At 43.7% G+C, this 57,671-nt stretch carries 49 protein-coding genes (1 of these 49 cut by a window edge); 9 read left to right on the forward strand and 40 right to left on the reverse strand.

Features of this window, described 5'->3' with window-relative positions:
• The first annotated feature begins 176 nt into the window (after window positions 1-176).
• The gene (locus OW255_RS18215; RefSeq protein ID WP_268114892.1) at window positions 177-1,475 is read left to right on the forward strand and encodes a S8 family peptidase; all 1,299 of its coding nucleotides are present in this window, start codon (window positions 177-179) and stop codon (window positions 1,473-1,475) included.
• A gap of 45 nt (window positions 1,476-1,520) precedes the next feature.
• On the opposite strand, the gene OW255_RS18220 is transcribed toward OW255_RS18215, so the two are convergent.
• The 4 genes from OW255_RS18220 to OW255_RS18235 all read right to left on the reverse strand — a co-directional run bounded on the left by OW255_RS18220 (window position 1,521) and on the right by OW255_RS18235 (window position 6,362).
• Window positions 1,521-3,194 (reverse strand): DUF5722 domain-containing protein, encoded by a 1,674-nt coding sequence (locus tag OW255_RS18220; protein ID WP_268114894.1) that lies wholly within the window; start codon window positions 3,192-3,194, stop codon window positions 1,521-1,523.
• A gap of 200 nt (window positions 3,195-3,394) precedes the next feature.
• Entirely contained in the window at window positions 3,395-4,474 is a 1,080-nt protein-coding gene (locus OW255_RS18225) for an ABC transporter substrate-binding protein (protein ID WP_268114895.1), read from the reverse strand.
• A gap of 19 nt (window positions 4,475-4,493) precedes the next feature.
• Window positions 4,494-5,258, reverse strand: a complete 765-nt coding sequence (locus tag OW255_RS18230) for an ABC transporter ATP-binding protein (RefSeq protein ID WP_268114896.1) — start codon at window positions 5,256-5,258, stop codon at window positions 4,494-4,496.
• 12 nt (window positions 5,259-5,270) lie between these two features.
• Window positions 5,271-6,362, reverse strand: coding sequence for a FecCD family ABC transporter permease (locus OW255_RS18235; RefSeq protein ID WP_024834859.1), 1,092 nt, complete (start codon window positions 6,360-6,362; stop codon window positions 5,271-5,273).
• A gap of 214 nt (window positions 6,363-6,576) precedes the next feature.
• On the opposite strand from OW255_RS18235, the gene OW255_RS18240 reads away from it, so the two are divergent.
• Window positions 6,577-7,407: a helix-turn-helix domain-containing protein gene (locus OW255_RS18240; RefSeq protein WP_268114897.1), complete on the forward strand. Its 831-nt coding sequence runs from the start codon at window positions 6,577-6,579 to the stop codon at window positions 7,405-7,407.
• Window positions 7,404-8,165 carry an alpha/beta hydrolase gene (locus OW255_RS18245; protein WP_268114898.1) on the forward strand — a complete coding sequence of 254 codons (762 nt, stop codon included), beginning with the start codon at window positions 7,404-7,406 and terminating at the stop codon, window positions 8,163-8,165. Before OW255_RS18240 ends, OW255_RS18245 begins: the two co-directional genes overlap by 4 nt.
• A 443-nt stretch (window positions 8,166-8,608) precedes the next feature.
• Here OW255_RS18245 and tuf read toward each other — a convergent pair whose 3' ends face one another.
• The 12 genes from tuf to rpoB all read right to left on the reverse strand — a co-directional run bounded on the left by tuf (window position 8,609) and on the right by rpoB (window position 28,658).
• Window positions 8,609-9,802, reverse strand: a complete 1,194-nt coding sequence (gene tuf / locus OW255_RS18250) for an elongation factor Tu (protein WP_024834856.1) — start codon at window positions 9,800-9,802, stop codon at window positions 8,609-8,611.
• Window positions 9,803-9,958: 156 nt separating this feature from the next.
• A complete protein-coding gene (fusA, locus tag OW255_RS18255) occupies window positions 9,959-12,079 on the reverse strand; it encodes an elongation factor G (protein ID WP_268114899.1) in 2,121 nt (706 codons plus the stop codon).
• Between the two features lie 16 nt (window positions 12,080-12,095).
• Window positions 12,096-12,566 carry a 30S ribosomal protein S7 gene (gene rpsG / locus OW255_RS18260; protein ID WP_024834854.1) on the reverse strand — a complete coding sequence of 157 codons (471 nt, stop codon included), beginning with the start codon at window positions 12,564-12,566 and terminating at the stop codon, window positions 12,096-12,098.
• Window positions 12,567-12,743: 177 nt separating this feature from the next.
• Window positions 12,744-13,163: a 30S ribosomal protein S12 gene (gene rpsL / locus OW255_RS18265; protein ID WP_024834853.1), complete on the reverse strand. Its 420-nt coding sequence runs from the start codon at window positions 13,161-13,163 to the stop codon at window positions 12,744-12,746.
• Window positions 13,164-13,360: 197 nt separating this feature from the next.
• On the reverse strand, window positions 13,361-14,626 hold the full coding sequence (locus OW255_RS18270; protein WP_268114900.1) for an ABC transporter substrate-binding protein: 1,266 nt from the start codon (window positions 14,624-14,626) through the stop codon (window positions 13,361-13,363).
• Window positions 14,627-14,704: 78 nt separating this feature from the next.
• Complete coding sequence (locus OW255_RS18275) at window positions 14,705-15,622, reverse strand: AraC family transcriptional regulator (RefSeq protein ID WP_268114901.1); 918 nt, start codon at window positions 15,620-15,622, stop codon at window positions 14,705-14,707.
• A gap of 18 nt (window positions 15,623-15,640) precedes the next feature.
• The gene (locus OW255_RS18280; RefSeq protein ID WP_268114903.1) at window positions 15,641-16,720 is read right to left on the reverse strand and encodes a glycoside hydrolase family 88/105 protein; all 1,080 of its coding nucleotides are present in this window, start codon (window positions 16,718-16,720) and stop codon (window positions 15,641-15,643) included.
• On the reverse strand, window positions 16,717-19,242 hold the full coding sequence (locus OW255_RS18285) for a hypothetical protein (protein ID WP_268114904.1): 2,526 nt from the start codon (window positions 19,240-19,242) through the stop codon (window positions 16,717-16,719). The genes OW255_RS18280 and OW255_RS18285 overlap by 4 nt, the downstream gene beginning before the upstream one ends.
• Before the next feature lie 17 nt (window positions 19,243-19,259).
• Complete coding sequence (locus tag OW255_RS18290) at window positions 19,260-20,093, reverse strand: carbohydrate ABC transporter permease (RefSeq protein ID WP_024834848.1); 834 nt, start codon at window positions 20,091-20,093, stop codon at window positions 19,260-19,262.
• Window positions 20,083-20,958 carry a carbohydrate ABC transporter permease gene (locus OW255_RS18295; protein ID WP_268114905.1) on the reverse strand — a complete coding sequence of 292 codons (876 nt, stop codon included), beginning with the start codon at window positions 20,956-20,958 and terminating at the stop codon, window positions 20,083-20,085. The genes OW255_RS18290 and OW255_RS18295 overlap by 11 nt, the downstream gene beginning before the upstream one ends.
• Before the next feature lie 155 nt (window positions 20,959-21,113).
• On the reverse strand, window positions 21,114-24,773 hold the full coding sequence (gene rpoC, locus OW255_RS18300; RefSeq protein WP_024834846.1) for a DNA-directed RNA polymerase subunit beta': 3,660 nt from the start codon (window positions 24,771-24,773) through the stop codon (window positions 21,114-21,116).
• A gap of 18 nt (window positions 24,774-24,791) precedes the next feature.
• The gene (gene rpoB / locus OW255_RS18305; protein ID WP_024834845.1) at window positions 24,792-28,658 is read right to left on the reverse strand and encodes a DNA-directed RNA polymerase subunit beta; all 3,867 of its coding nucleotides are present in this window, start codon (window positions 28,656-28,658) and stop codon (window positions 24,792-24,794) included.
• 207 nt (window positions 28,659-28,865) lie between these two features.
• Between rpoB and OW255_RS18310 the strand changes: the two genes are divergently transcribed.
• Window positions 28,866-29,318 carry a hypothetical protein gene (locus OW255_RS18310; protein WP_024834844.1) on the forward strand — a complete coding sequence of 151 codons (453 nt, stop codon included), beginning with the start codon at window positions 28,866-28,868 and terminating at the stop codon, window positions 29,316-29,318.
• 231 nt (window positions 29,319-29,549) lie between these two features.
• Entirely contained in the window at window positions 29,550-30,170 is a 621-nt protein-coding gene (locus OW255_RS18315; RefSeq protein ID WP_024834843.1) for a superoxide dismutase, read from the forward strand.
• A gap of 120 nt (window positions 30,171-30,290) precedes the next feature.
• Here OW255_RS18315 and OW255_RS18320 read toward each other — a convergent pair whose 3' ends face one another.
• Genes OW255_RS18320 through OW255_RS18330 form a run of 3 tightly spaced genes read right to left on the reverse strand, consistent with a single transcriptional unit; the run spans window position 30,291 to window position 32,644 of the window.
• Window positions 30,291-30,737 carry a YwiB family protein gene (locus OW255_RS18320; RefSeq protein WP_024834842.1) on the reverse strand — a complete coding sequence of 149 codons (447 nt, stop codon included), beginning with the start codon at window positions 30,735-30,737 and terminating at the stop codon, window positions 30,291-30,293.
• Between the two features lie 11 nt (window positions 30,738-30,748).
• Window positions 30,749-31,567: a glutamate racemase gene (murI, locus tag OW255_RS18325; protein WP_268114907.1), complete on the reverse strand. Its 819-nt coding sequence runs from the start codon at window positions 31,565-31,567 to the stop codon at window positions 30,749-30,751.
• Between the two features lie 12 nt (window positions 31,568-31,579).
• Entirely contained in the window at window positions 31,580-32,644 is a 1,065-nt protein-coding gene (locus OW255_RS18330; protein ID WP_268114909.1) for a D-alanine--D-alanine ligase family protein, read from the reverse strand.
• 96 nt (window positions 32,645-32,740) lie between these two features.
• On the opposite strand from OW255_RS18330, the gene spoIIR reads away from it, so the two are divergent.
• Window positions 32,741-33,391, forward strand: coding sequence for a stage II sporulation protein R (spoIIR, locus tag OW255_RS18335; protein ID WP_268114910.1), 651 nt, complete (start codon window positions 32,741-32,743; stop codon window positions 33,389-33,391).
• Here spoIIR and OW255_RS18340 read toward each other — a convergent pair.
• The 10 genes from OW255_RS18340 to OW255_RS18385 form a co-directional block, all read right to left on the reverse strand.
• Window positions 33,369-34,589, reverse strand: a complete 1,221-nt coding sequence (locus tag OW255_RS18340; RefSeq protein ID WP_268114911.1) for a TolC family protein — start codon at window positions 34,587-34,589, stop codon at window positions 33,369-33,371. The genes spoIIR and OW255_RS18340 overlap by 23 nt on opposite strands.
• Before the next feature lie 4 nt (window positions 34,590-34,593).
• A complete protein-coding gene (locus tag OW255_RS18345; RefSeq protein WP_268114912.1) occupies window positions 34,594-35,742 on the reverse strand; it encodes a TolC family protein in 1,149 nt (382 codons plus the stop codon).
• A gap of 100 nt (window positions 35,743-35,842) precedes the next feature.
• Window positions 35,843-38,872, reverse strand: a complete 3,030-nt coding sequence (locus tag OW255_RS18350; protein ID WP_268114913.1) for an efflux RND transporter permease subunit — start codon at window positions 38,870-38,872, stop codon at window positions 35,843-35,845.
• Window positions 38,873-38,884: 12 nt separating this feature from the next.
• The gene (locus OW255_RS18355; RefSeq protein ID WP_268114914.1) at window positions 38,885-40,042 is read right to left on the reverse strand and encodes an efflux RND transporter periplasmic adaptor subunit; all 1,158 of its coding nucleotides are present in this window, start codon (window positions 40,040-40,042) and stop codon (window positions 38,885-38,887) included.
• Between the two features lie 23 nt (window positions 40,043-40,065).
• A complete protein-coding gene (locus tag OW255_RS18360; RefSeq protein WP_268114915.1) occupies window positions 40,066-40,686 on the reverse strand; it encodes a TetR/AcrR family transcriptional regulator in 621 nt (206 codons plus the stop codon).
• A gap of 295 nt (window positions 40,687-40,981) precedes the next feature.
• Window positions 40,982-41,173: a hypothetical protein gene (locus OW255_RS18365; protein ID WP_024834833.1), complete on the reverse strand. Its 192-nt coding sequence runs from the start codon at window positions 41,171-41,173 to the stop codon at window positions 40,982-40,984.
• A 16-nt stretch (window positions 41,174-41,189) separates the two neighbouring features.
• Entirely contained in the window at window positions 41,190-41,864 is a 675-nt protein-coding gene (locus tag OW255_RS18370) for a GntR family transcriptional regulator (protein ID WP_024834832.1), read from the reverse strand.
• Window positions 41,854-42,759, reverse strand: coding sequence for a 4-(cytidine 5'-diphospho)-2-C-methyl-D-erythritol kinase (ispE, locus tag OW255_RS18375; protein WP_024834831.1), 906 nt, complete (start codon window positions 42,757-42,759; stop codon window positions 41,854-41,856). The genes OW255_RS18370 and ispE overlap by 11 nt, the downstream gene beginning before the upstream one ends.
• Before the next feature lie 301 nt (window positions 42,760-43,060).
• A complete protein-coding gene (locus OW255_RS18380; protein WP_024834830.1) occupies window positions 43,061-43,639 on the reverse strand; it encodes a GTP pyrophosphokinase in 579 nt (192 codons plus the stop codon).
• A gap of 80 nt (window positions 43,640-43,719) precedes the next feature.
• Window positions 43,720-44,466 carry a YesL family protein gene (locus tag OW255_RS18385; protein WP_024834829.1) on the reverse strand — a complete coding sequence of 249 codons (747 nt, stop codon included), beginning with the start codon at window positions 44,464-44,466 and terminating at the stop codon, window positions 43,720-43,722.
• A 172-nt stretch (window positions 44,467-44,638) separates the two neighbouring features.
• Between OW255_RS18385 and OW255_RS18390 the strand changes: the two genes are divergently transcribed.
• On the forward strand, window positions 44,639-45,340 hold the full coding sequence (locus OW255_RS18390) for a hypothetical protein (RefSeq protein ID WP_024834828.1): 702 nt from the start codon (window positions 44,639-44,641) through the stop codon (window positions 45,338-45,340).
• Here OW255_RS18390 and OW255_RS18395 read toward each other — a convergent pair.
• The 4 genes from OW255_RS18395 to OW255_RS18410 all read right to left on the reverse strand — a co-directional run bounded on the left by OW255_RS18395 (window position 45,276) and on the right by OW255_RS18410 (window position 49,225).
• Entirely contained in the window at window positions 45,276-46,004 is a 729-nt protein-coding gene (locus tag OW255_RS18395) for a GNAT family N-acetyltransferase (protein WP_051464576.1), read from the reverse strand. The two genes, OW255_RS18390 and OW255_RS18395, sit on opposite strands and share 65 nt — an antisense overlap.
• Before the next feature lie 25 nt (window positions 46,005-46,029).
• Entirely contained in the window at window positions 46,030-46,548 is a 519-nt protein-coding gene (locus tag OW255_RS18400; RefSeq protein ID WP_024834826.1) for a peptidylprolyl isomerase, read from the reverse strand.
• A gap of 326 nt (window positions 46,549-46,874) precedes the next feature.
• A complete protein-coding gene (locus OW255_RS18405; RefSeq protein WP_024834825.1) occupies window positions 46,875-47,840 on the reverse strand; it encodes a linear amide C-N hydrolase in 966 nt (321 codons plus the stop codon).
• 38 nt (window positions 47,841-47,878) lie between these two features.
• Window positions 47,879-49,225 (reverse strand): alanine/glycine:cation symporter family protein, encoded by a 1,347-nt coding sequence (locus OW255_RS18410; RefSeq protein WP_035317482.1) that lies wholly within the window; start codon window positions 49,223-49,225, stop codon window positions 47,879-47,881.
• Window positions 49,226-49,374: 149 nt separating this feature from the next.
• Here OW255_RS18410 and OW255_RS18415 point away from each other — a divergent pair, with 149 nt between their 5' ends.
• Complete coding sequence (locus tag OW255_RS18415; RefSeq protein WP_268114916.1) at window positions 49,375-50,358, forward strand: zinc dependent phospholipase C family protein; 984 nt, start codon at window positions 49,375-49,377, stop codon at window positions 50,356-50,358.
• An 84-nt stretch (window positions 50,359-50,442) separates the two neighbouring features.
• Here the strand turns inward: OW255_RS18415 and OW255_RS18420 are convergent, their stop codons facing one another.
• The 7 genes from OW255_RS18420 to OW255_RS18450 all read right to left on the reverse strand — a co-directional run bounded on the left by OW255_RS18420 (window position 50,443) and on the right by OW255_RS18450 (window position 57,290).
• The gene (locus OW255_RS18420) at window positions 50,443-51,069 is read right to left on the reverse strand and encodes a hypothetical protein (protein ID WP_051464575.1); all 627 of its coding nucleotides are present in this window, start codon (window positions 51,067-51,069) and stop codon (window positions 50,443-50,445) included.
• A 166-nt stretch (window positions 51,070-51,235) separates the two neighbouring features.
• Window positions 51,236-52,072, reverse strand: a complete 837-nt coding sequence (locus OW255_RS18425; protein ID WP_024834823.1) for a LicD family protein — start codon at window positions 52,070-52,072, stop codon at window positions 51,236-51,238.
• A gap of 19 nt (window positions 52,073-52,091) precedes the next feature.
• Window positions 52,092-53,435 carry a lipopolysaccharide biosynthesis protein RfbH gene (rfbH, locus tag OW255_RS18430; RefSeq protein ID WP_024834822.1) on the reverse strand — a complete coding sequence of 448 codons (1,344 nt, stop codon included), beginning with the start codon at window positions 53,433-53,435 and terminating at the stop codon, window positions 52,092-52,094.
• 18 nt (window positions 53,436-53,453) lie between these two features.
• Complete coding sequence (gene rfbG / locus OW255_RS18435) at window positions 53,454-54,530, reverse strand: CDP-glucose 4,6-dehydratase (protein ID WP_024834821.1); 1,077 nt, start codon at window positions 54,528-54,530, stop codon at window positions 53,454-53,456.
• 1 nt (window position 54,531) lies between these two features.
• On the reverse strand, window positions 54,532-55,308 hold the full coding sequence (gene rfbF, locus OW255_RS18440; RefSeq protein ID WP_024834820.1) for a glucose-1-phosphate cytidylyltransferase: 777 nt from the start codon (window positions 55,306-55,308) through the stop codon (window positions 54,532-54,534).
• Window positions 55,309-55,324: 16 nt separating this feature from the next.
• Window positions 55,325-56,107: a glycosyltransferase family 2 protein gene (locus OW255_RS18445; protein WP_268114917.1), complete on the reverse strand. Its 783-nt coding sequence runs from the start codon at window positions 56,105-56,107 to the stop codon at window positions 55,325-55,327.
• 157 nt (window positions 56,108-56,264) lie between these two features.
• A complete protein-coding gene (locus tag OW255_RS18450; RefSeq protein WP_024834818.1) occupies window positions 56,265-57,290 on the reverse strand; it encodes a M42 family metallopeptidase in 1,026 nt (341 codons plus the stop codon).
• A gap of 278 nt (window positions 57,291-57,568) precedes the next feature.
• On the opposite strand from OW255_RS18450, the gene OW255_RS18455 reads away from it, so the two are divergent.
• A protein-coding gene (locus OW255_RS18455; RefSeq protein WP_051464574.1) for a phage tail tip lysozyme crosses the window boundary here: on the forward strand, window positions 57,569-57,671 show its beginning. 665 nt of this gene lie beyond the right edge of the window; only the first 103 of its 768 coding nucleotides appear in the window; it begins with the start codon at window positions 57,569-57,571; the stop codon falls past the right edge of the window.

Here is a 57,671-nt window from a genome sequence, read left to right on the forward strand (position 1 = left end):
AACTGAAAATTATTTTGTGGTTCAGTACCTTTCATATTCCAGGAAAAGTGGTACGCATGTCCAAAATTAATAAAAATTAAGCTGTTTTTTCACATAATTTTGAAACCTGACGCGTAGGGTTTATGGTATAATACCAATAGTTTCAATGAATGCTTCATATTAAGGAGAAAGAAACCATGAAAAAAAGAACTAGAGCCGCAGGTCTGTCCCTTGCCATTTTGATTGCCGGCCTTTCCTTTCACTTCACTGCCGGAATACCGTCAGACAATCACTCAGGGATAGAACGTGAGCTCCGCTCGTTTTCAACCGACGCTGGACAAGTCCTTCACCCCCTGGCCATAGGACCTGGGCTTGTTAATCTTTCCCCGGCCGATGAGTTTTCCACCTATCAGTGGGGACTTAAAAATGACGGGGAATTTCGTCTTGTGGAATTAAAATCCAAGTTCCAGGCCGTTGACAACGTTTATGACGGGTTAAAATCCAGTATGGGCCTTGGACTTCCAAAGCCTGGCCCAGGAGATTATGAATCCAAGGTTACAAAAGCAGTACCAGGAATCGATATTGATATACAGCCCGCCTGGGAACTCTATGACAAGGCAGGAGAAAAACGTTCTGTGACGGTTGCTATCATAGATACAGGCATTGATATAAGACATCAGGAGCTTAAGGACGCCATCTGGACAAACCCTGGTGAAATCGACGGCGATGGCCTGGACAATGACGGAAATGGCTTTGTAGATGATATACATGGCTGGAATTTCTATTCCGGAAACAACAAGGTGTTCTCCGGCAATGAGGATAGCCATGGAACCCATGCAGCAGGAACCATAGGAGCTGCGAGGGGTGCTTACGGAATTGCAGGAATTACGGATAACAAATACGTTAAGATCATGCCTATAAAAGCACTTGGCGGAAAAGAAGGAACCGGAACTCCTGAAGCAGTGATTAGTGCCATCCGCTATGCGGAAGCCAATGGTGCTTCCATCTGTAATCTTAGTATGGGAACCTCGGCCTACAGCGAAGAACTGGCACAGACCATTAAAAATTCTCACATGCTGTTCGTTGTCTCCTCTGGAAATGGAGGAATCTCAGGACTTGGTTACGATACGGATGTAAATCCTGTTTATCCTGCTTCCCTTCCCTACGACAACGTAATCGCCGTAGCCAATATCCTTTTTGATGGAACCTTAAGTAAGGATTCCAACTTCGGGGCAGCCAGCGTGGATATTGCTGCTCCTGGTACTTATATCTTAAGCACCATTCCTAATAATAAATACGGGTTTATGAGCGGTACCTCCATGGCTGCTCCTATGGTAACCGGAGTGGCTGCCATGGTATATTCTTACCGCACCGATATTGCCTTATCCGATGTAAAACAGATTCTTATGGATTCCAGCAGAAAGCTCGAATCTTTAAATGGAAAGGTAGCAAGCGGCGGTCTTTTAGACGCATACAGTGCCCTTAACTGGAAATAAAAAAGAAACGGCAGCAAGGATTACATTCCTGCTGCCGTTTCTTTTTTATTTCTCTATGGACTTCCAACGGAAATCCGGAACTACATCGGACCACTTTTGGATTCCTATGATAGATTTTGCAAACTCTGTTGTTTCCAGAGTGTATTTCTTCTTATCGATATCCTTAAATACCTGCCAGATCTTCCGGCGCTTGGTTGCAACAATATCATCGCCACGGTCCATGGCACATTCCCAGAGGCCAAAGGACAGACCGCTTCTAACTTCCAGAGGCGCATCCACCTGACGGCTTAAGATATAGGCATCAATGTAAGGATTGCTGTCAACCAGGTAATAGGAATAAGCGAATGCTGCAGCCTGAACCTGCGGGATATTGCCTCGTGACTGGCTGGTCGCTGTAAATCCCTGCTCTGTAAGTATGATATGGCGCACATGGCCGGTAGGAGATTTTAATGGATCCTGGGCCATATAGTTGGTAAGGGTAGTCAAGTTTTTAAAGTTGATGACAGGGGAGTTATAATCATTGGTAATCAGTCCTGTTTTATCATCATCCCAGAACTCCGGCTCAGTCATTGGACATGGATATGGGTGATAGGAAAGTCCCCAGTCCATCTGTCCCTGTTCATTGGCGATGGAGTTAAAGGTATCTACAATGGCTTTACCGCCGTATTTTACCTTGTTATCAATCTCGTTGTTCCAGTTATAGTCGAGGGAGTAATATACCCTGTCATTGGCACTGGTGCTCTTGATCGCTGTATAGAACACGCGGAAGGCATTTTGATACGCCTGCACATAGCTGGTGATATCTCTGGCACCTACGTAGTTCCATTGCTGGTTATTGATCTCATTTCCAATGATCCAGTTTGAGATCTTTCCGCTGTTGGGGTTGGCACCACTGTAGCGTTCTGCCAGGAAAGAAGCAATGGCTCTGGTCTCATCAAGACCTTCGGGAGTCGCTGTATTAAACATATAGTAAAATGCTGTGGAGCTTTTCTTTGTGCCCGGGTAGATGAGATTCGGTGTTTTATCATTCCATCCGTTTAAGATAATAGCGGTAACAGTCATTCCTTTTCCAGACAAGGCGCTGATGGTTTCATCGTATCCTTTAATTACATTTTTATCAAAATGATAGGTCTTGCCATCAAACTGATAATCAATGCCTTCACCAAGAATCTGATGGAAAGCGATGTTAGTAGCAACATGCTTAACACCTAACTCAAAGGCATCCCCTAACATATTTAACTCAATGTTTAATCCCTTTTTCGTAAGAGGAGCGTTGAAGGCTGTGGTATTGGCTGCAACCATCTCAGGATTTGTTATGTAATGAGGCTTGCTTACTTCTATGTATTTGGTACCATCCCATACAGCCACTACGAATTTGCTGTAGAGTCTATCCTGAGGGGTATTCCTGTTCAGTGGAAATGTAAAGGTAACCGTACTGCCTGGTGAAGCTTTAGCCGCGTAATCCGTTCTTCCATCCAGGTTGGACTGATAAGGCTGCAGCTCTACCAGATAAAGAACTCCGTCTGTTCCTTCCATGTTTGCAGTGTTTGAGATTTTAACGGTCACATTATTTTTATCTGAATTGATGAGACAGGACTGAATTTCTGCCTGTACTCCTGCCGAGCCCACATCTGCAAGTGAAACAAAGGCAGTCGCGCAGCATAAAAATGCAGCGGAAACAAGTCCGGTTAAGGCCCTGCCTATCTTTATTCTCTTCATGTTCGCATTCCTCCATATTGTCATTATCACGTCATTTAAAGATTCCTTACAATGATAACCAATTTCCCTGATATTTACAATAACGATTTTATTACTTATTTGTAATAAAACCTTAAGGCTTCTGCGAAATCAGAAAGAAAAGCAGGGCAGGGATTTCATTTAAAATCCTATGCCCTGCCCTCTCATTTCAGACAATTATTTTATTGTTTTGCCGCTTCCGGATACAGAAAATCTGCCAAAGCTTCCATACAGTCAAAGGTTCGGTACCCTCCGCCCATAAGCTCATTGTATTCAACGGTTATTATTTTCTTATTTTCAATGGCCTTTACACTTTTAATCACATCATTGGAAAGCATGGACTCCACTGCGTTCTTATCATTTTCTTCATTATGGGTCCCCAGGACATAAACAATGACATCAGGATCCATGGAGATTAAGTTCTCTGCGGACAGGGCGCTCCCGCCTTTCTCCAATATATTCTCGGCATGAAGACGTTTTAAGAGATCATTTTGAAGGGAGGCATTTTTTCCATAGCCGCCAAAGGCTCCATCCTTATAATTTACCATAAGAAGTACCTTTAATGGCTCTCCCTCAATGGATTTTAAACGCTCTTCTGTCTTAGCAAGGCGTGTGGTGAGGTCATCCGCCAGCTTTTCTGCCTGCTCTTCTTTCTCAAAGATCTTACCAATGTTTTTGATATCTTCTATAATAGACTCCATTGTAATTTCCTGATCCATTCGGGTAGACTCCTGGGTATAGGCGGCAATGCCCATATCATTTAAGTCACTGACAGAACCAAGAGTTTCGGGGGTAAAGGATTTTACTCTTCCCACTACAATATCAGGCTCCATACCTACTACCTTTTCCTTGGATATATCTCGCTTGTCCGCCAATACAGGAATCGCATCGTAAGCGGCAGCCAAATCCTCTGTGGTAGGATTGTCCTTTAATACAGTCGCTATGATACGGTCGCCAAGTCCAAGTTTTAATAAAAGCTCCGTGCTTGTCTGATTGTTGGTTATTATCTTCTGAGGCGCTTTTTCTACCTTTTGTTCATGGCTGGTTCCGTCTGCATCATAGGCAAAGTATGTAAACGGAAGACCAGAAGACTTATCACTGGCCAAAGACTGTGACTCTGCTGTCTGCTCCGTCGTTACCTGTTTTGCAGCTGTCTGTGTCTCAGACGCAGATTCTGTTTTATTTTTTTTGGCGGTACAGCCTGCGGTTGCGACAGCAATTGCACAAACGGCTGCCATAGTTAAAAACATTTTCTTTTTCATTATTAATCTCCTCATTTTATCATGAAATCATATATTGAATGGCTAACTGACCTGTCTTTTCATCAATGGCCACCGACGCACTGACATCATAAATGTCCCGTATCATCTCTGTTGTAATCACTTCTTCTGGTTTGCCCTGTCCCATTACCCGTCCGTCTTTTAACATATATATGGTATCGCAGAACATGGAGGCCAGGGAAAGATCGTGAAGGGCTGCCACGACGCAGATATCAAGCTGTTTAACAATGGACAGCACCTGAAGCTGATATTTGATATCCAGGTGGTTGGTCGGCTCATCCAGTATCAGAATCTTCGGCTGCTGGGCCAATGCTCTGGCTAAAATGATTCTTTGCTTTTCTCCTCCTGATAGGGTGGAAAATTTTCGTTTGGAGTAAGACTCCATGCCCACTTTTTTAAGAGCATCGGAAACGATCTCATAATCTTCTATGGTCTCCTGCTCCAGTCGCCTTTTATGGGGAGTACGCCCCATCATAACAATTTCTTTCACGGTAAATTCAAAGCTCACCTGATTAAACTGGGATACTACCGCCATATTTTTGGCTCTTTCCTTTTCCGATATCAGGGAAATGTCCTTTCCATTCATCAGGACCACTCCACCGCTTGGCTTTAAAACCCGGTAAATTGCTTTTAACAGCGTGGACTTTCCGCTCCCGTTAGGACCTAAAAGGCCGGTAAATTTATGGCTTTCTCCCTTTAAGGATATGCCCTTTACAATCTCTGTGCTTCCTATGTTCACTCTTAAGTCTTCTACGTTCAGTTCCATTCTTTATCCTCCTTATCCTTCCCGGAAGGAATAGCTTTTCCGTACCAGAATATACACAAAGAACGGTGCACCAATGAGTGCAGTGACAATTCCAATGGGAAGCTCTGAATTGGGAACGGCGATTCTTGCAAAGGTATCCGCCCAAATCATAAAAACGGCACCTCCCACGGTGCAAAGAGGTGTCAGTCTCCGATGGTCAGCACCTGCCACAGCTCTGGTGATATGTGGAATAATAAGTCCAACAAATCCGATAATACCGCAATAGGCTACCAGCACTCCGGTTAATAACGAAGCCGCCACCATATATAGCCTTCGGTACTTTGCCACTGGAATTCCAAGGGTCACCGCTGCTTCATCCCCAAGGAGCAAGGTGTTTAAGGTTCTGTATTGAAATAGAAATCCCACAAAACAAACAATGGTAAGGACAACCGGAAAGAAGATATTCTGCCATTTTGCTCCTGCCAGAGAACCCATGGTCCAGAATTTTACGCTCTGCATTCCCTGGGCATCACCTGCCATAAAGATGATAAAATTGCTGAGGGCATTGCAAAGAGCATTGACTACCGTACCGGATAGCACCAGCTTGGAGCTTGTCATCTTACTTCCCATAGAAGCCAGCATTAACACGCAAAATGCTGCTAACAGTGCGCCTGCGAACCCCCAGAAGGAACTGGCATTGATAGAGAGCCAGCTAAGGGAACCGATGCCAAGCATGATGGAAAAGGTGGCACCTAAGGATGCACCAGATGAAATTCCCAGAATATATGGCTCTGCCAAAGGGTTCTGAACCGCCGCCTGCATTGCCATACCGCAAAGAGAAAGACCGGCTCCCACCGCAGCACCGAGAATCACCCGGGGAAAACGTATTTCCCAAATGATATTAACCTCTGAAAGACGACTTGTGAGAGCTGGATCCATCTGTATTCCAAAAAGCTTATCCAAAAGGATTGCATAGGTATGAGACGGTAATATTTTCATGGAGCCAAATGACATGGACAATACAACGGACAAAAGGAGCACAAATACCATTCCCGCAAGCATCAGCCCGAAAGCCTTACTGCTCCTTTGATTTTCTATGTATGCCTCTGAAATAGGTTGATTCAAAGAGTAGGTCCTCCTTCTATCTTATTAGCTATAACTAACCGTAGATTATTATACGGATTGATGCAGAAAATAGGAATAGAGAATTCTGTAATACCATGGACAATTATTAAATGTATTCCGATAAAAAATATCACCACTCCATCATACATTGACTTCCAAAAACAATGGAGCTATAATAGCTAAAATGTAGATTTATGAAAAAAGGAGGACGTACATGTCTGATTTCCGTACCCAGTTAGCAGAAGAATATGCCAGATTTCCATTGACAATTCAAAAGGCCGCCTCCTTTACAAAGGTGCCGGGACAGGTACCGGCTTCCTATGAAACTACACGGGCAGCCTTTATCTTTCCAGTGAGCGGAAAAGCTGTTATTTCTTTTGATAATCAGACCTTTACAGCCGTACCTGGCAAAGTCATTCACGGCTGTCCTGGTAAAAAACTCACCTTTTATATTGAGGGAGACGAACCATTTTGCCATATTAATCTTTATTATGACCCATTCGATTCCCAGGGCAGGGGCACAGATTTTATTCATTCTGCCTATGAGCTTGAAATTATAAATGGAGCAGAGGTTGATGACTGCCTGGAAGAATTGCTGCGGCTCTCTCACTGCCATGATATCCGTTCCCGGTTCCGTATGAATTTTACGACTCAAAAGCTTTTCGATGCCTTATTCTGTTCTCAGCTTAGTAAACAGGAATCAGAGGAGCTTAATTTTATCAATGAGGCAGCCTTATATATTCGAAATCATTATACAGAGCCTCTGACACTTAAGGAAATCGCCGGGCATTTTGGAAAAAGACCTGAAAACTTTTCTTACTTGTTTCACAAGGTTATGGGCATTCGCCCCATTGATTACCTGATTGAATACCGGCTGGAAACAGCGGCTGGTCTGCTAAATGAAAATGGTTTCAGCGTCCGGCAGGCGGCTGTCTCTGTGGGATATAAGGACGAGTTTTATTTCAGCCGGTTATTTAAAAAGCATATGGGAATTGCTCCTAGTAAAATCAAAAGCGGATGGCAAACAGAAAGGAAGAAATTATGAATTCAGAACATGTAGAAGGAACTCATACTATCATAGAAACCCAGTGGGATGACCGCAAGATTTATATTTATCTACCCCAGGCGTGGAAACAGAACGATAGCAAAACTTACCCAGCCATCCTTGTACAGGATGGGGATCAGGCCATGAAGGCTCTGGTACCAGTGCTCGACGAACTGGAGGCCCTGTGGAAAGAGAATAAAGGCAGGGAATTCATTCTTGTCATGATATGTCCTCTGGACCGACTCTCCGAGTATACCCCGTGGCCAGCCAAAGCCATGGCAACACGTTTTCCTGATTTCAAGGGAAAGGGAGATGAATACCTTAAGTCACTGGAAACAAATCTCCTCCCCTGGCTATTGGAACATTACAGAGTTGATCCCGATAATGTTTCATTGCTTGGTTATTCTCTGGGCGGCTTAATCAATGTATACGCCCTTACCATTCAGGATTGCTGGCGCCATGTGGCTGGAATCTGCAGTTCCTTTTGGTATGATGGCTGGATGTCGTGGCTGGAAGGAAACAGCATTGGAAAAGGGCCAGATTCTATTTACTTACATTATGGTACCAAGGAGGGGAAAGGGAAATCAGGCCCAATGGAACATGCGGCCAGATATGCAGAAGAGACTGGTCAGCTCCTGTCTCAAATGCTTCCAGGTAAGGTCACAGTCTCCAACGATGAAGGAGGACACCATTCCCTGGCTGGTGAGCGTTATCGGAATGGGTTGTTGTGGTTGAATGAGGAAATAGGCAAGTACTAAGATATTAGGATGGTCAAGCGATTCTCTTTGCAATAAAATTGACAGGAATTTATATTACAGCTATGATTACATACTCTGATTGATTCAAGTTTGTAATTATGCTTTGTGCTATTATTACTCTTGTTAGACAAAAAAGGAGACGGGGTTCACCGCCTCTATGATATCCTACTTTTTTGTTAACACCGCTACTATTACCAACACTACCACTACTACAATAACCAGTACTATACCGATTGCTACAATGCTCATTCTATAACCTCCCTTGCTTTTGGTTATATCATACCCCATATTCTACTGAAAGAAAATACCAATCAAGGATAATCCAACAAGCCAAATGAAATAATCCAGAAATTCACTTCCATATAATAGTACCATTTTACTACTAAAAGACAAAAAGAAAAAGCCGAAACCCTTATTACTAAGGGCTCGGCTTTAAATTTTAATTATTCAACGATAGTAGCAACTCTACCTGAACCTACTGTACGTCCACCTTCACGGATAGCGAAACGGAGACCCTGCTCCATAGCTACTGGGTGAATCAGTTCAACAGACATTTCTACGTTATCGCCAGGCATACACATCTCTGTGCCAGCTGGTAAATCACAAACACCAGTAACGTCAGTTGTTCTGAAGTAGAACTGAGGTCTGTAGTTGTTGAAGAAAGGAGTATGACGTCCACCTTCATCTTTTGTTAAAACGTAAACCTGAGCGGTAAATTTCTTATGGCACTTTACAGAACCTGGTTTAACAAGACACTGTCCTCTTTCGATTTCAGTTCTCTGAACACCACGAAGTAATGCACCGATGTTATCACCAGCCTGAGCCTCGTCAAGTAACTTACGGAACATTTCGATTCCAGTTACAACAACTTTACGAGTCTCTTCGTGGATACCAACGATTTCAACTTCATCAGATACGTGTAATGTACCACGCTCTACTCTACCAGTAGCAACGGTACCACGACCTGTGATTGAGAAAACGTCCTCGATTGGCATTAAGAATGGCTTATCTGTTTCACGAACTGGATCTGGAACCCACTCGTCAACTGCTGCCATTAATTCAAGAACCTTGTCGCCCCAAGAGCTTGTAGGATCTTCAAGAGCCTTTAAAGCAGAACCCTGGATGATTGGTGTATCATCGCCTGGGAATTCATACTCGTTTAACAGCTCACGGATTTCCATGTCTACTAATTCAAGTAACTCGGAATCGTCAACCATATCGCACTTGTTCATGAATACAACGATGTAAGGAACGCCTACCTGACGAGAAAGCAGGATGTGCTCTCTTGTCTGAGCCATAACACCATCGGTAGCAGCTACAACTAAGATAGCGCCGTCCATCTGAGCAGCACCAGTGATCATGTTCTTAACGTAGTCAGCATGTCCTGGGCAGTCAACGTGTGCATAATGTCTCTTCTCTGTCTCATACTCAACGTGAGAAGTAGAAATTGTGATACCACGCTCTCTCTCTTCTGGAGCCTTATCGATGTTCTCGAAAGCTACTGCCTGTCCAGTACCTAATCTCTCGTGAAGTGTCTTTGTGATAGCAGCTGTTAAAGTTGTTTTACCGTGGTCAACGTGACCAATGGTACCGATGTTACAATGGGTTTTGTTTCTTTCAAACTTAGCTTTAGCCATTTTATAACGTCCTCCTTAATTTACGCTCTCTTTCGAGCTTTGTTTATATATGTTAGGCTGTTTTTTATTATATGCTATTTGTGCACTATTTTCAAGCCTATTTGACGGGTTCCAGGCCGCCGTGACAGCCTGAAACCCAGTGGAACCAGTTAGGAATTATTTGCCCTTTTTATCTGCAAGAACTTTTTCCTGTACACTCTTTGGAACCGGCTCATATTTCTCAAAGAACATTGAGAAGTTACCGCGTCCCTGTGTTCTGGAACGTAAGTCTGTGGAATAACCGAACATCTCAGAAAGTGGTACGAATGCTTTAACCATCTTTCCGCCGCCGATGTCTTCCATACCTTCGATACGGCCACGACGGGAGTTGATATCACCGATAACATCACCCATGTAGTCCTCAGGCATAGTTACTTCAACCTTCATGATTGGCTCAAGAAGAATGGAGCCGCCCTTGTTCATCGCATCCTTAAACGCCATAGAACCGGCAATGTGGAATGCCATTTCACTGGAATCGACTTCATGGTAAGATCCGTCGTATACAGTAGCCTTAACACCAACTACCGGGAATCCACCAAGAACACCAGACTTAGTTGCCTCTTCGATACCTTCGCCGACAGCTGGGATATATTCTTTAGGAATAGATCCACCAACTACGGTAGACTCGAACTTGAACAGTTCTTCGCCATTGGCATCCATTGGCTCAAAGCGAACCTTACAGTGTCCGTACTGACCACGTCCACCAGACTGCTTTGCATACTTACTATCAACCTCAACGGTCTTAGTAAAGGTTTCCTTGTAAGCTACCTGAGGAGCACCTACGTTTGCTTCTACGTTGAACTCACGAAGCAAACGGTCTACGATGATCTCAAGATGAAGCTCACCCATACCGGAAATGATAACCTGGCCAGTTTCCTGGTTGGTCTTTGCACGGAAGGTAGGATCTTCTTCTGCAAGCTTAGCTAACGCCTCGCCCATCTTGCCCTGACCAGCTTTGGTCTTAGGCTCGATAGCGATATCGATAACTGGCTCTGGGAATTCCATGGACTCAAGAATTACCGGATGCTGCTCGTCACAGATAGTATCACCTGTTGTTGTTACCTTGAAACCAACAGCTGCAGCGATATCACCGGAGTACACTTTGTCTAACTCAGATCTCTTGTTGGCATGCATCTGAAGGATACGGCCTACACGCTCTTTTTTACCTTTTGTTGCATTTAATACATAAGAACCGGAGTTCATGATACCGGAGTAAACACGGAAGAATGCCAGCTTACCAACGAATGGGTCTGTCATAATCTTAAATGCAAGAGCGGAGAAAGGTTCGTCATCAGAGGAATGTCTCTCGATCTCATTGCCGTCTAAATCAACACCCTTAATAGAAGCGATGTCAGTTGGAGCCGGCATATATTCAAGAATCGCATCAAGGAGTCTCTGTACGCCTTTGTTTCTGTATGCGCTACCGCAGCATACAGGAATAGCGGTACAGTTACAAGTTGCTTTTCTTAAAGCTTTCTTTAATTCTGCTGTGGATGGCTCTTCCCCTTCCAGGTATGCCATCATTAAGTCATCATCTAACTCGCAGATTTTTTCTACTAACTCAGCATGGTAAAGCTCGGCATCGTCTTTCATATCCTCTGGGATTTCAACGATATCGATATCATCACCCTTGTCGTCGTTGTAGATATATGCTCTCATCTCGAACAGATCGATGATTCCTTTGAATTCATCTTCTGCGCCGATAGGGAGCTGGATGCAGATAGCGTTCTTACCAAGACGAGTCTTGATCTGCTCTACTGCTCCAAAGAAGTTTGCACCCATGATATCCATCTTGTTGATGAATGCCATACGGGGTACGTTGTAGGTGTCAGCCTGACGCCATACATTTTCGGACTGTGGCTCAACGCCTCCCTTTGCACAGAAAACGCCAACAGCGCCATCAAGTACACGTAAGGAACGTTCTACCTCTACGGTAAAGTCAACGTGTCCTGGAGTATCAATGATGTTGATACGGTGTTCCGGAGCGCCTGGCTTTACTTTGTTGTTCTCATGCATCGTCCAGTGACAAGTAGTAGCAGCAGAAGTAATTGTGATACCTCTTTCCTGCTCCTGCTCCATCCAGTCCATGGTAGCAGTTCCTTCATGTGTGTCACCGATTTTGTAATTTACACCAGTGTAATAGAGGATACGCTCAGTCAATGTAGTTTTACCTGCATCGATATGGGCCATGATACCAATATTTCTGGTTGCTTCCAATGGATATTCTCTTCCAGCCAAAGCTTATTCCTCCTAATTAGAATCTGTAATGAGCAAATGCCTTGTTAGCGTCAGCCATCTTATGCATATCTTCTTTTTTCTTAACGGCTGCACCGGTGTTATTAGCGGCATCTAAAAGCTCATTAGCAAGTCTTTCCTCCTGAGTCTTCTCGCCTCTCTTACGAGAGTACAGAGTAATCCATCTCAGGGCTAATGCCTGTCTTCTCTCCGGTTTAACTTCGATCGGTACCTGATATGTGGCACCACCGATACGTTTTGCCTTTACTTCAAGTACTGGCATAATGTTGTTCATAGCTTCTTCGAATACTTCAACAGCTGGCTTGCCTGTCTTTTCTTCCATACGGCCGAATGCGCCGTAAACGATCTTCTGAGCAACACCTCTCTTACCATCATACATAATGTTGTTGATCAACTTTGTAACAACCTTATTGTTGTATAATGGATCTGCTAATACGTCTCTTTTTTGAGTATGTCCTTTACGTGGCACGTTACTTCCCTCCTTAATATGGCTGGATCTCCTTACTGGATTGTCCAGCTATTCATTAGATCCTAGGTACTCACAAACATTCAAGTTGCGTTCGCGCTCGGTTTCTATATATAATCCTGCAACCTACAGGTTCAATATCTAAAGTCCGGCACTAGAAATTCAAATGTGTGGTTCTAATTATTTTTTGTCTTTCGGTCTCTTCGCACCGTATTTGGAACGAGCCTGTTTTCTGTTAGCTACGCCTGCAGTATCCAGGGTACCTCTAACGATATGATATCTGGTACCTGGTAAGTCTTTTACTCTACCGCCACGAATTAAAACAACGCTATGCTCCTGTAAGTTATGACCCTCACCTGGGATATAGCTTGTTACTTCGATACCGTTAGAAAGACGAACTCTGGCGATCTTTCTAAGAGCTGAGTTAGGCTTTTTAGGTGTAGCAGTTTTAACTGCGGTACAAACGCCTCTCTTCTGGGGAGCGGAAATATCAGTAGCCTTCTTCTGTAAAGAGTTGTAACCCTTCTGAAGAGCGGGTGCTGTAGATTTCTTTTCGCTTGTCTGTCTTCCCTTTCTTACTAACTGGTTAAATGTGGGCATTCCATTCACCTCCTGTGATATTGTCTGTGGTTGCTGTTATCTTCAGCTTAATTTACGCACAAAAACATGACGCGTTTATGCACGCCTAATTATTATATACATATAGTTTTTTTTTGTCAAGGTTTTCTTTTTCGTGAAATACAGGCCAAAAACAAGGCTGCAGCAAAGGTTTCTGCCGCAGCCATATCAATTTTATTTTATTGATCTTTCAATTCTTTCAGCTTTTCGTTGATCACGCCATCCATTTCCTCCGCGTACTGATCTACCGTCAGCTTACCTGCCAATACATCCACCAGCTTATCACGAAGATCTCCCTGTACCCCTCCGGTCAGTGCCTGGTATCCCCACTCTGCTCCAGGACGGGTAGATGTAGCAGCCAGCTCTTTGGAAAAAATATCAAAAAATTCTTTGCCGTATGCATAGTTCAAGCTTTCATTTCCCTTTACCTGAGATAAGTAGCTGTTCTCCTCGCAGTACCTTGCATTGTTTTCCGGCTTAGAGATCCATTCAATAAATTCTGCTGCTTCTTTTTCTACTCCGGTATTCTGGAATGCTGCCAGGTACTTTCCTCCTGGTACGGATGAGCGTGTGGCTTCTTTTGGTAAGTAAGTAACTCCCCACTCAAAATCAGTGATCTGATCTTTATAATTAGCAATCATCCAGCTTCCGGAAAAATGCATGGCAACCTGTCCGGTGCGGAATAGGTTGTTGGGATTTTCTGATCCAAGCCACACAGAAGAAGGGATAATGCCTTCATCGTTTAAATCCTTAAAGAACTGTATGGCATGTTTGTTTTCCGCCGTATTAAAATCGCTCTCATTCAGCTCAGGATTTAAAAGGCCGCCGCCTGACTGATAAAGAAGGGTGGTAAATCTTTGAGGAGACTTATCATAAACGAGGCCGTATTTGCAGCCGCCCTTTTCCATTACGGTTTTCATGGCTTCCTTCCACTCTTCCCAGGTCCATACCTCGTCCTCAGATTGAGGAACAGAAACGCCTGCCTTATCAAAGGCTGTTTTATTATAAATGAGTCCGTTGGCAGTTACATCCATAGGCGCTGCCAGAACCTTATCATCAAAGACGAATTTAAGCCCTTCCCCAAAGCTGTTTACAAATTCATCTTTATTGGATACGTACTCTCCGAGATCCACAAGCTGATTTTGGAACGGTCCTAAATTAGTAAGCCTTGCAATGGCAGGCGCTTCCTTTCCATTGATCATATTTTTGATCTTGCTCTCTAAATCAGAATACGGAACCTCAATCAGATTGATCTTGATGTCCGGATGCTCCTTCATGTATCCGTCCGCCAGCTTTAGAAAGGATTCCCCTTCTTTTCCGTCGCTGAACCATACCACATCAAGCTTCTTTTCTTTGCTGTCCGCCTGTTTTCCCCCGCCGGAACAACCCACAAGGGTCGAAAGCGCCAGCATCCCCATAAGCAACCATGATACTGTTTTTTTCATAAATACCTCTCCTTTTTAGTTGGTAACCTCATTTTATCATTCGCCTCACAGAAAAAATTTCATATATCAGACAGGAAATCATTCTTTTTTGCTCTTTTTTGACTGGGCATATTTTTTTGGTGTAATCCCCGTCATTTTCTTAAATACAGCAATAAAATGGCTGTCACTGTTATAGGAAAGCTTTACCGCCACATCCGTGACTGAGTGCCCTTCCTTTAATAGTGCTTTCGCTGCAATGATCTTTTGATTGGCCACATACTGGGTCAAAGTAAAACCTGTCTCCTTTTTGAAATAATGGCTTAAATAATACCGGTTCATATAAAATCTGCGTGAGATTTCATGAAGATCCAGCCGTTCTTCCACATGAGACGCAATGTACTTTTTTAACTGCTCGATTCTTTCCCGGTAAAGCACCGGGTCCTTAAACTCCTGATCTTCATAGGTGGAATCAAAGCCCAGGGTCGTTTTATGCTTTTCCTTTTCCATAAAGAACTGATACATTTCATTGACAGAAACCATGAGTTCCAGAATGGACAGCTTGATTCTCACACTGTTTTCAATGCTGCCTCTGTTTTCGGAATGAATGTTCTGCTCTATTTTTTCAAACAGCTTTTCCACCTTTAAAAGATTCTCTCCGCTTACATGAAGGCGATGGAGAAATGGATCAGGGCGATGTTCGAAAAACATGGTGAAATCATAATGGAATGCTTCCTCTAAGTGTAACAAAAGCTCAGGCTCGAACATGAGAACATATCGGTGATACGTCTTTCCTTCTCCGCCGCTGGTGCGGTGATACTCTTTGTTATTAATCAGAAACAGATCCCCTGATCTGGCATGGTAGGTGCGATTGCCGATCTCCATCAAAGCTCCGTCTGTGAGAAACAATATGATTTCATACTGGTTGTGAAAATGGAACCCCTGCATGGCCCAATTTTCAGAGCCTCCATGAAAATAATATAGTGAGTCAAATTCTTCAAAAAATACGCGTTCTTTCATCTTCACAACCAGTCCTTTCTAATGCCAGTAAGGAAGCATTGCTTCTTGCAGTACCAAAATCATAAGCGCCTGTCCATAGGTCATGGGACAGCATGGAATCGTTTTGTAGAACTCACCGTCTAAACCAATGGGAGTGCCGTAAGAAACATTTTGAACGGTTCCATCCTTTTCGATGTAATCCATGAGATGCTTCGTTCCAAGTTCAATCAGCTCCTGGTATTCTTCTCTTTTTAAAATACCCAGCCTTACTCCCTTCATAATACCATAAAGGAAGGCTGCACTGCAGGATAATTCTAAATAGGAAGATTCATCATTTATAATGGTATGCCACAAGCCGTTTTCAGGGTCTGCGTATCTCTTCAGTGCTTTCACCTGATTTTCATAAACACTTAAGAAATACCGTTTTATCCCTTCATCGAGGTCAATGTCTTCTAAAAGCTCCATAATAACAATGGTGTACCAGCAGTTTCCTCTTCCCCACAGTACCTTTCCATAATTGTCATTTCTCTGAAAGTTAAAGCCATGGTAAAACAGCCCTTCTTCTTTATTTAACAGATATTTGATGTGAGAGAGAATCTGATAGTTGGCTTCGTCCAGATAATCCTTTCTCTCAAGAAGCTTTCCAGCTCTGGTAAGAAAGAGAACTGTCATGAAAAGGGTGTCAATGAGGATCTCATGATCATTGGCACTTCCCGTGATCATATGCTGAAAGCATCCATCTCCGGTACGAATCAGTTTTTTATCCTTCATGATCCAGTCAGACCAGTCCTTAATGAACGCAAGGTATTCCGGCTTTCTTGTTTTTTCGTAGAGATAGGTCAGGGTAAGCATGGGAGAGGTGGTATTAACATTTCTCTCTAATATGCCCTCCTTGATGCGGCTGTCGTACCAGTTTTCTATATAATCCAGAATTTCTTTTTTCTGGCTGACCTCATAGTATTTATAAAGTCCGAAAATCCCGACTCCCTGGGGCCATTCCCAGCAGTTAAAATCAATGAGGCTGATAGGATAAACTTCCTTCATCCCGTTATTTTTAAGAGCCATCATTTTTTCCGAAACCAGGTTCAGTTTCTCTTCCATGGTTTTTATATCAATCAATTTACTCTCTCCTTCCATGTGATTCTGCCTTCTACGGTTTCCGGATACTGATAGACAGGAACTCCATTCACCTTTAATATGTTTTCCATGTCAAGAAGATATTCTCTTCCTGTCTCATCCTTAACCCGAGTACTCTCCCCGTCCATGGTGATTGTTACGTTTCTAAATGCAGCTAAGACTTCTTCCAGACTTCCGTATTCCTTTATGCTTCCTACCCGGACCACCCAGACATTATCCCGTCCCTGACTGATAAACTCTCTGAACTGATTAGGGCCCTGCTCCTGTATGGTAAGTCCATTTAAGGCTTTTACTGCCACATACGCTCCGTCCTTTTCCAGTACCAGAATTCCGTCCTCGCCCTGATATCTGGAAAATGAATTGATTGGGATATAGGCATGAGTATAACCAATCCGCTCTTCTTCTCCAATGTGGTACCTTAGGACTGCCGTATTCTCATATTGAGCCCCAAGGGGAAGAACGCCGTTGCCTGCCCAGAAATTAGGTCTTCCGCTTCCATATGGAAAGGACTCTCCAGGGTGATTGATAAAGAGCTGGGCAGTTTCATCTAAGGTAGCCTGCAAAATGTGCTCCTGATATCCTTTTTGAAATGGTTTAAAGCCAATGGCAGTGGATAAAAGAACTTTGCTGTTCTTATATAGATAGAGATTTACGTGGTTTTCAAATCCCTGTGTATTCTGAAAAATCATTTCCTCCTCTTCCTCAAGTGTCAGGTACTTTTGGTACTCCTTTGGAGGCTGATACTCTCCAAGCACCAATGGGAGGTATCCGATGCAGGCTCTGTTTAAATAACCTGCATTGTATGCAACATAGAGCAGTGATGTGGTGCCTGCATTGTAATTTCCCTTCATCTCTTTTTCGTAGCTGCGGCCAAAGCTTGTCATAACAGCTCCCTTATGAGCATTGACTGCCAGGGAATAAAAGATCATGTTTAATGCTTTTTCTGCCTTCTGATGAAGGGGGTCTTTCTCATCCGTCAGATTATAAAGGGTACCAATTCCCAATACATCAACTGGGATATAGGCGTTGGAATTCCACTCCGTAATAAATTCCCGGAAAAAGTCATCAAACCAGTGGTGGAGGAGCTCTTCTCCCCGGGCCTTAACCTCAGTCCCTACACGTCCGCTGTTGGTAAAGGTCCTGTCAGGAAGGTAGGTGCCTGCCAGGTACTGGCAGCAATGGAACAAGAGTGCATGGTTTTCGCTGAAGAACCACATCACATCATCTCCCGGCTCATCGATCCAGTAGCGGTAATTTATCATGGCCTCTTCGAGAGCATCTTTTAAGGTATCTGAAATCCGGTTGTAAAAGGTGCGGTAGATATAGATCATAATGATGAAATGAAAATCAGAGCAGTCCTTTCTGTTTCTCACTCCTAAAAGCTCCTCTAAAAGAATATCTTCCGCCCGTTTATATTCCCTCTCCCTCTGAAACAGGGCGGCTGCCTTGTAGGTGTTTTCTGGGGCGAACCGGATGATTGCATCAAGAGCCAGCTTCTTTCGAACGTTTCTGTCCTCGTTGTTGCTTTCTAAGAATTCTTTTCTGACCAGCTGATTTCCGATTTTTCTTTTTATAACAATTCCCTGGTAAGTAAGAACTGCTGTAAAATAATAATAGCCTGGTGATATTTCATCTGTATGAAAGAGTACCAGTCCCTTTTGCTCCGCCTCCATGGTATAATTTCTGATTTTTATAAGCTTCCAGGATTGTTCCATTTTTTCAATGAATTCTCCCGGAGTTACCATAATTTCCAGATTAAGAGGCTGGTTAAAAGGATTGTTAAGATTCATTTTTATAGTTTCGCTGAAATAAGCTTCTTTGTCAAAGCACATCCCATGTAACATCTGTTCCATTTGATTTAAGGTATCTTCCTCCACCTGGTCATCTGCCGGAATCAGTATCTTTAAATCCGCTTCTCCCAAGCGCTTCATACGAAAATAGTAATCTGTATCACGTTCCGCCAGATCATCGAGGCAGACCACAATTGGATTCATGCCTTTTAAAAGGGGAATGGATACGACTGTTTTCTTAACCAGATTTCTGGTAAACGGGGTGAAATCTGTGATCAGCTGCCCATTGGCCCAGAGAGTTAAGCCGCCACAGGTCTCCAGTTCAAAATCCACGATGCCCTCTTCTTCTGACTGAAGTATGGTATATCCATACATCCTTAAATAAGTAGGCTGATAATAAAAGCCGGACCCGTCAATGCCTGGATTTCCAAAAGGGAAATATTGCTTTACCAGCTTTTCCTCTCCAAATACATGTAACGTTCCACCATTGGTGATATGGGTAAAATCAGGACATTGTGGTATTTCGCCTTTTCTCTGTTCAATAAATTCTTTCCTGCAGGGATTTTCATGAATGGCAAATCCCTTTTTCAACCACTCATTGACCCTTCCGCTTAAGGTAGACCTGGTGAATTGCCGGATTTGCGTATGAACCTCACTGATTAGAAAGCGATTGACAAATCCTTCCGCAAACAGCGGATACTCCAAGTATTTCATGTCTTCTTTCCTCCTGTTTACTCTTTGACTCCTCCGGCAGTCATGCCGCCGATAATATAGCTTTGCAGTGTTACGAACACAATAATTACCGGAATCATGGAAATGACGGACATCGCCAATAAGCTGTTCCAGTCTACCGAGTATTCACCGGAATAATTAGCCAGTGCCAGCTGTATGGTGTATCGTTCCTTACTGTTGATAACCAGCTTCGGCCAAAGATAATCGTTCCATCTCCACATAAAAGAAAAGATACAAAGAACAGAGATAACCGGCCTGGCAAGAGGCAGCATGATCCGCATTAAGATACTCCCTTCCGACGCTCCGTCGATTCTGGCGGCTTCCATATAAGCATCTGGAATTCCGACGTAATACTGTCTCACCAGAAAGACCGCTGTAGGCGAAGCTACGGCCGGAATGATCAGTCCCCATAAGCTGTTATAAAGATTGGTTGCCACAATCACCTTGAAAATAGGGATCATGATGACCTCCAAAGGAATCATCAAGGTAGCCAGTACAACACCAAAGAGAATCTTATCTCCTTTAAAACGGTATTTCGCAAAGGCATATCCGGACATCACATTGACCACTATCGTTAAAAATGTAGCCACAAGGCTGGTAAATACCGTATTAAAAAAGTAGATTCCAAAATGTCCTTCTTCCAAAGCCCTTTGATAGTTGGAAAAAGTTGGATTCTTTCCAATGAAACTGGGGGGCCAGGAGAATAATTCACCAGTGCTTTTAAAGGAAGAACCAATGACCCAGAGTATGGGCATCAGGAATATAAAGGTGAGGATAAGAAGAATGATCCATGCACCACCTGCAAATAAGTATTTTTTACGATTAGTCTGCATCCTGCTCCCCTCCCCTATTTGCTTTAAATTGCACCACCGTGAACATGGCTAACAGAACAAAGAGTATCATGGTCATGGCACTGGCGTAGCCCATCTGATTTTTTTCAAATCCTGTTTCCTGTATGGTCTGTACCATGAACTTGGTAGCCCCTGCCGGGCCGCCCTGAGTCAGCGCATATACCAATGGATAGGTTTTAATAATAGTAACCGTGGATAATACAAGGACCAAAAGACTGGTAGGCTTTAAAAGCGGCAGTGTAATATAGCGGAACTGATGAAAGAATCCGGCACCATCTATTCTTGCGGCCTCATAATAAGTCTCAGATATGGCCTTAATACCGGAAATGAACATGACCATATAATAGCCTGACATACTCCACGCGGTGACGAAGATCACAACCCCCATGGCATAATTCTGATCCGTCAGCCATTTCACCGGTGATCTTCCCATGGCGGTCAGAAGATAATTGATGACACCAAATTCTTCCCCCAAAAGAAATCTCCAGGTGAGTCCCACGATAATACTGGAAATCATGGTGGGCCAGTAAAAGACTGCCCGGAAAAAATCATTCCCCTTTCGCGCACCTGTCAGCAGCAAGGCAAGTCCCATGGCTGAAACATAAACCAGGGGAACCGAGACTGCAGTAAAAAATACCGTGCGGAGAAAAGAATCCCAAAATCCCCGATCTGAAAAAAGCTTTATATAATTATTGATCCCCACAAATTTCTGGGGATTTACTCCATCCCACTTTGTCAACGATATCCATAGCCCATTTACAGCTGGAAAGAATAGAAACAGGCCAAATATGATTAAAGTAGGAGCAAGCAGCAGATAAGGAAACACATTCCGCTCAAACTTCCTCATTGGTTCTACCTCCTTTTTTATGATTATAGCATGAAAAAAAGAGTAAAAATCCAGTTTTGTTATGCAAATATTACATAATATTGTCTTTTCCTAAGAAGTCTCCTAATATGCAAAAAACGCCCTGACGGCCAAAGCCAGTCAGGGCGTTTCACTTCTTACTCTTCTATATCGTCTTCACTGATGGATAAAATCTCATCTGCTTCTTCGAAACGGTCATCGGTTAATAAGATCTCGTCATCTTCTGATAACAGAATCTCATCATCCTCTTCCAGTTCCGCATCTGTACTTAAGTTGATGGTACGGTAACGCTTCATACCAGTACCAGCCGGAATCGGCTTACCGATAATAACGTTTTCCTTAAGACCGATCAAGTGGTCAACCTTACCGTTAATAGCGGCTTCGGTCAGAACCTTTGTGGTCTCCTGGAAGGAAGCAGCTGACAGGAAGGAATCAGTTGCAAGAGATGCCTTGGTAATACCAAGCATAACCTGCTTTCCATCTGCCGGCTCTTTGCCTTCTGCAAGGAGTGCATCATTTAAGTCATTATAATCAAGAACGTCCATAGAGGTTCCTGGAAGGACATCGCTGTCTCCGCTCTCCTCGATTTTGATCTTTTTAAGCATCTGTCTTACGATCATCTCTACGTGCTTATCATTGATTTCTACACCCTGGAGACGGTACACACGCTGTACCTCCTGGATCATATAATCCTGTACGGCACGAACGCCTTTGATCTTTAAGATATCGTGTGGATTCACACTACCTTCCGTAAGCTCATCACCAGCCTCAAGCACCTGGCCGTCAGCAACCTTGATTCTGGAACCGTAAGGAATCAGATAGGTCTTGGAATTGCCGGTTTCATTCTCGGTAATGATAATCTCACGTTTTTTCTTGGTATCCTTAATGGCAACCACTCCGCCGAACTCAGCGATGATAGCAAGACCTTTCGGCTTTCTTGCCTCAAAAAGCTCCTCGACACGGGGAAGACCCTGTGTGATATCGCCACCCGCAACACCTCCGGTATGGAAGGTACGCATGGTAAGCTGTGTTCCAGGCTCACCGATGGACTGAGCTGCAATGATTCCGACTGCTTCACCAACCTGTACCGGCTGACCAGTAGCCATGTTGGCTCCGTAACATTTCGCACAAACTCCCTGATGGGATTTGCAGGTAAGGACGTTACGGATCTTAATGGAATTACGGCCCATCTTATCTAACACCTTCATAACTGCGGAAGCACGTTTTGGAGTACACATATGGTTCTCTTTTACAATGACCTCTCCAGTATCAGGATCTGTAATGGTTTCTGCAATAAATCTTCCGGTGATACGTTCTTCCAGGCCCTCAATGGTTTCCTGGCCGTCTGTAAACGCCTTGATCTCCATAAATGGAATGTCTTTTCCTTCGCAGCAGTCGATCTCACGGATAATCATATCCTGAGATACGTCTACCAGACGTCTGGTCAAGTAACCAGAGTCGGCGGTACGAAGAGCGGTATCGGAAAGTCCTTTACGAGCTCCATGAGCGGAGATAAAGTACTCCAATACGTCAAGACCCTCACGGAAGTTGGACTTGATAGGAAGTTCGATGGTATGACCAGTTGTATCGGCCATAAGTCCACGCATACCTGCAAGCTGCTTGATCTGCTTATCAGAACCTCGGGCTCCGGAGTCAGCCATCATATAGATGTTGTTGTACTTATCAAGCCCTGTAAGCAGGTCATGAGTCAGCTGATCATCGGTCACCTTCCAGGTGTCAATAACTTCTTTATAACGCTCTTCCTCTGTGATAAGACCACGGCGGAAGTTTTTAGCAATCTGGTCAACCGTTGCCTGAGCCTCTGCGATCAGCTTTGGCTTGCTTTCCGGCACGGTCATATCGGAAATGGAAACCGTCATGGCAGCTTTGGTTGAATATCTATAACCAATGGCTTTAATGTCATCTAAGGTCTCTGCAGTCTGAACAGCTCCGTGAACGTTAATAACCTTTTCAAGAATCTGCTTACACTGCTTCTTACCTACATGGAAATCGACTTCCATTAAAAGCTCGTTGCCTGGAATGGAACGGTCTACGAAACCAAGATCCTGAGGAACGATCTCATTGAAGATGAAACGTCCTACGGTGGATTCTACCACTCCGCTCTTCATGGTACCATCAGGCATTCTCTTTGTAACTCTTGCCTTGATTCTGGAATGAAGGGTAACTGCCTGGTTCTCGTAAGCGAGAATGGCTTCGTTTACACTTCTAAATACCATTCCTTCTCCCTTAGCACCAGGACGTTCCTGGGTCAGGTAGTAGATACCAAGAACCATATCCTGAGACGGAACGGCAACAGGGCCACCGTCGGAAGGCTTAAGAAGGTTGTTTGGTGATAACAGAAGGAAACGGCATTCTGCCTGAGCCTCTACGGAAAGTGGCAGATGAACCGCCATCTGGTCACCGTCGAAGTCGGCGTTAAACGCGGTACATACCAGTGGATGAAGCTTGATTGCCTTACCTTCGACGAGGATTGGCTCGAAAGCCTGGATACCCAGTCTATGAAGGGTAGGCGCACGGTTTAACATAACCGGATGCTCTTTGATAACATCTTCCAGTACGTCCCAGACTTCTGTCTGAAGGCGCTCAACCATCTTCTTTGCATTCTTTATATTATGTGCAGTTCCATTAGAAACCAGCTCTTTCATAACGAAAGGCTTGAATAACTCGATAGCCATCTCTTTTGGAAGACCGCACTGGTAAATCTTAAGTTCAGGACCAACGACGATAACAGAACGTCCGGAATAGTCAACACGCTTTCCAAGTAGGTTCTGACGGAATCGTCCCTGCTTACCCTTTAACATATCAGAGAGGGATTTTAATGCACGGTTTCCAGGTCCGGTTACCGGTCTTCCTCTTCTGCCGTTGTCGATTAAGGCATCAACGGCTTCCTGAAGCATACGCTTTTCGTTACGAACAATGATGTCAGGAGCGCCAAGCTCTAACAGACGGGCAAGACGGTTGTTACGGTTGATGATTCTTCTGTAAAGGTCATTTAAGTCAGAGGTAGCAAAACGTCCACCGTCTAACTGAACCATCGGACGGATATCCGGTGGGATAACCGGTACCACGGTCATGATCATCCACTCTGGTAAGTTGCCGGAGTTTCTGAAGGCTTCTACCACTTCCAGACGCTTGATAATTCTTGCACGCTTCTGTCCTGTAGCTTCCTTTAATCCTTTTTTCAGCTCCTCAGAGTCTTTTTCAAGGTCAATGGATCGTAACAGTTCCAGAATGGCTTCTGCACCCATTCCTACACGGAATGCGCCATGGCCGTATTTCTCTGTCTCTTCACGGTATTCCTTCTCAGACAAGACCTGCTTATACTGGAGACCGGTGTTGCCGGCATCCAGTACCACGTAAGATGCGAAATAGAGCACCTTCTCTAAGGTTCTTGGAGAAATGTCCAGAATGAGACCCATACGGCTTGGTATTCCCTTGAAATACCAGATATGGGAAACAGGGGCAGCAAGCTGGATATGGCCCATACGCTCTCTACGAACGCTGGCTTTCGTTACTTCCACGCCGCATCGGTCGCAGATAACGCCTTTATACCGAATTTTTTTATATTTACCGCAATGACATTCCCAGTCCTTGCTCGGTCCAAAGATTCGTTCACAGAACAAACCGTCCTTTTCCGGCTTTAAGGTTCTGTAGTTGATGGTCTCCGGCTTTTTTACCTCGCCGTGGGACCAATCCAGAATCTTTTCCGGAGAAGCCAGACCGATTTTTATGGCGTCAAACGTCATTGGGTGGTAAGTTTCATTGTTTTCAGGCATGAGCGGTTCTCCCTTCTATTATTCTTCGTCTGAATCTTCAATATCTACGTCATCGAAATCCTCAAACGAATCGTCGACCTCTTCAGTCTCCTCTTCTTCACTGACAGCAACCAGTTCATTATCCTTAAATTCCTGCTTCTGATAACCGTAGTCACCAAAGGACTCCTCATCACGATAATGTCTGTCACCTTCAATAATGGATCTTAAATCCGTCTCTTCGTAGTCTGTGCTTTCAGCAATCTGAACTTCAGTATTGTCATCACGCAACACTCTTACATCCAGTGCCAGTGACTGAAGCTCTTTTAACAATACCTTGAAGGATTCCGGAATACCAGGCTCAGGGATGTTCTCACCCTTAATAATGGCTTCGTAAGTCTTAACACGGCCTACTACATCATCGGATTTCACAGTCATGATCTCCTGAAGTGTATAAGATGCACCGTATGCCTCAAGAGCCCAAACCTCCATCTCTCCGAAACGCTGTCCGCCGAACTGGGCTTTACCGCCGAGAGGCTGCTGGGTAACCAGAGAGTATGGTCCTGTAGAACGGGCATGGATCTTATCGTCTACCAGATGGTGAAGCTTCAAGTAGTGCATGTGTCCGATGGTAACAGCACTGTCAAAGTATTCTCCGGTACGTCCGTCACGGAGACGTACTTTTCCATCGCGGTTAATCGGAACACCCTTCCATAATTCTCTGTGATCCAGGTGATCACCAAGATATTCAATTACGTCAGGCTTTAATGTGTCTTTATATTTATCCTGGAAATCTGACCAGCTCATATTTACATAATCATTAGCCACATCCAGGGTATCCATAATGTCGTTCTCGTTTGCACCGTCAAATACCGGGGTGGAAACATTGAAGCCCAAAGCTCTTGCAGCAAGGCTTAAATGGATCTCAAGTACCTGCCCGATGTTCATACGGGAAGGAACGCCCAGAGGGTTTAATACGATATCAAGAGGACGGCCGTTAGGAAGGAACGGCATATCTTCTACTGGAAGCACGCGGGAAACAACACCCTTGTTACCATGACGTCCAGCCATCTTATCGCCCACAGAGATTTTTCTCTTCTGAGCAATGTAGATGCGGACAGTCTCATTCACACCAGGAGACAGCTCGTCGCCGTTTTCTCTTGTAAATACTTTTGCATCAACAATGATACCGTAAGCACCGTGAGGTACTTTTAAGGAGGTATCACGAACTTCTCTTGCCTTCTCACCAAAGATGGCACGAAGCAGTCTTTCTTCTGCAGTCAGCTCAGTCTCTCCCTTTGGAGTTACCTTACCTACCAGGATATCTCCGGCACGGACTTCTGCACCGATACGGATAATTCCTCTCTCATCAAGGTCTTTTAAAGCGTCCTCGCCGACACCAGGAACGTCACGGGTGATTTCTTCCGGTCCTAACTTGGTATCACGGGCTTCTGCCTCATATTCCTCGATGTGGACAGAGGTATAAACGTCTTCCTGTACCAGTCTCTCACTTAAGAGAACCGCATCCTCGTAGTTGTAACCTTCCCAGGTCATGAATCCGATCAAAGGATTCTTACCGAGAGCGATTTCACCATTCTGGGTAGAAGGTCCGTCAGCAATAACTTCGCCTTTTACCACGTGGTTGTTCTTAAATACGATTGGCTTCTGGTTGTAACAGTTGGACTGGTTGCTTCTCTTAAACTTAGTCAGGCGGTAAACATCCTTGCCGCCGTCAGAATCTCTGCGGATGATGATCTCATTGGAAGCAGACCGTTCAACCACACCAGAGTTTCTTGCAACTACACAAACACCGGAGTCAACAGCTGCCTTTGCTTCCATACCAGTTCCTACTGCAGGAGCATCGGTGGTTAAAAGCGGCACGGCCTGACGCTGCATGTTTGATCCCATGAGGGCACGGTTCGCATCGTCGTTTTCAAGGAAAGGAATCATGGCTGTCGCTACAGAGAATACCATCTTAGGAGAAACGTCCATTAAGTCAATGTTCTTTCTCTGGAACTCAGATGTTTCCTCGCGGTAACGTCCGGAAATGTTCTTATGAATAAAATGACCTTCGTCATCGAGCGGCTCATTCGCCTGAGCTACTACGAAGTTATCTTCCTCATCAGCGGTAAGATAAACTACTTCATCGGTAACAATTGGATTCTGAGCATCTGTCTTATCTACCACACGGTATGGAGCCTCTACGAATCCATACTGGTTTACTCTTGCATAGGTAGCAAGGGAGTTGATCAGACCGATGTTAGGACCTTCAGGTGTCTCGATCGGACACATACGGCCGTAATGGGTATAGTGAACGTCTCGAACCTCGAATCCGGCACGGTCTCTGGAAAGACCACCAGGTCCTAAGGCAGACAGACGTCTTTTATGTGTTAATTCTGCAAGTGGGTTATTCTGATCCATAAACTGGGATAACTGGGAACTTCCGAAGAATTCCTTAACTGCAGCAGTAACAGGCTTAATATTGATCAGGGACTGTGGTGTAATGCCATCCATGTCCTGAGTGGTCATTCTTTCACGTACCACTCTCTCCATTCTGGAAAGACCGATACGGTACTGATTCTGAAGAAGCTCGCCAACCGCACGGATTCTACGGTTTCCTAAGTGGTCAATATCATCTGCTGTACCCACTTCTTCTTCCAGATGCATATTATAATTTATGGAAGCTAAGATATCTTCTTTCGTAATATGCTTTGGAACCAGCTCATTTAAGTTTCTGTGAATGGCTTTTTTAAGAGCCTCTTCATCGTCACTGCCAACTTCTGCCAGAATTTTTTCAAGGGCAGGATAGAATACTAATTCTGTAACACCTGCTTCCTTCGGATCAAAACTAACATGTGCAGATAAATCTACCATTAAGTTAGAAAGTACTTTCTGTTTGCGCTCCACACCTTCCAGCCACACAAAAGGAACAGCTGCATTCTGTATCCTTTCAGCAAGCTGCTTGTCTACTGTGGTTCCAGCCTGTGCGAGGATTTCACCAGTTACGGTGTCAATTACATCCTCAGCCAGATCATGACCTGTAATACGGTTTTTAAAATGAAGCTTCTTATTGAATTTATATCTTCCGACCTTTGCAAGATCATATCTTCTTGGGTCAAAGAACATACTATTTAACAAACTTTCAGCACTATCAACAGATAAAGGTTCACCTGGGCGGATCTTCTTATATAACTCCAATAAGCCATCCTGGTAATTATCAGAAGTGTCTTTACCAAAGCTGGCTAATAATTTCGGCTCTTCACCGAACAGTTCAATGATCTCTGCATTGGTACCAAAACCAAGTGCACGGATCAGTACGGTGACTGGAACCTTTCTGGTTCTGTCTACTCGTACGTAGAAGATGTCGTTGGAGTCAGTCTCATACTCCAGCCATGCTCCACGGTTAGGAATTACCGTACAGGCATAAAGTTCCTTACCAACCTTGTCGTGTTCGATACCATAATATATACCTGGGGAACGTACCAACTGGCTTACAATAACTCGCTCGGCACCGTTAATTACAAAGGAACCAGTATCTGTCATAAGTGGAAGATCACCCATGAAGATCTCGTGTTCATTAATTTCATCTTTATCTTTATTGCAAAGTCTTACCTTTACCTTTAAAGGAGCCGCATAGGTTGCATCTCTTTCCTTGCATTCTTCTATTGTGTACTTGATATCGTCCTTACATAATGTAAAGTCGACAAATTCAAGACTTAAGTGTCCTGCAAAGTCTGCAATCGGAGAGATGTCTTCAAAGACTTCCTTCAATCCTTCATCAAGGAACCACTGATAGGAATTCTTTTGAATCTCGATCAGGTTTGGCATCTCAAGCACTTCTTTTTGTCTTGAGAAACTCATTCTCAGGCTCTTACCGGCTGGGACCGGACGCATTCTGCTTTTCTCCATTGACGTTTCACCCCTGTTTTCTTTCTAATTGATTCTGTTTGGGCATAAATGTCCCTACAAGGCACACAAAGCCACAATAGTGCACATTCCATAATATCATAGCGTTGTCAAGGTGTCAAGCATTTTTTACTTGTATTTTCCAAGAAAACGTGATATACTATTACAGATAGGCCCAATTTACAAAAAGAACTATTGGAGGTATTCCCGGTGAGCACATTTTTAAACGTATTAATCGTGATTCTTTTCATCGTAGTTGTGGCATTGGCAGTCCTTTATTTTCTCGGTAAGAAGCTGGAGAAGCGTCAGGTGGAACAGCAGCAGGCATTAGAAGCTGCGGCACAGACCGTTAACATGCTGGTTATTGATAAGAAGAAGATGAAGCTAAAAGACGCCGGCCTTCCTAAGATTGTGTACGAGCAGACACCAAAGTATATGCGCAGAACAAAGCTGCCCATTGTAAAGGCAAAGATCGGACCAAAGGTAATGACGCTGATTGCAGATGCCAAGGTTTTCGAAGTCCTTCCCATTAAGACAGAAGCAAAGGTTGTGATAAGCGGTATTTACATAACCGAGATCAAGAGCCTTAGAGGTAAAGCAGTTCCTCCAGCTCCAAAGAAGAAGTCATTTTGGGACAAGTTTAAAAAGAACGACAAAAAGTAAGTGATATCCATCACCGGAATGTTCTGTGGCGAATGCCCAGGTTGCGAACAACTTCGCACCTGGGCATTCTTTGTGTGCTTATATACAATAAACTTTTAAAAAGTCTGAAAAATCATCTTGACAACGCTTGAATTCATGATATAATGAAGCTACAAACAAGTTAGCAATGACTAACCAAATAATAAATACTGACATTTGAAAATAAATGATGGAATCGAAAGGAGAACTATTATGTTTAATCAAATTCAATTACCTTATGCGTACGACGCTTTAGAACCTCATATTGATGCTCTTACAATGGAAACTCATTATTCCAAACATCATGCAGCTTACACAAAAAATCTAAACGATGCAGCTCAAAAAGCTGGAGTGGCAGATAAGGATATCTCTCTCCTCCTATCTTCCCTTGATAAGATTTCTGATGAAGCCCTAAGAAAAGCCATTCGAAACAACGGCGGAGGTTTTTATAACCATAATCTTTATTTCGGAACTATGAGCCCCAACGGTGGCGGCGAACCGGAAGGAGATTTAAAGGCAGCCCTTAATCAGGCATTCGGAAGCTTTTCAGATTTTAAAGATAAATTAAGCGGCCTGGCTGCCGGACAGTTTGGATCCGGCTGGGGATGGCTCTCAAGTGACAGAAACGGAAAGCTGATTCTATCCTCCAGTCCAAATCAGGACAATCCGCTTATGGAAGGAAATGGACACGTTCCAATCCTTGGCATTGACGTTTGGGAACATGCTTATTACTTAAAGTATAAGAACCTAAGAGCAGATTATATTAAGGCATTCTTTGAAGTCGTTGACTGGAATGCAGTTGCCGCCAATTACGCTAACGTATTAAAAGGTTAAAAAATAGACTCAATACCAATAATCTCAAAAAGTACTCCTCCAAAAATAGCATATAACACATAAAAAAGATAGGCTCCGGTACAGAAATGATCCGGGCCTATCTTTTTTTATGTGTTTCTTCTAATTTAATAAGCGTATGTCAGCAGTGGCTTTGGAATGAATATCAAGATCAATGTCGCATTCTGAAATGTGCTGATAATTAATATCCAGTGAATAAGCTACATGAACTCTTAACCGGTCTTCCTCTTCTATGACCTGGATGTCGTTAGTGCTTATCCCAATCATGAGTTCGCCATAAGGAGTTGCGTAGCATGCAATATTCTTCTTATTTTTTTCAAATGTCATATGAACACTGGAGCTGCCCCGTTTTATAATATCAAGGCCTGATGGACTGACTTTTATGGTGTTTTTAATGACTCCTTCAAAGCCTTCCTGTATCTCATCGTATAAAACGTAATGGTTTCCATTTTTAAGAAAATAATCTCCAGAAGTAATCATCTCAACCGTATTATTGTCTTCCTCTGCAATTTGTATCCCGCTGATGCTGATAAGGACATCTCTAGTCATAGTAAACTCCTTTAGAACTCTTCAATATTGATCTTCTTCGTCTGTTTTACCTGGTCAGGAAGAATGGAGGAAGCAAAATTAGTAAACTTCTCTGCCAGATCGCTGACATAAAACCGGTATTTGTCCTGGGAGGATTCATTTTCCTCGTTTAAGAGCTGGCTCTCGCTTAAAACCTGCTTTAATTCCAGTGCGGTTTCATAAGCCGGATTCACCAGCGTGACCTCAGGTCCCATTACCCGGCCTACGGTGGAGCGAAGCAAAGGATAATGAGTGCAGCCCAGTACCAGTGTATCAATAAACTTCCCTTTTAATTCAGATAAATACCTGGAAGCGATTTCATCGGTTACCGAATCATGAAGGAGCCCTTCTTCTACCAGGGGAACAAATAAGGGGCATGGCTTTCCAATTACCTCAAGGCCGCCTTTCATCTCTTCCATCACCTTGGTATAGACTCCGCTTTGTATGGTACCTTCTGTTCCTATGATACCGATCTTTCCATTTCTGGTGGCTTCCACTGCTGTCTTTGCACCTGCATGGATCACTCCGATCACAGGAATATCAAGTTCCTTTTCCACGGTCTCAAGAGCGAAGGCTGTGGCAGTGTTGCATGCAATGACAATGGCCTTTACGTCCTGAGTCATTAAGAATCGTATGTTTTGTCTCGTGTAGCGGACGATGGTATCTTTTGATTTGGTTCCATAAGGAACTCTTGCCGTATCACCAAAATACACCAGCCGTTCCTCTGGCATCTGCCTCATAATTTCCCGAACCACTGTAAGTCCGCCTACCCCGGAGTCAAAGACTCCAATGGGTGAATTTCTATCTGCCATGATACCTCTCCTTTAGGACTGGGAGCGGTCCGCTGCATGCTTTAGTAAGCGGTTCACCAGTTCTTCCTTTGTAATACCTGCATGCTCCCACAGCATCGGATACATGCTGATGGCAGTAAAGCCAGGCATGGTATTGATCTCATTAAATACCACGGTTCCATCTTCTTTTACAAAGAAATCCACTCTTGCCAGGCCGTAGCCGTCTACTGCCTGGAAGATGGCCTTTGCTGCGCTTCTGACTGTTTCCGCTGCTCCTTCCGGGAGTGTTGGGTCTACGACTGTTTTTGATTCGGAATTATAATATTTGGCATCAAAATCATAAAACTCAGCAGCTGCAACGATTTCGCCAACTCCGGAGGCCTCTACCGGAGTGTTGCCTCCGCCAAAGACTGCACATTCGATCTCACGGCCCACAATCATCTCTTCTACCAGAATCTTGCGGTCATGCTCTCCTGCCAAGATGAGGGCTTCTTTTAATTCTTTTCCATCTTCTGCACGACTTACACCCTTGGAGGAGCCTGCATTGGATGGCTTTACGAATACGGGATAGGTAAATTTATCTTCCACCTTTTTTACAATCGGGTCTAAATCATGTAATTCATGACGCATCACTGCTATGTAATCCGCCTGTCTGACGCCTAAATCCTTGACAATGATCTTCGTATATAATTTATCCATGGACACAGCGGAGGATAAAACGCCACAGCCAACGTAGGGGATACCGGAAAGCTCTAACAGACCCTGAATGGTCCCGTCCTCTCCATACAGGCCATGGAGCACAGGAAATACCACATCTGCCCTTACAAGCTCTGTTTTTGCTCCATCTAATAAAATCACGCTCTTCATGGTAGCATCCGGAGATAACACTGCAGATACACTGCCGTTTTTCCATGATCCGTCCTGAATGGCTTCTACAGAATCTGTTTTGATCCAGTGACCCTCTTCTGTGATTCCGATCAGAAGAAGATCGTATATTTCTCTATTGATATGGTTAATAACATTGATGACCGACATGCAGGAAACTACATGCTCTGAGGACTGGCCGCCAAACAGTACAACCGCATTTTTTTTGCCCATTTTAATCTCCTTACCAATTTCTTGATTTTACAGCGTTTATATTATAGCACATATGGTTACAATTACAAATAGATTCCATAAAAAAGGAGAAGCCCAATGAAACAGAAACGTGATTTATTCTTATGTATTACATGCTTATTGCTTGCACTTTTATTTTCCATGTCAGAGGAAAGAAACGCAGAGGAAGCCATGGCCGCCCGGATCGCACCTGAAATTTTAAGGTTTCACGTCCTGGCAAACAGTGACAGTACGGAAGATCAGAATTTAAAATTGAAGGTTCGCACCATGCTCTTAAACACAATATATGAGGAAATGGGAGAAAATGCATCTTTAGAAGAAACAAAAAAATACGTCAGATCCCATAAGGACCGACTGGAGAAAAAAGCAGAAACGTACATGAAGACTCTGGGATATGATTATCCCGCACATATGGAACTGGCCACAACTTATTTTCCTACCAAGACCTACGGCGATATGGTATTCCCATGCGGAAACTATGAAGCGGTCAGGGTAAAAATAGGCGAAGGCAAAGGACGCAACTGGTGGTGTGTCCTTTATCCTCCGCTCTGTTTTGTGGATTCGTCCTATGCGGTTGTTCCCGATACCTCCAAAGAGATTCTAAGAGAATCCTTAGATCCATCGGATTATTTAAAATTAAACAAGGATAATACGAAAATACATGTGAAGTTAAAGCTTGCTGAACTTTTGTTAGATAAGGAAGAACCTACTGATTCCCAGAATCAATAATAACTCCTTTTACTGCCCACTGATATGTGGTGTATGCCTGATAAAGTTCCGAGTATGCGCTTTCTTTCGCGCCCTCTGTCTGCAAATAACCCATCTGGGTCTGAAGGTATGTAATTTTACTCAGCATACCCATCTGGAAGGAGCGCTCGGCTTTCCCTTTATCAAGGCCTGCCTTCTCAAAGGAAGTGAGAGCTGCTTCATAGGCTGTTTTGGCCTGCTTTAGATTTTGATAGAAGGACTGCATGGTGACTGCCACATTTTGCTCTCCTTCTGATACATCTGCCTGCTTTTGTGCGATACCAACGGTGGTCTTATTGGAATTGGTCCTGCGGGTTTTGATAAGTTCATAATTATTACCAATGGCCTTTGCTGTATCGGCTTCCAGATCAATAGCAGTGATTTGCTGCATATCCAGTTCCGGAAGACCTCCAATCTCAGGAGATGCATCTGCGGAGTAACCGGTCATCAGACCCAGGGAACGACGAAGGCCATCAACCGTATGATTCAGGCTTAGCAGAGAGGATTGGGCGGAAAGCAGTTCCTTTTTCGCGGACAGCACATCCGTTTGTGTTGCTGTTCCGATTGTAAGACCTAATTGCTGTGCCTCATAAGCAGAATTACTTAGTTCCGTTGCCTTTTGAAGCAGTGCCTGGTTTGCGACCGCACTGTTGTATCCTATCATGATCTGGTCAGCATAATACTCATATTTCCTTGAGGCCTCGGTAATTCCAGAATTGATGGCTGAATTAGGCTGTTTGAGCTTTTTAATGGTCCTTTGCATCTTTTCCGTATTGGACTTGATTCCCTTTACCGTCCCCTCCAGAATCTGATACATAGGGATTCCATTTTCATCGGTCACTCCAGTCGGCTTTAGTGCTTTGGCTTGATCTTCAAGATTCTTTATGTTATCCTTCATCTCTATCCCTGTCAGCTCACCATAAACATACTCAAGATTTTCCACATTAGCATTGATTGAGTTCACCAGATTCTGCAAATCAGGATTATAATATCTTACCAGATTAGAGAGTTCTTCAAATTCAATGGTATTATCATTTAACCCATTCCACTGCTCTGCAGTTATCCCTTCTGGAATCGGTTTCTCTGCCTGACCAGGTCCAACAGCACCATAGGCTGGAAGAACCGATGAAGCAGTAAGCAGTGCGGCCAGACAAATTGGCCAAACTTTATTATTTCTCATTGTATCAGCCTCCTGCCGAAGCCAGCCCCTTGATTGCATTATCATAGGTCTGGACTGCCTGGAACAGTGCAAGCTGGGCTTTCTTTAGAGAGACATTCTTCGTATTGAATGCATTCTTCTGCTTCATATAATCAAGCCTGCTTAAGGTACCTACCTGCTGCTTATGTTCCGCTGTTTCCATGTTCTTACTTTCCAGTTCAAATTCTGCTGCTGCCTGATCATAGGCTGCCTTGGCCTGCTGTACGGATTGATAATTCTTTACAACTTCTGATTTAATATTCTCCTCATTGCTGGAGACAGTCCGTTTTAACGTCTCTTTCGTTATTTCTGCCACAGCATTCGACAGCTTTCTCTTATTAATCTTAAAGGTATAATTATTTTCCAGCGCTGCATCCTTATCCGTCTCGGGATTCATAGATGCAATGTGGTCAAAATTAACAGCCGGTATATCCTTTATCTCAGGAGTATCATTATATTTCCAGCCCAGCATGACAAGAAGTTTTTGTCTCGTCTCTTCAAGACTACCACTAAGCTTCTCAACGGTTGCCTGGGTGCTCTGAACGCTCTCCTTTGCACCAAGAACATCCGATAACGTAGCCATTCCTGCGCCCTGTTTTACAAGGGCTGACTGATATTGGGCCTCCATATATTCTAAGCTGTCCTTTGCTGACTCCAGTTCTAATTTCTGTTGAAAATATGATATCATTGAGGACTGTGCAGAAGCAACAAGATTGGCTTCCTGCTGATCAAAGGTGAGCTGGTCGACTGTTAAATCTTCCGTCATTTTATCGGCAGTTTCATCGGCCTGAGCTGCTGTAACCTGGGCCTGAGCATCTGCTACTGCATCATCGCCTGTGATATTGCTTCTCGCATCAAAGGCTGCATCACGGTAAGCCTGAGCATACTCATCACGGGTGACTTTGTCATCTTTTTTCTTATCATTAATAGTAAGCTGATTTTTCTGAACAGTAACATTATATTCACGGATCAGGCCTGCCAGCTCATCGTATTCCATCACATTGTCCCTCAGTTTTGCCCATTCCTCAGGAGTTCTTGCAAACTCCGGGCTGCCGGCCCAGGCAGTGGCTGCCGGTCCGGAAAAGGCAAGCACTGCCGAAAGACAGCATGCACTTATCAGTTTCCATTTTCTCATCCTTAATCCTCCTTATTTGGTAATTCTATCATATCACAGTTGTATCCCTGCCTGCAAACCACATTCTTCCATAACTGGTAATGAGGCAGGGACGTGTTATTTATGAAGAAGCTGTTTCATCCTTTTTCTTCCGTCTCAAAATGGAATAGAGCACTGGGAGCACCAGAAGGGATAAAAGGGTGGAAGACGCAAGTCCTCCGATGTTAACAAGGGCAAGCCCCTGCATCATCTCTCCATTCTCTCCGCCTCTTGCAAGAGGAATCAGAGATAAAATGGCGATTAACGCTGTCATAAGAATGGGGCGGAGTCGTGTAAATCCTGCCTCAATAACAGCACTTCTGGTATCCATGGTTTCATTATACTGGTTGGCACAATCCACGTAAAGGATACCGGAGTTAAGAACCGTACCGATGAGCACCAGGAAACCAAGAAGCGAGGTCATACTGATACTTACATTGGTTATGAGCATGAGCCCAAAGGCACCGATAAAGCTGAATGGAATGGTCGCCATAACCATGAGAGAGAATATTGGTGATTCAAACTGGGCTGCCAATACCACGAATACCAGGAAAATAGCGGTTGCGATGGCAAGGAACAGTCCTCCGAACTCTTCGGACATGGATTCTGCCTCGCTGTTCTGACCTCTGGTAATGGTATCAGATAGATATTTATTAACCACCTGATCATCAATTTCCTTGGTGGCATTTTGTTTGTCTTTTTCTGTCTTAACCTTATCCGTAAAGGAACCAGTTATAGTAACCTGATACTGTTTATTCTTTCTTGTAATGGTAGCAGGGCTGTCTTCGTATCCAACAGAAGCAATGTCTGTGAGAGCCACAGAACCGCCCGTTCCATTGGGCACCATGATTCCCTCCACTTTATCAAGGGTATCATAGGAATCTTCCGGATATTCTACTTTAACGGATATTTCCTGACCATCCCGGTCAAAGTTGGTGGCTTCCACTCCGCTTAACATACTGTTAAGCATACCGCCTGTAGTCACTGGTGCGATCCCCTCGGCAGCAGCCTTAATGGGGTCTACCTTGATTTTAATAACTGGAGCGGCATTTTCAAGATCAGAATGGACCTTAATAAGCTCTGGGCGAGCCGTAAGCTCGGATACCATCTGATCGGCTGTGCTTTTCAGACGTTCAAGCTGGGCGCCCTTTAAGATAACTTCATAGTCATTTTTCGAACCGCCAGACTCCATGCTGGAAGTTGATTTAAGAGAAACGTTACAGTCAGGAAGCTGACCCATCTCTTTCTTCCATTTATTAATGATCTGGTTGGTGCTTAGCTTTCTGTCAGATTTCAAGTAAGCGGTCAGGGTTGCATCTGAGGTACTGTCTAAACTGATGGCTGATCCGCCATAAGTCAAGGTATATGATTTTAAGTCTTCTTCCTGACTTACAATGGTCTCTACCTTTTGAAGAATCTTATCTACCTCTTCTATCTTAAGACCTGGCTTCACTTTTGTTGTAATGGAAATAGTACCCTGATCCACCTCAGGCATCAGCTCAAAGCCAATCTTTCCTGCCAGCATGAAGGAAGCGACTAAAAGGAGCACGGATACTATGAGAACCATTGCTTTCCTGTTAAGAAGCCTTCCAATTAAGTTACGGTAACCGTGTTGCAGGGATTTTATAATACCACCTAATGGAGAGTTGTGTTTTTCCACTGGACGGTATTTGGTATAGCAAAGCGGAACAATGGTCATCGCTGAAAGCAGAGAAGCCATCATACAAAATACGATGGTATAACCAAGTGGCTTAAAGATCTGACCTGTCAGACCAGCAAGGAACACAAGAGGAATGAATACAACGCACTTTGTAATGGTACCGCCTAAAATGGACTGGAGTACCAGCTTGGTACCCTCCACCGCGGACCCTTCATAATCATCTTCTTTATGAGATCTAAAGCAGCTCTCCAGTACTACAATGGAATCGTCTACCATCATACCTACACCTAGAACGATGGCACTCATGGTAATTAAGTTCATGGAAAATCCCATGGCTGACATTAAGATGAGGGCAACCAATATGGAAACCGGTATGGAGCTTCCGACAATCAGGGAAGCCTTGATATCTCCAAAGAAGAGATAGATGATGACCATGGAAATAATAACGGCCAGGATCATAGTCTCTAATACGCTGTATAAAGAAGCTTTGATCTGATTGCTGGTGTCGTCAATGACCACGATGTCCAGATTCTTATGATCTGCTTTTAAGGTTTCAATGGTCTTTTCTACCTGTTTGGAAACATCAATGGCACTGCTCTTTTGCTGTTTGTTCACAGATAAGGTGATGGTATCTTTGCCATTATACCGGCCGATGGCATCCTGTTTCTTTACCGTATCGCCGATTTCTGCAACATCTTCTAAATAAATGGTCTTACCATTTCCAGCTACCACCGGGACTTTCTTAAGCTCTTCTGCTGTATTTACATCCACAGATGTACTAACTGCCAGATTTCTGCTTCCGACTCCTGTGGTGCCTGCCGGATAAGTGAAGTCAGCCGCTTGAATGGACTGGACTATGGCATTCATGCTTAAGTGATACTGGTTTAGCTTTTCCGGATTTAAACGGACCTTGATATAACCTTCCCGTCCACCATTGGTATCAATGCTTGCGATGGAAGAAATCTTTTCAAATTCCGGAACAATGTCGCTTTTAACAAAGTTATAAAGATTATCCTGTGTGGTATCATTGACCGCCAGAGTCATAACCGGCATAGCGCTGATATCAATCTCCATAATGGTAGGAGCCTTTACATCATCAGGAAGCTTTATGTTATCCATCTTCTTTTTTAAGTCAGAGTATGCCTTATCCATGTTGGTGCCGTACTCGTACTGCAGCATGATGATGGATACATTCTCTTTGGAAGTGGACTGAACATTTTTAATACCCGATAGAGTACCTACTTCATTTTCTATGGGCTTGGAAATTAAATCGTTTACATCCTCAGGGCTGGCCCCCTGATAAACGGTACTGACCGTAAGGATGGGGTAATTCATCTCTGGAAACAGTTCAAGCTTTGAAGAGAACACAGAGGATAAGCCGAATACAAGAAGGCTTATTACCACTAAGACGGTGGTGACGGGGCGCTTTAGCGCAAGTTTCGTTATTCCCATATCTCCGCCCCCTTACTGTGCTGATCCAGAAGTTTCTAATGCGGTTCCCTCTGTCTCAGTTTTGCTTTCAGATGCGGTTTCTTCTGTTGTCTGATTTTCCTTGCTGCTTCCATCTGAAAGTGTTACTTCAGAACCGTCGTATAATTCACTGGTCCAGGTAGCAACCACCTGATCATCCGTGGTTATTCCCTCTTTGACCTCCATAAAGCTGTCATCGGCCAAACCTACGGTTACTGCATTCTTTTTCAGTTTTCCATCTGCATATGTATAAATAAATGGGTTTCCGCCTTCGTAGTAAACACTGTCGACGGGTACGGTCAGAACATTGTCTGCCTTCTGAGACACAACATAGAGCTTAACGGAGGTACCGGTTGCCAGAGTGTTGCCATCTGGTATGGATGCCTTTACTTTAAATAATCCGCTTGCCTGGTCGATCATGGTGCTGACCTCAGTGATGGTTGCTGCGCGGTCAGTTCCGTTCTTTTCCACCTTAATGGTATCACCGGTCTTAAGACCATTTACAATTCGCTCTGGAACATAAAAGTTAACCGCTTTGCCGCCTTCCCCTGAAATAACACAAAGAACTGTGCTTGGAGCAACCATATCATGTGCCTTTACATTAAAGCTCTCCACCTTTCCAGAAATAGGTGCTGTCACCTGGCTGCTTTCCAGCTGAATGTTATAACCAATCTTAGCGTTATCATATTGTAGCTTTGCAAGCTGTACTTTATCTACCAGTGATTGATAATCTGCCTCAGCAACATCTCCCGCCTGATAAAGTACGGTCATTCTGTCTAAATTCTTCTTGGCATCCTCATAGCTGACTCTTGCGGTCTCCGCAGTGATCTTAGAGCTTTCTACCTGCTTTGTATCAATGACGCAAAGGAGCTGGCCGGCCGTTACCATATCTCCAGTCTGTACGCCTACATTGGTGATCTCACCATTTCCAAGAGGTGTAACATAAACAATACTATCCGGTTCGATGGTACCTATCAGTTCGCTGCTTAACTGAATGCTTCTGTTTTCCGGTTTTACCACAGAAACGGCAGGGGGAACTTCTGCTACGATTTCATCCTTATTCCCCCCCAGAATTCTTGGAATCAACAGACCTGCCACCGCAACGACTGCGATTACGGCTACGGCGATTGTAATCATCTTCTTCTTTGTCATAATTCACTCCTTCTGTTTCATAATCATTTTAAATTCTGTTTACGAATTCCATATTGTAAAATATCTAATTTTTCCCGGAAAACTTCCTTAATTTTCTCTTTATCTTCCGGATGTACATAAAACCATTCCAGGCCTCTGGCCATTTCGTAAAATATCATGGATATCAGCATACCAAAGGTCTCTATACTCTGATCTTTAAAATCAGATTTGTCAATGGATTCATACATGACCATAAGCATGGTAAATTGACCTGGTGACATATCCCGGGATAAATGATTGGTCACTCCATACATCTGAACACTATCTACGATATTCTTAACTAACTGCAGGATAGTCTCCTGTGAATCAAAAACATTTCCATCAAGAAGTGATTCCATGGTCTTCCAAAGATCTCCATGGTTCTTTTTCGCACTTCTCTCCCAGGCGCACTGAAAGTTCTCAGCAGCATCCTCAAATATGTAAGCCAATATATCATGCTTATCTTCAAAATATGTATAAAAGCTTCCCCTTGATATGCCAGCTTCTTTAATGATCTTATTAATAGAAGCTTTTTCAAACGGCACCCGGACAAATTCAGCCATGGCCGCTTGCTTTATGATTTCCTTTTTTTCCTTCGGAAGGTTATAAAATCGTTCCGTAGGCATTTCTTCACCTCACTTTTTCCCTCATCTATATTTACGCAAAACAATGAGTCTAATTTGCAAAGCAGACTCTTCTTGCAAAAAAAGAGTCTGGCACGCCAGACTCTTACGCTGATGCTTCGTCACATCAGTGATAATCTTTCTTAAGCGCAGCATGTGCTTCCAGCCCGTAAGGGCTTTTGTACCACAGGACATGTTTCCTATGAAACAAAAAGGTGACAACCTGCCACTTATTATAATGACACGTTGTCACCTTGTCAAGAAAGGTTATATTTATTTAATAAATTTTCTCAATCCTTTACTTTTCCTTGTCCAAAAGTTCCTTTAATGCTTCATCGCTGTCCTCGATCCACACATCCTCTTCCTCTTCATTCAGACCAAGAAAGCGGGCAAGGGTTTCAGGTGAGCTGCCATTGTTCCATTCATCCACATAATCGTCAATGGCTTCAAACTCAATCTCACCTGCCAGATATTTTTCCTTAAATGTCATAAAAGCGCTCCCTTCCTTATTCCTGTTCCTTGATATTTTTAGAGACTGTAATTTCCTGATTGTCAATATGTTCCCGCATCGCTTCCTTTGCTTCTTCCACTTTGCGTCTTCTTACAGCTTCCAATATATGATCATGCTCCAGCAACAGAATCTGGCGCTTATCTTCATCCTTAATGTATTCCAAACGGTAGCGGTACATCTGCTCTCTTAGATTGTTGATCATCTGAATCAGTCTGTCATTGCAGGTGCCTTTATAAATGACATCATGATATGCCTCATCTGTTTCTGCAATCTCCATGGGATTTCCGTTTAACACAGCATGTTTAAATTCTTCCTGTCTCTGCTCCAGCTCTTCGACAGCATCCGGCAGCATTCTCTGGCAAGCAAGCTCAATGGCAAGCTCTTCTAAGGATCTTCGTACCTCTAATACATCCCTTAAGCTTTTCTCAGAGATCTTTGCTACTTCAGCTCCCTTTCTGGGGATCATGAGTACGAGCCCTTCCAGCTCAAGCTTTCGGATGGCTTCCCGTATGGGAGTACGGCTGACTCCAAGGCGCTCTGCAAGCTGAATCTCCATCAGACGCTCTCCTGGTGCCAGCTCCCCTTTTAAAATTGCCTGCCGCAGTGTGTTGAACACAACATCACGAAGGGGCAGATACTCATTCATATTGACCTTTAAATCATTGCCCATTGGTAACCTCCTTGGTATTATAAAAATTCGTTAAATAAACCTGTTTTGCCAGGTTCTTGCTCTTTCCATAACGCAGCTCTTCATATGCGTTTTCCGCTGCCCTGGGGCTTGTAAAAATGCCGAACACCGTAGGACCGCTTCCGCTCATCAATGCGTTTACAGCTCCAAGCTCCTTTATTTTTTCCTTAATCTGTGCGATGACCGGATATTCCTTAATGGTAACCGTTTCAAGAATATTTCCAAGGCGCTGGGACACCTGGTGGATGTTATGATTCTCGATGGCCTCTATAATCCCATCAATATCCGGATGATCCGAAGCTTCAAGCTTTTCCAGATTAAGATTATCGTAAACAAATTTGGTGGATACCCCTACCGCAGGCTTTGCAATTAGCACCTGACATTGTGGCATATCCGGAAGAGGAGTAAGGATCTCACCGATTCCTTCCGATAAAGCGGTTCCCCGAAGCACACAGTAAGGAACATCTGCACCGATTTTTACGCCCCGCTCCATAAGCTCTTCCCTGGTAAGTCCAAGCTGGAACATCTTATTTACTCCAAATAATACGGCAGCTGCGTCGCTGCTGCCCCCTGCCATTCCAGCGGAAACCGGTATGAATTTCTTTAAATTGATCCGTATCCCGTGGGTAACATGAAACTCGTCCATTAAAAGCTTTGCTGCTTTGTATACCAGATTGTTCTCATTGACTGGTAAATAAAACAGGTTGGTAACGATTTCAATGCCTGGTGTTTCTTTTAAGTAAATATCGATCTTATCATAAAGGCCCACGGTCTGCATGATCATGCGCACATCGTGGTATCCGTCTTCCCGTCTCCGCAAAACATCAAGCCCCAGATTAATTTTTCCATACGCTTTTAATCCCAGATGTCTTATCATAGGCAAACAGCCCTCTCTTTTGTTTCAGATTGTATTTTTATATTATTTTGTATACAGTATTTAGTATATACCCAAATGAGGAAAAGTACAAGCGTTATTCTTTTAACGTATCATATGATGTTTTCACGGTAAAAATTCTCAGTTACAAAGGGGCTGATTTGATCTGTTTTGGCATTTTCACCATAATGAAAGCCTTTCGTAATCGTTTATTGTATATCCTGCCCCGCACCATTTTTTCAAGGTATTAATATAAAAAGACTCCGGCAGATATTCTGCGGAGTCCCTCTCGATGCTGATTCAATTATAGAAATTCTTCCATTGCCTCTTCCATACGCATTAATGAAGCGGCATAATCTTGAAATGCTTTTGCTGCCTCGGCTTCCTTATTTCCTTTATAGCAGATCCTGTGTTCCATACTGGCCCATAGATCCATGGACATGGTACGAAGCTGAATCTCAACCGGATAATATTCCATTCCATCCGTATGATAAACCGGAACACCGAACACTATGTGATAGCTTCTATATCCATTGGCCTTTGGTTTCCCAATATAGTCGCTCTCTTTTATAATTACAATATCATTCTGTTTTTTTAACAAATTCACGACTCCATAAATATCTCTTACAAAGAAACAGATCACACGGAGCCCTGCAATGTCTGTCAGATAGTTTCTGGCCGAATCGATACTGATTTCATGTCCATTGGTCTTAAGTTTATTCTCAATGCTTTCCTTTTGCTTAATTCTGTGCTGGATGTGATGAATGGGATAATTCTGGTACTTCCTTCTATAATCCTGATTCAGTACATCCACTCTGACCCGAAGGTTCTTAAGGGCATCCTCATAAGGCTGGACAAAGCATAGGTACTCTTCCTCGGTCATATTCCACCTCCCTGGTAATTCCTTATCACGGAAATTAAGTATAACCTCTTTTTGTGTCCATATGGTGTCCAAACTATGAATTACATATCCTCAGAATTTTCTTTGGGATTTTCGTCACCCTTTCCCATTAAACTGCTGCTGATGGGTTCCTCATCATCCATAAAAAGTGGTCTCATTTCATCGGAATGCTCTTCTTTTTTAGGCATGTACTGCTCAAAAACCGGAGACAGAATGTATGAATTTATAAATGCAAGAAGCGGAAATCCAAACAGCATGAAAATCATAAGGACCGGAGGTACTACAAAGATAAATCCCGTGGCTATCAAAGCTGCGTTGATTACAATCATACCAATGGTACGGAACAGATGACGTAATGACATAAAGAACGCATTAAAAAAGGTTTTCTTTACGGTATTATAGAATCTGGACTGCAGTGGAAAAATGTACATGAATACTGCAGCGTATACAATGGTCATAGCCAGGAATACGGTCAGCATTACTGTTTTTAAGGTTCCGGAACCAGTGTATAATCTGGCAAAGAAATACAGATCCACTCCAAGAATGGCACCAATGGCCAAAAGCACCAGCCAGATTGCTGTTGCCTGCTTGAAGTTTTCCTTAAATGATTTGAAAAAGGATTTAATGGTGTATCCGTCATCATCTCTTGCGAGCTTCAGAGTCACATAATATACAGCCGTGGTGGAAGCTCCAATGGTGAAAATCGGTATACTGAATATAAGCCATAAAATATTTAAGAGTATCAAATCTCCGAATTTGCCAATAAAGCGCCACACCGGATTATCATAATTAAAAAAACCTGATAGCATATGTCATTCCCCTTCTCTCTTTAGCGTCAAAAGTCATTATAGCGGATTTACCAATAAAAATCAAACATTCTTAATTATTTCATGGAAAATTTAGAATTATTTTTTAAAAATTCTCCGGTAATATGATATAATCAATAAAGAATTTGGAATATGATAGAAAAAGGAGCACATCATGACCCCCTACGAAGACAAAACCATTAAGGACACCATGCGTGAGGAAGGAAGAAAGCTTAAGGATATGAACGGCAAGGACAAGCTATGGTATATCTGGGAATATTATAAGATCCCGATCATCAGCGTGGTGGTGGCCATATTCCTTATCTTTTCCATTGGCTCTGCAGTTTATAACAACCGATTTGAAACAGCCTTAAATTGTGTGATTTTAAACAGCCAGCTCACAAGCCAGACCACCTCTCCCGACGATTATTTTGACAAAGACTTTCGTTCGTACATCAATCTGCCGGAGGATACGAAAATCGAAGTCAATTACTCTATGTCTCTTTCCTTTGACGAGTCAGCCATGAGCGACTTTACCTATGCGGAGCTGGCAAAGCTCTCTGCCATGATTACCAGCAAGGAGCTGGACGTCATGATTGCAAGGAAGGATTCCATTGACCACTTTGGTAAGATGGAAGGCTATATGGACTTAAAAAAGCTTCTCTCCCCGCAGGAGTATGAGAAGGTAAAGGATAAGCTTTATTTCGTAACCGCTCAGGAAACCGGAGAGAAGATGGCCGTGGGCATTGAAATCGACAAAGAGGATTTTGAGAAAAAGACCGGCCTTCTTGTTGATGGACCCATTCTCTCTGTTATGGTAAATTCCACTCATACAGACACAGCCCTTGGCCTGATTCGCTACATGTTCGGGCTGTAAGTGTAAAGCCCAGAGACTTTATAAGCCTTAAAGAAGGCTGATTATCTTCCTGAATTCTTGCATAGATTCTGGGAGATATCTCCTCACCGGCATAGGTGATGATCGCCTTGCACGCTTCTAAACCATATCCCTTTTTACGAAAGGAAGTAAAGATGTGATATCCCAGCTCCACCGGGGTATCATTTTCTTTTATATAGGGCATCAATTCTTCCAGACCAGAAAGCTCCATAGGAAAGATTCCAGCCTTTCCCACCAGCCGTCCTGTCTCATTCTCTGCGAGAGCCCATACGCCGTATTCATAAAAGCCGTACTGGCAACGGATATAGTCCCTTAAAGAATCGGGATGGCTAAAGATTTCCCCGTTCTTTCCTCCATCGGCTTCATGAGGGATCTGTACGCTGTCTTCTTCTATGAATTCCCTTATGGTCAGCCGGTCTGTCCTTTTAATCTGCAAGGGAAGTCCGAATCTTCTTCTTACCACCTTTTCTAAAAATCCATCGTCAATGTCCTCTACCGATTCCACTAGATAGGAAGCAGGAGAAAGAGACTGCCCCTCCTTTTTTCTGTCCCATAAGCCAATAACAGCCCTGCCTTCTGCATAAGCAGAACACAGGGCTTTGGAATCATCAGACACGGTAATCTTATATTCAGTTCCTTCTATCATAAGTTCCCGTTCCAGAGTCATGGCCTTATACGGTTTCTGGTTCTGGATATTCTTCGCCGAAGGTTTCTGCTGTCATGGACTTGATCTTCTGCTCGCTCATAGGGCGGTCGTTGTAGTCTGTTTTCACATCAGCAATCTTGTTCACAATATCCATACCCTCAATCACTTTACCAAATCCAGCGTAAGCACCATCTAAATGAGGAGCTGGCTTGTGCATAATAAAGAACTGGGAGCCTGCGGAATCAGGATGCATGGCTCTTGCCATGGAAAGCACGCCTTCTGAATGCTTAAATGCATTGGCAACGCCATTCTGGCTGAATTCACCCTTAATGGAGTAGCCAGGACCGCCGGTTCCTGTTCCCTGAGGACAACCGCCCTGAATCATAAAACCATTGATGACTCTGTGAAAAATAAGGCCGTCATAAAATCCTTTTTTTACCAGACTTAAAAAGTTATTAACTGTGTTAGGTGCGATCTCCGGATAGAGCTCTGCTTTGATTATATCTCCATTTTCCATTGTAATTGTAATCACAGGATTTTTCATATTTTACTTCCTTTCCCGCCCTTAGGCTTACATATGTCTGTATTTTATCAAATCCTTTTGTGTTTGTCCAGTTGTTCATATTTTGTTTAAATTTCATTCAAAAACCTTTTACACAAACAACATGATTTCTTCATGTTTCCTGGATATAATTACAGTGTAAAGAAAATTGCTAAGAAGATTTTTTTCATAATACGGGCTGGTAGCGAGATACCAGCCCTCCTCCCTTTTTTTGAATATATTTTTGCCGAATGCATTGCATGGTCCAGCTTCCTCTGGACCATGCAATGTTTTTTATTGTAATTGTTATGTTCCGCTAAAAGTATATATTATATTCCGCCCAGATTCATAAGGGCAGGAAGGGTGGATGCCTGTTCAAACAGCCCTGCGGTTCCCACCTGAAGATTGTCATAGGTCTTAAAAAAGTATTCGCAGGTAGCGGTATTTATAAAGGCCGTATACTTGGTGTAGTCATAGTGGCCCCGGCTGCTTATGACTGCTCCTTTTGGTATCGTGACACTCTCCATGACGTGAAAGCAGGAAATAACCGCTTCGTTCCGGTTTTCCGGTATGGGAAGGAAGGATTTTAAATAGGCTGTGCGGGCAAACCGGGCTGGAGAGGTATAGCCGCCTGGAAGCACCTGGGTTCCTCCCGCCTGTCCAAAGGGAGTCAGTCGGGTATTTCCCCAATAGGTCTCTTCCATCTGGGCGGGACTTGCCTCCATGTAATTTCTTAAATTCGTCATATGCCAGCTAAAATCCGGGCTGTTTGCCAAAACACCTATGGTATTTCTATAAACCTCTAGCCCATTTGATGTGACTTCAATCACGATGCAGTTTCCGCTTCGGTCTACAGCGATCCAGTGAAGAGGTGCTACTGTCTTTGTTACCGGGTCCACAGCACCAGTAATCCGTACCTGTTTTAACTGCCTTTTCAGCTCTTCCACATTGGCACATTTCCCAAGCGCATAGTGAAGAAAATCAAAGGAAGCCACGGTTTCCTCTCTGCCTGTCTGTAGGACCCCATCGTAATTTGCATAGCCGGCAAAGTAAAGAGCTCCCATGGCAAGCCCCATTTCATTGACACCATCAAAAAATCCCAGCAGACCGTCAAGCTCCTGGCCAATCCCTATGAAGCGGTACCGGTCACGAAACGTTTCTCCTGTCAATATGTTGTTCCATTCATACCCCGATGGAATGATGTATAGATGAGGATCGATGTCGTAAGAGAAATCCATATTTCTTCCAAAGAATGTTTCCCCCTGCTTTGTTTGCAGGCAAAATGCAGTACACACAGAAAACTACCCCCTTTTCCAAAGTTGTTTATGTATTGTTATTTGGGAACCTTGACTTCTTTCATAAGAACAATCAGTGCAATGATATTAGGAAGCGCCATGAGCCCGTTCCAGATATCGGAGAATTCCCATACGGTCTCAAGCTTTGCCAGACAGCCAAGGAATACGGCACCCAGATAGAGAAGGGTATATATTTTGCCTCTTAAGATTCGTTGAAGAATGTAAAGCTTCTTTCTCTTTTTCAGGCTTTCTGCCAGATAACCGGCTGCCTGACGTCCCAGATAGTACCAGGCGATGATGGTTGCAAAGGCAAAGACCAGCATGGCACCGGATACCACATACTGTCCTAATGGTCCAAGTCTTTTTGAAAAGCTGTAGGCAGTGAGGGCAGCTCCGTCATAACCAGACCCAGCCGCATCTCCTTCTGTCATACATAGAATTACAAAGGCAGTCATGGTACAGATTAAAATGGTATCAAAAAACACTTCAAACATGGCCCACATACCCTGCTGCTCCGGTGTCGTATCCTCCGCAGCCCCATGAAGCACTGCCATGCTCCCAAGCCCCGCTTCATTGGAGAAAACGCCTCTGGATATGCCGTATTGCAGGCTTCTGCTGATTCCATAGCCCGCGGTTCCTGAAAAAATTGAGATGGGCTGGAACGCATCTTTAAAAATACACTGAAAAATATATGGAATTTTATCAAAACAGGACATAATAACCACCATGGAAAACAGCATATAGATTCCAGCGGAAATAGGGATAAGACGCTCTGAAACAAATGCAATTCTGCTGATTCCGCCTAAAATGACCAAAAGGACCATTGCTGTTAACAGAACTCCAATGGAGACAGAAGGGATGCCAAAGGAATATTCCATGGTCTCTGCGATGGAATTAGACTGTACCATGCTTCCCATTCCAAGAGATACCATGATACAAAGAAAACTGTAGATCATTCCAAGATAAGGCTTTTTTAAACCACGCTCTAAATAGACCATGGGACCGCAGACCCAGGCACCCTTATGATCCCGGTACCGGTAGCGAATTCCCAGCATGGTCTCCGCATAGCCTGTCATCATACCAATGGCTGCAGATACCCACATCCAGAATATGGCGCCAGGTCCTCCGGCGGTAAGAGCCGTTGCTACTCCAACAATATTGCCCGTACCAATGGTAGCTGCAAGAGCTGTACAGGCAGTCTGGAACTTGGTGACCCCTTTTTTCTCATCCTCTTCCTCTCGTATGCTTCCAATGGTCTGAATCCACCAATAGGGTAGTTTCCTGATTTGGAAAAAACCGGTTTTTATGGTATATGCAATTCCAATTCCAAGAAAAAGAAGAAGAAGCCAGGGCCCCCATACCAGTTCATGTATGCGATGTATCATAGGATCATCTCCTGAATGCTTTCCTTAACACATATTCTTTGAAACTGCATAGTATGAAAATTTCCATTGATTTTCGTACAAAATAAAACAACGTATGGTATAATCAAGGTATGCGTCATTGTACTTAAAAAAAATGCGAGGTGAACAATATGCCCGGTTTTACGACCCATTATCTGCTGGGAGTTAAGGTTTTCAGTGATATGCCAAACAATCCTTTAAAGCGTATCATTTCCAAATACCGCTGGCTTTATCAGCTTGGTCTCCAAGGTCCGGATATGTTTTTTTACAATATTCCTATTCTGCGACACAGGGACTACAGAAACGTCGGCTCCTACATGCACGAAAACCATGTTCATGATTTTTTTGTCACCTGTTTGAGCCACCTCTCTCAGATAGAATCCAGACAGCAAAGAGAACAGGCCATTGCCTATATGAGCGGATTTTTCTGCCATTACATCGGAGACTCTATCTGCCACCCCTACGTCTACGGCAGAATTGAATATGAGGTAAAAAACTCCACCAATTACCATCACGGACTTCATGCCATGCTGGAAAACGATATTGATGCTCTTCTGCTCATGAAATATAAGAAGAAAAAACCCTCCCAGTTCAATCAGGCCGCAACCATCTGCTTAAACGGCCAGGAGATGCAGTTTATTTCTAAATTTTTGTCAGCGTGTATCAATGAAACATATTATCCTTTGAATTACCGGAACAACTTTCAGGTGACTCCCCGCATGGTTTCCAGATCCATACTTGCCATGCGCCTTGGCTGCCGAACACTTGCAGATCCCAGCAGCCGGAAGAAAAACAGCATAGAATTTGTGGAATCCCTATTCTTAAGCAACCCGATTGCGTCGAAAAAGCTGGTGACCGATGCTCCCCCTGACCCTGTAGTCACTTTGAATTTAAATCATGAGACCTGGTGCAATCCATGGAACCGAAGACTGGCTTCCAAGGCTTCCTTCCCCGAATTGTTCCATCAGACCATGATCAAATGCAAGGATGTATTCTACCTTCTTAATGAAGAGCTGAGTTCTCCTGTTCCATTAAAGAATTTAGACCATAACCGGCTTTTAAAAGAGCTTGGGAATTATTCTTATCACAGCGGTCTTGCTGTGGACCAGGAATAGCCGAAATAGAGCCAAATAACTTAAAATGGATTAGAAATTGATTTTTATCAATCTCTAATCCATTTTATTGTCTTATTTATGTAGTTACTTGGATGGTGCAGACTGAGTTGTTTCGTCGGTCTCGTTAGTCTCGTTTCCTTCTTCTGTCTCTTCTGCGTCTGTATCTTCCTCTTCATCAGCGGCCGTTGTTTCCATGATCTGAGCGCCTTCTTTTGGTACGATGGTCTGGTCAGATCCTTTTGGAATCTGCATGTCCACCAGCCAGTACTGCTTTTCCTTCATGGTGTAATCAGGCATAACAATCAGGTTTAAATCATACTCTTTAAAAAATCCGCCGAAAGATTTATCACTTGATCTTTCATAGGAAAAATCCTGGGTTGCCACTTCATCATTTAAAAATTTAACAGCAGCATCGGCAAACTCAACTGCCTGTTCCGGAGTGGTTCCGTGTTTTACCATTAAAGTCATGTCAATGGTCTTTTTCTCTTTGTCCAGGCTGTAATTTACACTGAGGGCCATGGGATACTGCTCATTGTCTACAAATTCTTCATCAATATCGGTGTTAATTTGGGTCCAATCCAGCTCAATGCCTTTTTGTGTTTCAAAAACCGGCTCTGCCGGACCTCCTGATGCAAGAATATTACTTTTTGTACATCCGGTTAGTAACATGGCTGACATTGCACATATCATGATTGCTTTGTTCTTCATCATAATTTCCTCCTTCTTGAACAAATTACATTATAGCGGATACGCTGTTTTTTTTGTAGTAGTTTTGGAAAAAAGTCAGAAAATCTTCACAATTGCATCCAAATTTTACTGGCATGGATTCCTTCATTTTCCTAGAAATCCATGCCAGTCCATATTAATTGCTATTTATTTAAAAAATCTGTATTTCCGTACTGGAATGGGTGGGGTGCCGCATCTCCTCCGGAGGAAGCTTCTTATAATCTCCGTAAATCCAGGTGAGGACTTCATGAAAGCCTTTCGGTGCCATAAGCTTCGTATCCTCAAATTCCAAGTCCACCGTTTCCTCACACCATTCTTTTTGAAGGGTCACATAGAGGTAATCCGGCTGATAATTGCTGTAATAACGAAGTCTGCTGGTTCCCTTCCGGTCCTTGACTGCTGTCATAAGCTGGAGCTTTCTGATTACCTTCATAGGGATCAGTTTACCTATAAGGGCTAAAATTCCAACGCATATCTTGTTGGTCAGGCTGTATTTGGAATAATCCAACCGGTAACGATGGCCCATGGCCAGTCCGTAGATAATCGTATGAAGAAGCAGGGTCCATGTGGACGCAGCCTTTTTCTCCGGCAGCTCGTCAATGATGAACAAATCTACCCAAAGATGATTTAACTTTCCTTCATAATACTCCATCTCTTTGGTGTCCTCATGGGTCTTGCTGTTCTTATAAAGGATTCTTGGGGTGAAGTCGTAAAATGCCTTGCCTCCCCGTAAATCCCCTGGCTCTAAAAGCTCCATATGTTCCGGCAGCTCCCGGCGGACTACCTTTAGGAAAGCCTCGTAATTGGTTCGGGTAAATGCCACATCTGCATCATCATCCCAGGGAATAAAGCCTTTGTGCCTTACTGCCCCCAGTAACGTCCCTGCATCTAAGAGATACTTGATCCGGTATTTCCGGCAGATGCGGTCAATCTCCTTTAATATGGAAAGATTGGCCTGATGGACCTTTGATAAATCGTATTCTTCCATACTACCTCCATGTTTATGCTTACTGCCTTACTGCCTCTTTGATGACCTTTGCCATGTAATCAATCATCTCATCGGTCATACCAGGATATACGCCTACCCAGAAGGTATCAGCCATAATGCGGTCTGTGTTGGTAAGCTCTCCTACGATGCGGAAGCCTTCGTTAGCCTCTCTCATCTGGTCAAAGCATGGGTGTTTTGTCAGGTTTCCTGCAAACAGCATTCTTGTCTGAACTCCTTTAGATTCAATGTACTGAACCACTTGATTTCGGTCTACCCCTTCTTTACAGGTGATTAAAAAGCCGAACCAGCTTGGTTTTGAGTTCGGACAGGCTTCCGGAAGAATGAGCTTATCGGAAACCTCCTTCACGCCTTCATACAGGCGGTCAAAATTATGGCGTCTGCGTTCCACGAAGGATGGGAATTTATCCAGCTGGGCACAGCCGATGGCAGCCTGCATATCCGTGGTCTTTAGGTTATAGCCAAAATGGGAGTATACGTATTTGTGGTCATAGCCCACTGGAAGCTGACCATACTGGCGGTCAAACCGGTGTCCGCATAAATTGTCCGTACCAGACGGGCAGACACAGTCACGTCCCCAGTCGCGGAAGGAACGGATGATCTTGTTTAACAGGGAGTTGCTGGTATAAACAGCTCCGCCCTCTCCCATGGTCATGTGGTGAGGAGGATAAAAGCTGGAGGTTCCGATATCTCCAATGGTTCCGGAAAAACGCTCTTCTCCGTCAATGGTATACTTGGTACCAAGAGCGTCACAGTTGTCCTCCACCAGCCATAAGTTGTATTTATCGCAGAATGCCTTTACCGCGGAAAGATCATATGGATTTCCAAGGGTATGGGCAATCATGACAGCCTTTGTCTTCTCAGAGCGTGCAGCCTCCAGCATGGTAACATCAATGTTATACTGTGGAATGGTCACATCCACAAACACAGGAACTGCTCCGTACTGAATAGCAGGATTTACAGTGGTGGGGAAGCCTGCTGCCACGGTGATGATCTCATCTCCTCGTTTGATCTGGCGCTCCTTTAAGAGAGGTGAGGTCAGGGTCATAAATGCCAGTAGGTTGGCAGAAGAACCGGAATTTACAAGGGAGCAGAAGCGTACCCCTAAGTACTTTGCAAACTTCTTCTCAAATTCATCGGTATAATGGCCTGAGGTAAGCCAGAACTCTAAGGAACTGTTCACCAGGTTTACCATCTCTTTATGGTCATAAACACGGGATGCATAGGAGATTCTGTCTCCCTCTTCAAATGGTTTTTTCTGATTATGAAAGGTATCGCAATATTCTTTTACAAGCTCCAAAATTTCTTCTCTTGCCTGATTTTCTGTTTTGTTTTCAAACATAATGTTTCCTCCTTTTGTTCTTTATGCAAAGAATTCTTCAATCTGGCGGTCCATGACCTCCAGCATGTCGGCTCCATCCAGATATGCCTTAGCCCACTGGACGGTCTTTTCCACCGCTTCTTTTACTCCGTATCTTGGAGTCCAGCCAAAGACGCTTTTGACTCTGGAGCAATCCAGCTTTAAAAAGTTGGCTTCATGAGGGCCGCCCTCAAAACGGTTTATCCAGGAGAGTCCATCTCCCCAAGCCTGACAGAATAAATCGGTCAGATCACCGGTGGTCACACAATCCTTATCATCAGGTCCTACGTTATAGTATCCCTGATATTTGATATCTTCATACTGCCTCATGGCTATGGTCATATAAATGGCTAACGGTTCCAGGACATGCTGATACGGCCTTGTGGAATGAGGATTTCTTAAGATGATTTCCTGCTTTTTAGAGGCCGCCCGGATACAGTCTGGAATGATCCGGTCATTGGCAAAGTCTCCGCCGCCAATGACGTTGCCTGCACGGGACGTGGATATGGCTGTTTGTCCCTGGGCAAAGAAGGACTTTGCATAGCTGTGGGTTACCAGTTCTGAGCAGGACTTACTGTTGGAATAGGGATCGTAGCCGTCTAAGGGGTCATTTTCCCTGTATCCATACTCCCACTCTTTATTTTCATACACCTTATCGGTGGTTATATTCAAAAAGGATTTAACCGAAGGGGTCAGGCGCACACATTCTAATATATGAACCGTACCCATAACATTGGTTTCGTAGGTATAAACTGGCTCTTTGTAGGAATCCCGTACAATGGGCTGGGCAGCCAGATGAAACACGATCTCCGGCTTTGTTTCTTCAAATACCTTCTTAAGATGGTCCAGATCCCGGATATCACCGATGATGGAATTCATCTCATAGGAAAGCCCTGCGATGTCAAAAAGACTGGGATCTGTGGGAGGCTCTAAGGAGTATCCGGTCACCACTGCCCCTGCCTTAAGGAGCATACGGCTGAGCCAGGAGCCTTTAAACCCGGTGTGACCAGTTAAAAGAACCTTTTTCCCACCATAGAATTCAGAGAATTCCTTCCATTTTAAACTTGTCCAATCGTTCATATCAGTTCTCCCATATCTTCCAGGGTGCCTGGCCGGACTGCCATAGGTCTTCCAGCTTCTTCATCTCCCGCTGAGTATCCATGCACTGCCAGAAGCCGGTATGATGAAAGCTCATTAACTGGCCTTCTTTTGCAAGCTTCTGTAATGGCTCCTGCTCTAAGACTGTGGTATCATCTTTCAAATAAGAAAATACTTCTGGATTTAAGACCATAAAGCCTCCGTTGATCAGGCTGGCATCTGTCTCAGCCTTTTCCCGGAAGGAGTGGACCATGTTATCCTCATTAATATCCAGCACGCCTTTTAGCTGTGCAATGTTAACGGTTGTCATGGTAGCTGTCTTTCCATGGCTCTTGTGGAAGTCAAGAAGGGCATTTAAATCCACATCACACACGCCGTCTCCATACGTGAGCATAAAGGGCTCATCGCCGATGTAGGGCTGTATGCGTTTGATTCTTCCTCCTGTCATGGTATTTAAACCGGTATCCACCAGGGTTACCTTCCATGGCTCAGAATAATTATTATGTACCTCCATGCTGTTATTGGCAAGATCAAAGGTCACATCTGAGGTATGAAGGAAATAATCTGCAAAGAATTCTTTTACCACATACTGCTTATATCCAAGGCAGATGACAAAATCATGAAATCCGAACTGGGAATAATACTTCATAATATGCCATAAAATCGGTCTCTCCCCGATCTCGATCATTGGCTTTGGCTTTAAATGGCTCTCCTCGCTGATCCTGGTTCCAAGACCTCCTGCTAATAAAACTACTTTCATGTTCTGATCCTCCTGTCTATTCGTACTCCTTATAGGCCTTCCGGTAAAAATGCATGAGCAATTTTACAACCGGCTCCGGCCATATTTTTCTAAACATCTCTGCTTCTTCCCTGGTACGGCTGTTATCGGCAATGCATGCCTTTGTGGTCGCCTCCTGGTGAACCCGGTAAAACATCAAAGGCCGCTCCACACAGACAAAACGTCCTGGCATTCCTGACAGCTTATATAAGGTATCCCAGTCCAGTGCGAACCGATAGGGAGACGTAAACAACGGCTCTCCCAGTCTTTCCTTATGATAAGCGCATACCGGGCAGCAGATGGAATTTCCAAAGATCAGGGCGCTTCTTTTCACTGCAGGCAAATGACTGAAGACTTTCAGCCGAAGAGGAAGACGGAGGATTCTCTTGATAAATTCTACCGCTTCAAACGTTGCCAGCTTGTTATCCTTAACCACAGCGTAGCCACTGGTAAACAGGGTCATATCCGGGTACTTCTCTGCATATGCGGCCAATGTTTTTACATAGTCCTTGTGGTAACAGTCATCTTGATGGGCAATGGTAACATAACGGGAATCCGCCTTATGATAAGCAAAATTCCAATCATCTCTAATGCTGCTTTCCCCATGGCGGATGAACATGGGTATGCCGTACCTCTCACACAGCTCTTTTAAAAAGGGGCTTGGGGTAGAAGTACAAAGCAAAATATCTGATTTTACTGTCTGGGCCTTTAAGGAACGTATGCAGGCTTCCAGATACGGGGAATCCTTATAGGCGCAGATTGCAAATGAATGTGGTGTCATATTCTACCTCTGATAATGCTTGTCTTAGTATGGGTATGATTATACCATAAAAGATGTAAAACATTCCACCATATTCATTATTTTGAAAGAAATTGCCCCTGCGGGCCAGCTAAAACTATGCCGGTCCGTGGGGGCACCTGTGTTTCCTTCTTCTTTTTTACCGCTCTATATATGCTTCAATCAGCTTTAAAGTCTGTTCCATACCGTCTACATGGGTCCGTTCGGTTCCGTGGGACGCATGGACGCCCTGTCCAATCAAGGCTCCCCGAATGTCGCTGCCCCCCCGGATGGCAGCCCCTACATCAGAGCCGTAATGCGGGAAGATGTCCACTGCAAAATCAATCTTATGCTCTTTGGCCAAAGAAATCAGGCGGCTTGTCATTTCATAATCATAAGGTCCTGAAGAGTCCTGGGCACAGATGGATACTTTATGCTCGCTTCCCGTTAAATCATCTCCCAAAGCACCCATATCCACGGCAATAAATTCTTCAATGTCCTGAGGAATAAAACTTGCCCCAAAGCCAACCTCTTCGTAATTGCTGATAACCAGCTTTAAGGTTCTCTTAGGTAATTTACCTGACTGGGAAATATCTTTTAAGACTCCTAAAAGCACTGCCACAGAAGCCTTGTCATCTAAATGACGTGACTTGATATAGCCGCTCTCCGTATGAACGTACATTGGGTCAAAGCTGATATAATCGCCAGTGGAAATATCAAGCTTTTTCACATCCTCCCCACTGTATACCAGCTCGTCTAAACGCACCTCCATATTTTTCGGCTTCCGCTCCAGAGACTTGGCATTGTCATATGTGTGAAGAGATGGCTCCTTTGTGAGTATGGTTCCTGTGTAAGTCTTTCCAGTTCTTGTATGAATCTTACAGTACATGCCCTCAATGCTTTCCATCATAAATCCGCCTACCAAAACGATGTTAAGTCTTCCTTCCGGTGTAATGGAACGCACCATAGCGCCTAAGGTATCAACATGAGCGGAAAGTCCTAATACTTCCTTTGACTGTCCGGGCACCTCAATAATCAGGCCACCTTTGCGGTTATATGTGGAAGCGTAGCCAAAACTGCGAGCTTCCTCCTCCACAGCTTTCATCACCTCTTTTGTATAGCCGCTGGGGCTTGGAATGTTTACGATTTTTTCCAGGATATTTGTTACGTATGTCATAGTTTCCATTGAATATGGCCTTCTTTCTTTTGATTTATCTTTTATTAATACGGTTCTTTCTGTCTATTTTAGCAGATTTTCTTTCCTATGGCTAGAGAATTGAAGCATCCATGGTTTACAAATCAATCAAAAACTTATTTCTACCTGATGAGAGATACATAACAATCTTTCAAATGAATTCAAATGATTCTTGTTGAAAAAGGTTAGGGATAGACCCTTTTCATCATTATCCCATTCCTTTGAACTCACCACAAAAACACATTTTAAAGAAAAAGGAGATCATAATTATGGCAGATTATAATAATGCAAACTATACATATGCCCAGGTACTTGCAGGCAATGGCTATTACATGAAGGATGATAAGCTTCGTTACAGTGCAGGTGTAAAAA

The organism is Lacrimispora xylanolytica, from assembly GCF_026723765.1.
GTDB classification, from domain to species: Bacteria; Bacillota; Clostridia; order Lachnospirales; family Lachnospiraceae; genus Lacrimispora; species Lacrimispora xylanolytica.

Excerpts from the sequence above, each read along its gene's own strand:
- OW255_RS18215 (WP_268114892.1), top strand. The coding sequence starts at position 177 with ATGAAAAAAAGAACTAGAGCCGCAGGTCTGTCCCTTGCCATTTTGATT.
- OW255_RS18220 (WP_268114894.1), bottom strand. The coding sequence starts at position 3,194 with ATGAAGAGAATAAAGATAGGCAGGGCCTTAACCGGACTTGTTTCCGCT.
- OW255_RS18225 (WP_268114895.1), bottom strand. The coding sequence starts at position 4,474 with ATGAAAAAGAAAATGTTTTTAACTATGGCAGCCGTTTGTGCAATTGCT.
- OW255_RS18230 (WP_268114896.1), bottom strand. The coding sequence starts at position 5,258 with ATGGAACTGAACGTAGAAGACTTAAGAGTGAACATAGGAAGCACAGAG.
- OW255_RS18240 (WP_268114897.1), top strand. The coding sequence starts at position 6,577 with ATGTCTGATTTCCGTACCCAGTTAGCAGAAGAATATGCCAGATTTCCA.
- OW255_RS18245 (WP_268114898.1), top strand. The coding sequence starts at position 7,404 with ATGAATTCAGAACATGTAGAAGGAACTCATACTATCATAGAAACCCAG.
- tuf (WP_024834856.1), bottom strand. The coding sequence starts at position 9,802 with ATGGCTAAAGCTAAGTTTGAAAGAAACAAAACCCATTGTAACATCGGT.
- rpsL (WP_024834853.1), bottom strand. The coding sequence starts at position 13,163 with ATGCCCACATTTAACCAGTTAGTAAGAAAGGGAAGACAGACAAGCGAA.
- OW255_RS18270 (WP_268114900.1), bottom strand. The coding sequence starts at position 14,626 with ATGAAAAAAACAGTATCATGGTTGCTTATGGGGATGCTGGCGCTTTCG.
- OW255_RS18275 (WP_268114901.1), bottom strand. The coding sequence starts at position 15,622 with ATGAAAGAACGCGTATTTTTTGAAGAATTTGACTCACTATATTATTTT.
- OW255_RS18285 (WP_268114904.1), bottom strand. The coding sequence starts at position 19,242 with ATGAAATACTTGGAGTATCCGCTGTTTGCGGAAGGATTTGTCAATCGC.
- OW255_RS18290 (WP_024834848.1), bottom strand. The coding sequence starts at position 20,093 with ATGCAGACTAATCGTAAAAAATACTTATTTGCAGGTGGTGCATGGATC.
- OW255_RS18295 (WP_268114905.1), bottom strand. The coding sequence starts at position 20,958 with ATGAGGAAGTTTGAGCGGAATGTGTTTCCTTATCTGCTGCTTGCTCCT.
- rpoC (WP_024834846.1), bottom strand. The coding sequence starts at position 24,773 with ATGCCTGAAAACAATGAAACTTACCACCCAATGACGTTTGACGCCATA.
- rpoB (WP_024834845.1), bottom strand. The coding sequence starts at position 28,658 with ATGGAGAAAAGCAGAATGCGTCCGGTCCCAGCCGGTAAGAGCCTGAGA.
- OW255_RS18315 (WP_024834843.1), top strand. The coding sequence starts at position 29,550 with ATGTTTAATCAAATTCAATTACCTTATGCGTACGACGCTTTAGAACCT.
- OW255_RS18320 (WP_024834842.1), bottom strand. The coding sequence starts at position 30,737 with ATGACTAGAGATGTCCTTATCAGCATCAGCGGGATACAAATTGCAGAG.
- murI (WP_268114907.1), bottom strand. The coding sequence starts at position 31,567 with ATGGCAGATAGAAATTCACCCATTGGAGTCTTTGACTCCGGGGTAGGC.
- OW255_RS18330 (WP_268114909.1), bottom strand. The coding sequence starts at position 32,644 with ATGGGCAAAAAAAATGCGGTTGTACTGTTTGGCGGCCAGTCCTCAGAG.
- spoIIR (WP_268114910.1), top strand. The coding sequence starts at position 32,741 with ATGAAACAGAAACGTGATTTATTCTTATGTATTACATGCTTATTGCTT.
- OW255_RS18340 (WP_268114911.1), bottom strand. The coding sequence starts at position 34,589 with ATGAGAAATAATAAAGTTTGGCCAATTTGTCTGGCCGCACTGCTTACT.
- OW255_RS18345 (WP_268114912.1), bottom strand. The coding sequence starts at position 35,742 with ATGAGAAAATGGAAACTGATAAGTGCATGCTGTCTTTCGGCAGTGCTT.
- OW255_RS18350 (WP_268114913.1), bottom strand. The coding sequence starts at position 38,872 with ATGGGAATAACGAAACTTGCGCTAAAGCGCCCCGTCACCACCGTCTTA.
- OW255_RS18355 (WP_268114914.1), bottom strand. The coding sequence starts at position 40,042 with ATGACAAAGAAGAAGATGATTACAATCGCCGTAGCCGTAATCGCAGTC.
- OW255_RS18360 (WP_268114915.1), bottom strand. The coding sequence starts at position 40,686 with ATGCCTACGGAACGATTTTATAACCTTCCGAAGGAAAAAAAGGAAATC.
- OW255_RS18365 (WP_024834833.1), bottom strand. The coding sequence starts at position 41,173 with ATGACATTTAAGGAAAAATATCTGGCAGGTGAGATTGAGTTTGAAGCC.
- OW255_RS18370 (WP_024834832.1), bottom strand. The coding sequence starts at position 41,864 with ATGGGCAATGATTTAAAGGTCAATATGAATGAGTATCTGCCCCTTCGT.
- ispE (WP_024834831.1), bottom strand. The coding sequence starts at position 42,759 with ATGATAAGACATCTGGGATTAAAAGCGTATGGAAAAATTAATCTGGGG.
- OW255_RS18380 (WP_024834830.1), bottom strand. The coding sequence starts at position 43,639 with ATGACCGAGGAAGAGTACCTATGCTTTGTCCAGCCTTATGAGGATGCC.
- OW255_RS18385 (WP_024834829.1), bottom strand. The coding sequence starts at position 44,466 with ATGCTATCAGGTTTTTTTAATTATGATAATCCGGTGTGGCGCTTTATT.
- OW255_RS18390 (WP_024834828.1), top strand. The coding sequence starts at position 44,639 with ATGACCCCCTACGAAGACAAAACCATTAAGGACACCATGCGTGAGGAA.
- OW255_RS18395 (WP_051464576.1), bottom strand. The coding sequence starts at position 46,004 with ATGATAGAAGGAACTGAATATAAGATTACCGTGTCTGATGATTCCAAA.
- OW255_RS18400 (WP_024834826.1), bottom strand. The coding sequence starts at position 46,548 with ATGAAAAATCCTGTGATTACAATTACAATGGAAAATGGAGATATAATC.
- OW255_RS18410 (WP_035317482.1), bottom strand. The coding sequence starts at position 49,225 with ATGATACATCGCATACATGAACTGGTATGGGGGCCCTGGCTTCTTCTT.
- OW255_RS18415 (WP_268114916.1), top strand. The coding sequence starts at position 49,375 with ATGCCCGGTTTTACGACCCATTATCTGCTGGGAGTTAAGGTTTTCAGT.
- OW255_RS18420 (WP_051464575.1), bottom strand. The coding sequence starts at position 51,069 with ATGATGAAGAACAAAGCAATCATGATATGTGCAATGTCAGCCATGTTA.
- OW255_RS18425 (WP_024834823.1), bottom strand. The coding sequence starts at position 52,072 with ATGGAAGAATACGATTTATCAAAGGTCCATCAGGCCAATCTTTCCATA.
- rfbG (WP_024834821.1), bottom strand. The coding sequence starts at position 54,530 with ATGAACGATTGGACAAGTTTAAAATGGAAGGAATTCTCTGAATTCTAT.
- rfbF (WP_024834820.1), bottom strand. The coding sequence starts at position 55,308 with ATGAAAGTAGTTTTATTAGCAGGAGGTCTTGGAACCAGGATCAGCGAG.
- OW255_RS18445 (WP_268114917.1), bottom strand. The coding sequence starts at position 56,107 with ATGACACCACATTCATTTGCAATCTGCGCCTATAAGGATTCCCCGTAT.
- OW255_RS18450 (WP_024834818.1), bottom strand. The coding sequence starts at position 57,290 with ATGGAAACTATGACATACGTAACAAATATCCTGGAAAAAATCGTAAAC.